37 protein-coding genes, 1 tRNA gene and 1 pseudogene are annotated in these 41289 nt (G+C 63.5%); 24 read left to right on the forward strand and 15 right to left on the reverse strand.

Annotation, left to right across the window (positions count from 1 at the left end):
* The 16 genes and pseudogenes from tuf to cutA all read left to right on the forward strand — a co-directional run.
* A pseudogene (gene tuf, locus VF194_RS07650) lies at nt 1-134 on the forward strand (elongation factor Tu); the annotation flags it as partial.
* A 21-nt stretch (nt 135-155) separates the two neighbouring features.
* A tRNA-Trp gene (locus VF194_RS07655) sits at nt 156-232 on the forward strand.
* 40 nt (nt 233-272) lie between these two features.
* Complete coding sequence (gene secE / locus VF194_RS07660) at nt 273-470, forward strand: preprotein translocase subunit SecE (RefSeq protein ID WP_330889653.1); 198 nt, start codon at nt 273-275, stop codon at nt 468-470.
* A gap of 2 nt (nt 471-472) precedes the next feature.
* Nucleotides 473-1003 (forward strand): transcription termination/antitermination protein NusG, encoded by a 531-nt coding sequence (nusG, locus tag VF194_RS07665; protein WP_330889655.1) that lies wholly within the window; start codon nt 473-475, stop codon nt 1001-1003.
* 142 nt (nt 1004-1145) lie between these two features.
* Complete coding sequence (rplK, locus tag VF194_RS07670) at nt 1146-1577, forward strand: 50S ribosomal protein L11 (protein WP_330889657.1); 432 nt, start codon at nt 1146-1148, stop codon at nt 1575-1577.
* A gap of 15 nt (nt 1578-1592) precedes the next feature.
* Complete coding sequence (rplA, locus tag VF194_RS07675) at nt 1593-2312, forward strand: 50S ribosomal protein L1 (RefSeq protein WP_330889659.1); 720 nt, start codon at nt 1593-1595, stop codon at nt 2310-2312.
* Between the two features lie 331 nt (nt 2313-2643).
* Nucleotides 2644-3153 (forward strand): 50S ribosomal protein L10, encoded by a 510-nt coding sequence (gene rplJ, locus VF194_RS07680; protein WP_330889661.1) that lies wholly within the window; start codon nt 2644-2646, stop codon nt 3151-3153.
* 60 nt (nt 3154-3213) lie between these two features.
* On the forward strand, nt 3214-3591 hold the full coding sequence (gene rplL / locus VF194_RS07685; RefSeq protein WP_330889663.1) for a 50S ribosomal protein L7/L12: 378 nt from the start codon (nt 3214-3216) through the stop codon (nt 3589-3591).
* A 226-nt stretch (nt 3592-3817) separates the two neighbouring features.
* Entirely contained in the window at nt 3818-7915 is a 4098-nt protein-coding gene (gene rpoB / locus VF194_RS07690) for a DNA-directed RNA polymerase subunit beta (RefSeq protein WP_330889665.1), read from the forward strand.
* Nucleotides 7916-7953: 38 nt separating this feature from the next.
* Nucleotides 7954-12306, forward strand: a complete 4353-nt coding sequence (gene rpoC / locus VF194_RS07695) for a DNA-directed RNA polymerase subunit beta' (protein WP_330889666.1) — start codon at nt 7954-7956, stop codon at nt 12304-12306.
* A 106-nt stretch (nt 12307-12412) separates the two neighbouring features.
* Nucleotides 12413-13180, forward strand: a complete 768-nt coding sequence (gene recO / locus VF194_RS07700) for a DNA repair protein RecO (protein WP_330889668.1) — start codon at nt 12413-12415, stop codon at nt 13178-13180.
* Complete coding sequence (gene parC / locus VF194_RS07705) at nt 13177-15417, forward strand: DNA topoisomerase IV subunit A (protein ID WP_330889670.1); 2241 nt, start codon at nt 13177-13179, stop codon at nt 15415-15417. Before recO ends, parC begins: the two co-directional genes overlap by 4 nt.
* Nucleotides 15418-15968: 551 nt before the next feature.
* A complete protein-coding gene (locus VF194_RS07710; RefSeq protein WP_330889722.1) occupies nt 15969-16766 on the forward strand; it encodes an undecaprenyl-diphosphate phosphatase in 798 nt (265 codons plus the stop codon).
* Between the two features lie 42 nt (nt 16767-16808).
* Nucleotides 16809-18425 (forward strand): AMP-binding protein, encoded by a 1617-nt coding sequence (locus VF194_RS07715; RefSeq protein WP_330889672.1) that lies wholly within the window; start codon nt 16809-16811, stop codon nt 18423-18425.
* A 90-nt stretch (nt 18426-18515) separates the two neighbouring features.
* The gene (locus VF194_RS07720) at nt 18516-19562 is read left to right on the forward strand and encodes a COX15/CtaA family protein (RefSeq protein ID WP_330889674.1); all 1047 of its coding nucleotides are present in this window, start codon (nt 18516-18518) and stop codon (nt 19560-19562) included.
* Entirely contained in the window at nt 19559-19903 is a 345-nt protein-coding gene (cutA, locus tag VF194_RS07725; protein ID WP_330889676.1) for a divalent-cation tolerance protein CutA, read from the forward strand. The genes VF194_RS07720 and cutA overlap by 4 nt, the downstream gene beginning before the upstream one ends.
* A gap of 66 nt (nt 19904-19969) precedes the next feature.
* Here the strand turns inward: cutA and VF194_RS07730 are convergent, their stop codons facing one another.
* Genes VF194_RS07730 through VF194_RS07740 form a run of 3 tightly spaced genes read right to left on the reverse strand, consistent with a single transcriptional unit; the run spans nt 19970 to nt 20906 of the window.
* Nucleotides 19970-20398 (reverse strand): dienelactone hydrolase family protein, encoded by a 429-nt coding sequence (locus VF194_RS07730; RefSeq protein WP_330889724.1) that lies wholly within the window; start codon nt 20396-20398, stop codon nt 19970-19972.
* A complete protein-coding gene (locus VF194_RS07735; protein WP_330889678.1) occupies nt 20317-20739 on the reverse strand; it encodes a dienelactone hydrolase family protein in 423 nt (140 codons plus the stop codon). Before VF194_RS07735 ends, VF194_RS07730 begins: the two co-directional genes overlap by 82 nt.
* Nucleotides 20740-20759: 20 nt before the next feature.
* Complete coding sequence (locus VF194_RS07740) at nt 20760-20906, reverse strand: hypothetical protein (protein ID WP_330889680.1); 147 nt, start codon at nt 20904-20906, stop codon at nt 20760-20762.
* A gap of 180 nt (nt 20907-21086) precedes the next feature.
* Here VF194_RS07740 and VF194_RS07745 point away from each other — a divergent pair, with 180 nt between their 5' ends.
* The gene (locus VF194_RS07745) at nt 21087-22292 is read left to right on the forward strand and encodes an MFS transporter (protein ID WP_330889682.1); all 1206 of its coding nucleotides are present in this window, start codon (nt 21087-21089) and stop codon (nt 22290-22292) included.
* A gap of 1 nt (nt 22293) precedes the next feature.
* Here VF194_RS07745 and VF194_RS07750 read toward each other — a convergent pair whose 3' ends face one another.
* The 3 genes from VF194_RS07750 to VF194_RS07760 are packed head-to-tail and all read right to left on the reverse strand — an operon-like array spanning nt 22294 to nt 24927.
* Nucleotides 22294-23610, reverse strand: a complete 1317-nt coding sequence (locus VF194_RS07750) for an O-acetylhomoserine aminocarboxypropyltransferase (protein ID WP_330889684.1) — start codon at nt 23608-23610, stop codon at nt 22294-22296.
* Between the two features lie 2 nt (nt 23611-23612).
* Complete coding sequence (locus tag VF194_RS07755) at nt 23613-24116, reverse strand: CoA-binding protein (RefSeq protein ID WP_330889686.1); 504 nt, start codon at nt 24114-24116, stop codon at nt 23613-23615.
* A 4-nt stretch (nt 24117-24120) separates the two neighbouring features.
* Nucleotides 24121-24927: an enoyl-CoA hydratase gene (locus tag VF194_RS07760; protein WP_330889688.1), complete on the reverse strand. Its 807-nt coding sequence runs from the start codon at nt 24925-24927 to the stop codon at nt 24121-24123.
* 253 nt (nt 24928-25180) lie between these two features.
* Between VF194_RS07760 and galU the strand changes: the two genes are divergently transcribed.
* A complete protein-coding gene (gene galU / locus VF194_RS07765; protein WP_330889690.1) occupies nt 25181-26059 on the forward strand; it encodes a UTP--glucose-1-phosphate uridylyltransferase GalU in 879 nt (292 codons plus the stop codon).
* Nucleotides 26060-26085: 26 nt separating this feature from the next.
* On the forward strand, nt 26086-27414 hold the full coding sequence (locus tag VF194_RS07770) for a UDP-glucose/GDP-mannose dehydrogenase family protein (RefSeq protein WP_330889692.1): 1329 nt from the start codon (nt 26086-26088) through the stop codon (nt 27412-27414).
* Here VF194_RS07770 and VF194_RS07775 read toward each other — a convergent pair.
* A complete protein-coding gene (locus tag VF194_RS07775; protein ID WP_330889694.1) occupies nt 27411-28649 on the reverse strand; it encodes an MFS transporter in 1239 nt (412 codons plus the stop codon). The genes VF194_RS07770 and VF194_RS07775 overlap by 4 nt on opposite strands.
* 185 nt (nt 28650-28834) lie before the next feature.
* Complete coding sequence (locus VF194_RS07780; protein ID WP_330889696.1) at nt 28835-29998, reverse strand: D-alanyl-D-alanine carboxypeptidase; 1164 nt, start codon at nt 29996-29998, stop codon at nt 28835-28837.
* A gap of 221 nt (nt 29999-30219) precedes the next feature.
* On the opposite strand from VF194_RS07780, the gene VF194_RS07785 reads away from it, so the two are divergent.
* The 4 genes from VF194_RS07785 (at nt 30220) to clpA (ending at nt 34675) form a co-directional block, all read left to right on the forward strand.
* Nucleotides 30220-30960 (forward strand): hypothetical protein, encoded by a 741-nt coding sequence (locus tag VF194_RS07785; RefSeq protein WP_330889698.1) that lies wholly within the window; start codon nt 30220-30222, stop codon nt 30958-30960.
* Between the two features lie 188 nt (nt 30961-31148).
* Nucleotides 31149-31691 (forward strand): phasin family protein, encoded by a 543-nt coding sequence (locus VF194_RS07790; protein ID WP_330889700.1) that lies wholly within the window; start codon nt 31149-31151, stop codon nt 31689-31691.
* Between the two features lie 180 nt (nt 31692-31871).
* Nucleotides 31872-32201 (forward strand): ATP-dependent Clp protease adapter ClpS, encoded by a 330-nt coding sequence (clpS, locus tag VF194_RS07795; RefSeq protein ID WP_330889702.1) that lies wholly within the window; start codon nt 31872-31874, stop codon nt 32199-32201.
* 104 nt (nt 32202-32305) lie between these two features.
* Nucleotides 32306-34675 (forward strand): ATP-dependent Clp protease ATP-binding subunit ClpA, encoded by a 2370-nt coding sequence (gene clpA, locus VF194_RS07800; RefSeq protein ID WP_330889704.1) that lies wholly within the window; start codon nt 32306-32308, stop codon nt 34673-34675.
* Between the two features lie 11 nt (nt 34676-34686).
* Here the strand turns inward: clpA and VF194_RS07805 are convergent, their stop codons facing one another.
* The 7 genes from VF194_RS07805 to VF194_RS07835 all read right to left on the reverse strand — a co-directional run bounded on the left by VF194_RS07805 (nt 34687) and on the right by VF194_RS07835 (nt 40178).
* Nucleotides 34687-35373, reverse strand: coding sequence for a hypothetical protein (locus VF194_RS07805; protein WP_330889706.1), 687 nt, complete (start codon nt 35371-35373; stop codon nt 34687-34689).
* Nucleotides 35374-35383: 10 nt separating this feature from the next.
* Nucleotides 35384-35809 carry an HIT family protein gene (locus tag VF194_RS07810; RefSeq protein WP_330889708.1) on the reverse strand — a complete coding sequence of 142 codons (426 nt, stop codon included), beginning with the start codon at nt 35807-35809 and terminating at the stop codon, nt 35384-35386.
* Between the two features lie 56 nt (nt 35810-35865).
* Complete coding sequence (locus VF194_RS07815; RefSeq protein WP_330889710.1) at nt 35866-37053, reverse strand: GNAT family N-acetyltransferase; 1188 nt, start codon at nt 37051-37053, stop codon at nt 35866-35868.
* Nucleotides 37053-37805, reverse strand: a complete 753-nt coding sequence (locus VF194_RS07820; protein WP_330889712.1) for a glycerophosphodiester phosphodiesterase — start codon at nt 37803-37805, stop codon at nt 37053-37055. Before VF194_RS07820 ends, VF194_RS07815 begins: the two co-directional genes overlap by 1 nt.
* 14 nt (nt 37806-37819) lie before the next feature.
* The gene (locus tag VF194_RS07825; protein WP_330889714.1) at nt 37820-38281 is read right to left on the reverse strand and encodes a RidA family protein; all 462 of its coding nucleotides are present in this window, start codon (nt 38279-38281) and stop codon (nt 37820-37822) included.
* A 75-nt stretch (nt 38282-38356) separates the two neighbouring features.
* Nucleotides 38357-39103 (reverse strand): GGDEF domain-containing protein, encoded by a 747-nt coding sequence (locus tag VF194_RS07830; RefSeq protein ID WP_330889716.1) that lies wholly within the window; start codon nt 39101-39103, stop codon nt 38357-38359.
* A 112-nt stretch (nt 39104-39215) separates the two neighbouring features.
* The gene (locus VF194_RS07835; protein ID WP_330889718.1) at nt 39216-40178 is read right to left on the reverse strand and encodes a D-glycerate dehydrogenase; all 963 of its coding nucleotides are present in this window, start codon (nt 40176-40178) and stop codon (nt 39216-39218) included.
* A 132-nt stretch (nt 40179-40310) separates the two neighbouring features.
* Between VF194_RS07835 and VF194_RS07840 the strand changes: the two genes are divergently transcribed.
* Nucleotides 40311-41153 carry a cell envelope integrity EipB family protein gene (locus VF194_RS07840; RefSeq protein WP_330889720.1) on the forward strand — a complete coding sequence of 281 codons (843 nt, stop codon included), beginning with the start codon at nt 40311-40313 and terminating at the stop codon, nt 41151-41153.
* Nucleotides 41154-41289: the final 136 nt, after the last annotated feature.

Genomic DNA, 41289 nt, shown 5'->3' on the forward strand with positions numbered 1-41289 from the left:
TGATGCCGGGCGACAACGTGGCGATGGATGTCGAGCTGATCGCGCCGATCGCCATGGATGAGGGCCTGCGCTTCGCCATCCGCGAAGGCGGCCGCACCGTCGGCGCCGGCGTCGTCGCCAAGATCATCGCGTAAGCGGCGATCTGGTGCGCGTGCAGGGGTGTAGCTCAATCGGCTAGAGCACCGGTCTCCAAAACCGGGGGTTGGGGGTTCGAGTCCCTCCACCCCTGCCAGCGTGACGCGGAAGTAGAGCTTAGGTGGATAGTCAAAACGATGGCGAAGGTCAGTCCTATTGAGTTTTTCCGGCAGGTCCGGCAAGAGACTGCGAAGGTCACCTGGCCGAACCGCAAGGAGACCCTCGTCACCACGGCGATGGTGTTCCTGATGGGGCTGATCGCCGCCTTGTTCTTTTTTACGGTCGATTCGATCCTGCGCTTTGCCGTGCAGTTGATCCTCGGCCTAGGGAGCTGACGATGGCGGCGCGCTGGTACATCGTCCACGTATATTCGAATTTCGAGAAGAAGGTCGCCCAGGCGCTGCGCGATGCGGCGGCGCAGAAGGGTATGGGCGACCTCTTCGAGGAAATTCTGGTGCCGACCGAGGAAGTGGTGGAAGTTCGCCGCGGCCAGAAGGTCAATGCCGAACGCAAGTTCTTCCCTGGCTATGTGCTGGTGAAGATGGAGCTGACCGACGAGACCTACCATCTCGTCAAGAACACGCCGAAGGTGACCGGCTTTCTGAGCTCGGGCGGCAAGCCGTCGCCGATCACGGAAGCCGAGGCGCAGCGGATCGCCAACCAGGTGAAGGAGGGCGTCGAGCATCCGAAGCCCTCGATCACCTTCGATGTGGGCGAGCAGGTGCGGGTCGCCGACGGTCCGTTCACGTCGTTCTCCGGCGTGGTGGAGGAAGTCGACGAGGAGCGCGCGCGCCTGAAGGTGGCGGTGTCGATCTTCGGCCGCGCCACCCCGGTGGAGTTGGAATACAGCCAGGTCGAGAAGCTCTGATCTGGTTGCGCGTAGCCGGGCCTGAGTATCGCCCGGTTCATCGCGTGGGAGGCAGCTAAGGTCTATCGCCGGACCGATCCTGCCGTACCGCGCATCCGCCAAGGGAGCGGCGTAGCCGCTCCAGCAGGAAAGGACAGAGAGTATGGCGAAGAAGATTGAAGGCTACATCAAGCTGCAGGTTCCGGCCGGCAAGGCCAACCCGTCGCCGCCGATCGGCCCGGCCTTGGGCCAGCGCGGAGTCAACATCATGGAATTCTGCAAGGCGTTCAACGCGCAGACGAAGGATCTCGAGCAGGACATGCCGATCCCGGTGGTGATCACCGTGTATTCGGACCGCTCGTTCACCTTCATCACCAAGACCCCGCCGGTGACCTACTTCCTGAAGAAGGCCGCCAAGATCCAGTCCGGCGCCAAGGTGACCGGCCGCGAGAAGGTCGGCTCGGTGACGATGGATCAGGTCCGCGAGATCGCCAAGCAGAAGATGAAGGATCTGAACGCGCATGACATCAATGCGGCCTGTCAGATGATCATCGGTTCCGCCCGCTCCATGGGCTTGGAAGTCCAGGGCCAGTAAGGGGAGGGCTGACACATGGCACATAAGGGCAAGCGTTACGCCGCCGCTGCGAAGACCGTGAACCCGGATAACCGCTATGGTCTGGAAGAGGCCGTCAAGCTGGTGAAGTCCAACGCCAAGGCGAAGTTCGACGAGACGATCGAGATCGCCATGAATCTCGGCGTCGATCCGCGCCATGCCGACCAGATGGTCCGCGGCGTGGTGACGATGCCGTCGGGCACCGGCAAGACCGTGCGCGTCGCCGTCTTCGCCAAAGGCCCGAAGGCGGAAGAGGCCAAGAAGGCCGGTGCCGATCTGGTCGGCGCCGACGATCTGGCCGAAATCATCAACGGCGGCAAGATCGAATTCGATCGCTGCATCGCCACGCCGGACATGATGGCGGTGGTCGGCAAGCTCGGTAAGGTGCTCGGCCCGCGCGGCCTGATGCCGAACCCGAAGCTCGGCTCGGTCACCATGGATGTCGCCGGCGCGGTCAAGGCGGCCAAGGGCGGCCAGGTCGAGTTCCGCGTCGAGAAGGCCGGTCTGATCCATGCCGGTATCGGCAAGGCGTCGTTCACCGAGGAGCAGATCCTCGCCAATGTGCGCGCCTTCATCGATGCCGTCCTGAAGGCCAAGCCGACCGGCGTGAAGGGTCATTACGTGAAGAAGATCGCGCTCAGCTCGACCATGGGGCCGGGCGTGCGCATCGATCTCAGCGACGCACTGGGTGGCGGCACCGAAAAGGCCGCCGCCTGACAATTGACGAGTTTCGCCGCCTCTTCGGAGGCGGCGGAGCGGCGTTTCGGGCCAGATAGTACATGGCCTGGAATGTCCGCAACCTGTCCGAGACTGCAGGCGCCCGAGGGCTTCGGTCCGAAGGTTTAATGGCAAGCCACCTGCATAGACGGGGAAGAGAAGCTTCACGGGAGCGGCGAGCGATCGACCGCTCCCAGGAAGGTTCGAGCCCTGGGACAGGCGAACCGGGTGATCGGTTCGCCGCCGAAGGCAGCGATGCCGGAAGCGACGCATCGGTCGCTCAAGTGCCAACGGGACAGGGGCAACCCTGTCTCTGTTAAGGAGACGAGCAGTGGATCGTGCTCAAAAGCAGGAGCTGGTGAACACGCTCAACCAGGTCTTTAAGGAGACCCAGGTTGTCGTGGTGACCCAGAATTCCGGTCTGACCGTCGCTCAGGTGACTGAGCTGCGCCGTCAGATGCGGGAGGCTGGCGCCAGCTTCAAGGTCGCGAAGAACCGGCTTGTCTGCCTTGCCCTGGAGGGCACCCCCTACGAATCCTTGAAGAACCTCTTCAAGGGGCCGACCGGCATCGCTTATGCGAATGACCCGGTCGCCGCAGCGAAGGTCGCCGTGGAGTTCGCCAAGAAGAACGACAAGCTCGTCGTCGTTGGCGGCGCCATGGGCGCAACCGTGCTGAATCCGGAGGGTGTGAAGTCGTTGGCGAGCCTGCCGTCGCTCGACGAGCTGCGCGGCAAGATCGTCGGTCTGCTCAAGGCGCCTGCGACCAAGGTCGCCGGTGTCGTGCAGGCGCCCGCTGGCCAACTGGCCCGCGTGCTCAACGCGTATGCCACCAAGGGTTAAGGCCGCAAGCCACACGTAAACGTCTAACCAGGTATCGAACCTTTATCAGGAGTCACTGAAATGGCTGATTTGCAGAAGATCGTCGACGAATTGTCGTCGCTGACCGTCCTCGAGGCCGCCGAGCTCGCCAAGCTTCTCGAAGAGAAGTGGGGCGTTTCGGCCGCCGCTCCGGTGGCCGTTGCCGCCGTTGCTGGTGGTGGCGCTGCCGCCCCGGCTGCCGAGGAGAAGACCGAGTTCAACGTCATCCTCGCCGATGCGGGCGCCAACAAGATCAACGTGATCAAGGAAGTGCGCGCCATCACCGGTCTGGGCCTGAAGGAGGCCAAGGACCTCGTCGAGGGTGCGCCGAAGCCGGTCAAGGAAGGCGTCAACAAGGACGAGGCCGCCAAGATCAAGGCCCAGCTCGAAGGCGCTGGCGCCAAGGTCGAGGTCAAGTAAGTACGCGTATGGCGGCGGGGCGGGTTCGGTGTGGACCTGCCCCGTCTGCCGCCCTAAATTGGGCGAAACCACACCTCCGGCCCGCCACGGATATTTATCGGCGGACAGACGATCCGGATTTGGGCGCGGCGATCGCCCGGCGGGATAATGGGCCCGCAAAACTCATCGCTATCCGGCTTGTCCGCGGCAGCATTTCCTGCCGCCAGCAGAAAGATTTGGGACAGACATGACCTTGTCGTTTACCGGCCGCAAGCGCGTTCGCAAGAGCTTCGGGCGTATCCCGAGCATTACCTCGATGCCCAACCTCATCGAGGTGCAGAAAAGTTCCTACGACAGCTTCCTGATGATGAATGACAACCCCGACACGCGGCCCGATGTCGGCCTGCAGGGCGTCTTCAAGTCGGTCTTCCCGATCAAGGATTTCTCCGAAACGTCTTCGCTCGAATTCGTCAAATACGAATTCGAGGCGCCGAAATACGACGTCGATGAATGCATGCAGCGCGGCATGACCTATGCCGCGCCGTTGAAGGTGACGCTGCGCCTGATCGTGTTCGAGGTAGACCCCGATACCCAGGCCAAGACCGTGCTCGATATCAAGGAGCAGGACGTCTACATGGGCGACATGCCGCTCATGACCGACAAGGGCACCTTCATCATCAACGGCACCGAGCGCGTCATCGTCAGCCAGATGCACCGCAGCCCGGGCGTTTTCTTCGATCACGACAAGGGCAAGACTCATTCCTCGGGCAAGTATCTCTATACCGCCCGCGTGATTCCCTATCGCGGCTCGTGGCTGGACTTCGAGTTCGACGCCAAGGACATCGTGCATGTCCGCATCGACCGCCGCCGCAAGCTGCCGGTCACCACGCTGTTTTTCGCGTTGGGCCTGACCCAGGAAGAGATCCTGGACGCCTTCTACAAGAAGGTGATCTACAAGCGCGACAAGAAGGGCTGGCGCACCGACTACAACGCCGAGCGCATGCGCGGCCTGCGCGTCAACAGCGACCTGATCAACGCCAAGACCGGCAAGGTGGTGGTCGAGGCCGGCACCAAGATCACGCCGCGCCTGGCCCGCAAGCTGGCCGAAGAGGGCCTCAAGGAGCTGCTGGTCACGCCGCAGGACATGGCCGGCAAGTACAACGCCCTGGATATCATCAACGAGGAAAGCGGCGAGATTTATCTCGAAGCGGGCGAGGAGCTCGACGTCAAGAAGATCGAGATGCTCGAGGCCGCCGGCATCGAGCAGATCTCGGTACTCGATGTCGATCACGTCACCATCGGCGCCTATATCCGCAATACGATGATGGGCGACAAGAACCAGGGCCGCGAGCAGGCCCTGTTCGAAATCTACCGCGTCATGCGCCCGGGCGAGCCGCCGACGATGGACACCGCGGAAGCGCTGTTCCATGGCCTGTTCTTCGATCCGGAGCGTTACGACCTCTCCGCGGTCGGCCGCGTCAAGATGAACGCCCGTCTCGGCCTGGAGGCGGACGATACCGTCCGCGTGCTGCGGACCGAGGATATCCTCGCCTGCGTCAAGACGCTGGTCGAACTGAAGGACGGCCGCGGCGAGATCGACGACATCGACCATCTCGGCAACCGCCGTGTCCGTTCGGTCGGCGAGTTGATGGAGAACCAGTACCGCATCGGCCTGCTGCGCATGGAGCGCGCGATCCGCGAGCGCATGAGCTCGGTGGATATCGACACCGTGATGCCGCATGACCTGATCAATGCCAAGCCGGCGGCGGCGGCCGTGCGCGAGTTCTTCGGCTCCAGCCAGCTCTCGCAGTTCATGGACCAGACCAACCCGCTGTCGGAGATCACCCATAAGCGCCGCCTGTCGGCGCTTGGCCCGGGCGGCCTGACCCGCGAGCGTGCCGGTTTCGAGGTGCGCGACGTGCACCCGACGCATTATGGCCGTATCTGCCCGATCGAGACGCCGGAAGGCCCGAATATCGGCCTGATCAACTCGCTGGCGACCTATGCCCGCGTCAACCAGTATGGCTTCATCGAGAGCCCGTATCGCCGCGTCCGTGACGGCAAGGTGACCGACGAGGTCGTTTACCTGACCGCCATGGAGGAGGGCAAGTACACCATCGCACAGGCCAATGCCGAGGTCGATGCCAAGGGCAAGATCGTCGGCGAACTGGTCTCCTGCCGCCGCAACGGCGACTTCGTCATGTCGCGGCCGGAAGCGATCGACTTCATGGACGTCTCGCCCAAGCAGCTCGTTTCGGTTGCCGCCGCGCTGATCCCGTTCCTGGAGAACGACGACGCCAACCGCGCGCTGATGGGCTCGAACATGCAGCGCCAGGCCGTGCCGCTGATCCGTGCCGAGGCGCCGCTGGTCGGCACCGGCATGGAAGAGGTGGTGGCCCGCGATTCCGGCGCCACGATCGTCGCCCGCCGCTCCGGCGTGATCGACCAGATCGACGGCACCCGTATCGTGGTCCGGGCGACCGACGAAACGGATATGTCGAAGTCGAACGTCGACATCTACAAGCTGCTGAAGTTCCAGCGCTCGAACCAGAATACCTGCATCAACCAGCGTCCGCTGGTGAAGGTGGGCGACGTCGTGCAGGCCGGCGACATCATTGCCGACGGTCCCTCGACGGAGCTGGGCGAGCTGGCGCTCGGCCGCAACGTGCTGGTCGCGTTCATGCCGTGGAACGGCTACAACTTCGAGGACTCGATCCTGATCAGCGAGCGCATCGCCAAGGACGACGTCTTCACCTCGATCCATATCGAGGAATTCGAAGTGATGGCCCGCGACACCAAGCTGGGCCCGGAAGAGATCACCCGCGACATCCCGAATGTCGGCGAGGAGGGCCTCAAGAATCTCGACGAGGCCGGCATCGTCTATATCGGCGCGGAAGTGCATCCGGGCGACATCATGGTCGGCAAGATCACGCCGAAGGGCGAAAGCCCGATGACGCCGGAAGAGAAGCTGCTGCGCGCCATCTTCGGCGAAAAGGCCTCCGATGTCCGCGACAGCTCGCTGCGGGTGCCGCCGGGCGTCTCCGGCACGGTGGTCGAGGTGCGCGTCTTCTCCCGCCATGGCGTGGAGAAGGACGAGCGTGCCTTGGCGATCGAGCGCGCCGAGATCGAGCGGCTGGCGAAGGACCGCGACGACGAGAAGGCGATCATCGAGCGCTCCATCTACAGTCGTCTGCGCGAGCTGCTGATCGGCAAGCAGGCCGATAAGGGCCCGAAGGGCTTCAAGGATGGCGGCAAGATCACCGAGGAGGTTCTGGCCGAGCTGACTCCTGGTCAGTGGTGGCAGATCAGCCTCAAGAACGAAAAGAACATGGCCGACATCGAGGCGCTGAAGAAGCAATACGATGCCGCCGCCGCGCGTATCCAGCGGCGCTTCGACGACAAGGTCGAGAAGCTGCAGCGCGGCGACGAATTGCCGCCCGGCGTGATGAAGATGGTCAAGGTCTTCGTCGCTGTGAAGCGCAAGCTGCAGCCCGGCGACAAGATGGCCGGCCGTCACGGCAACAAGGGCGTCATCTCCCGCATCGTGCCGGAAGAGGACATGCCCTACCTCGAGGACGGTCAGCCGGTCGATATCGTGCTGAATCCACTCGGCGTGCCGTCGCGCATGAATGTCGGTCAGATCCTGGAAACCCATCTGGGTTGGGCTTCGGCGGGCATCGGCCGGCAGATCGGCGATACGCTCGATAAGATGCAGCGCAACCACGCCAAGGCGGAGGATCTGCGCAAGCTGCTGAAGAACATCTATTCGAAGCAGGAGTTCACCGACAAGATCGCCGACCTGTCGGACGAGCAATTGGTCGAATTGTGTTCGAATCTGCGGCGCGGCGTCCCGATGGCGACCCCGGTCTTCGACGGAGCGCATGAGCCGGATATCGTCGAGGCGCTGGAAAAAGCCGGGTTCGACAAGTCCGGCCAGGTCACTTTGATCGATGGCCGCACCGGCGAGCCGTTCGACCGGAAGGTGACGGTGGGTTACATCTACATGCTGAAGTTGCACCACCTGGTCGACGACAAGATCCACGCCCGTTCGATCGGTCCGTACTCGCTCGTCACCCAGCAGCCGCTGGGCGGCAAGGCGCAGTTCGGCGGGCAGCGCTTCGGCGAGATGGAGGTCTGGGCGCTCCAGGCCTACGGCGCAGCCTACACCCTGCAGGAGATGCTGACGGTCAAGTCGGACGACGTCGCCGGCCGCTCCAAGGTCTACGAGGCCATTGTGCGCGGCGACGATAACTTCGAGGCCGGCATTCCTGAATCGTTCAACGTGCTGGTCAAGGAGATGCGGTCGCTCGGCCTCAATGTCGAGCTGTCGCAGCGCTCCTACTGACCGTCACGCAACGCATTCTCCAATAGGAGACGACACAGATGAACGAACTGAGCAACGTATTCGGGCAGCCGCAGGGCGCCCAGAGCTTCGATCAGATCCAGATCTCGATCGCCTCGCCGGAGCGTATCCGCTCCTGGTCCTACGGCGAGATCAAGAAGCCGGAAACGATCAACTACCGCACCTTCAAGCCGGAGCGGGACGGCCTGTTCTGCGCCCGCATCTTCGGCCCGATCAAGGATTACGAGTGCCTGTGCGGCAAGTACAAGCGCATGAAGTATCGCGGCGTGATCTGCGAGAAGTGCGGCGTCGAAGTCACGCTTTCCAAGGTCCGGCGCGAGCGCATGGGCCATATCGAGCTGGCCTCGCCGGTGGCGCATATCTGGTTCCTGAAGTCGCTGCCGAGCCGCATCGGCCTCATGCTCGACATGACCCTGAAGGATCTCGAGCGCATCCTGTATTTCGAGAACTACGTCGTCGTCGAACCGGGCCTCTCACCGCTGAAGCAGTTCGACCTGCTGACGGAGGAGCAGCTTTTCCGCGCTCAGGAAGAGTATGGCGAAGACGCTTTCGTCGCCAAGATCGGCGCGGAGGCCATCCGCGATCTGCTGATGGCCATCGACCTCGAGAAGGAGCGCGACAAAATCCGCGAGGAGCTGGCCGAGACCACGTCCGAGCTGAAGCCGAAGAAGCTGGTCAAGCGCCTGAAGCTGATCGAGTCCTTCATCGAATCCGGCAACCGCCCGGAATGGATGGTGCTCACGGTCGTGCCGGTGATCCCGCCCGAGCTGCGCCCGCTGGTGCCGCTGGATGGCGGCCGTTTCGCCACTTCGGACCTGAACGACCTGTATCGCCGCGTCATCAACCGCAACAACCGTCTGAAGCGGCTGATCGAGCTGCGCGCGCCGGACATCATCGTCCGCAACGAGAAGCGCATGCTGCAGGAAGCGGTCGATGCGCTGTTCGACAACGGCCGCCGCGGCCGCGTCATCACCGGCGCCAACAAGCGTCCGCTGAAGTCGCTGTCCGACATGCTGAAGGGCAAGCAGGGCCGCTTCCGGCAGAACCTGCTCGGCAAGCGCGTCGATTATTCGGGCCGTTCGGTCATCGTGGTCGGCCCCGAACTGAAGCTGCATCAGTGCGGCCTGCCGAAGAAGATGGCGCTCGAACTGTTCAAGCCGTTCATCTATTCCAAGCTTGAGCTGCGCGGCCTTGCCGCCACCGTCAAGATGGCGAAGAAGATGGTGGAGAAGGAGCGGCCGGAGGTCTGGGACATCCTCGAGGAGGTGATCCGCGAGCATCCGGTGCTGCTCAACCGTGCGCCGACGCTCCATCGCCTGGGCATTCAGGCTTTCGAGCCGACCCTGATCGAAGGCAAGGCGATCCAGCTGCATCCGCTGGTCTGCGCCGCGTTCAACGCTGACTTCGACGGCGATCAGATGGCAGTGCACGTGCCGCTGTCGCTGGAAGCCCAGCTCGAGGCCCGCGTGCTGATGATGTCGACCAACAACATCCTCAGCCCGGCGAACGGCAAGCCGATCATCGTGCCCTCGCAGGATATCGTGCTCGGTCTGTATTACCTGACCATGGAACGCCCGGCGCCGCTCGGCAACGTGCTGAAGGTCAGGGACGGCAAAACCGGCAAGATCAAGGATGAGGACGCGACTGCGCTGCTCAAGGCCTGGGCCGAGGACGACGTCATCCTCTTCGACGGCAAGACCAAGGTCGAACTGCCCAAGACTGCGGTAAAGGCCGAGTTCGTGCGGCTGATCGAGGCCGGCGCGATCGTGGAAAAGACCCCGGTCTTCTCCACCGTGGCGGAAATCCAGCAGGCGCTGGATGCCAAGGCGATCTCGCTGCATCACCGCATCAAGGCGCGCCTTGATACCGTGGACGCCGAGGGCACGCCGATCGTCGCTCGCGTCACCACGACGCCGGGCCGCATGCTGCTGAGCGAAATCCTGCCGAAGCACAAGAATGTGCCGTTCCGCGTGATCAACCAGCAGCTGACCAAGAAGGAGATCACCAACGTCATCGACGTGGTGTATCGCCATTGCGGCCAGAAGGAGACGGTCATCTTCTGCGACCGCATGATGGCGCTCGGTTTCAACCGCGCCTTCAAGGCGGGCATTTCCTTCGGCAAGGACGACATGGTCGTGCCGAGCACGAAGGAAGGCCACATCGAGGAGACCCGCAAGCTGGTCTCCGAATACGAGCAGCAGTATCAGGATGGCCTGATCACCCAGGGCGAGAAGTACAACAAGGTGGTCGATGCCTGGTCGCAGTGCACCGACCGCGTCGCCGACGAGATGATGAAGGTCATTCAGACCGACATCGACCAGGTCACCGGCGAGCGTAAGCCGATCAACTCGATCTGGATGATGGCCCATTCCGGCGCCCGCGGCTCCGCGGCGCAGATGAAGCAGCTCGCCGGCATGCGCGGCCTGATGGCCAAGCCGTCGGGCGAAATCATCGAGACGCCGATCATCTCGAACTTCAAGGAAGGCCTCACCGTGCTCGAGTACTTCAACTCGACCCACGGCGCCCGTAAGGGCCTGGCCGACACCGCCTTGAAGACCGCCAACTCGGGTTATCTGACCCGTCGCCTCGTCGACGTGGCGCAGGATTGCATCATCACCGAGGAGGATTGCGGCACCGAGCGCGGTCTGACCGTCCGCGAGGTCGTCGAGGGCGCCGAGGTGATCGCTACCCTGGGCGAGCGCATCCTGGGCCGCACGGCAGCTCTGGATGTCAAGCACCCGCTGTCCGGCGAGGTGCTGATGAAGGCCGGCGAACTGATCGAGGAGCGCGATGTCGACCGCATCGAGACAGCCGGCGTCGAGAGCGTCCTGATCCGCTCGGTGCTGACCTGCGACAGCCAGACCGGCGTCTGCGGCAAGTGCTATGGCCGCGACCTGGCCCGCGGCACCAAGGTGAACATCGGCGAGGCGGTGGGCGTCATCGCGGCGCAGTCGATCGGCGAGCCGGGCACCCAGCTCACCATGCGCACCTTCCATATCGGCGGCACCGCCCAGGTGGCGGAGCAGTCGAGCCTGGAGGCGGCCTATGATGCGACCATCAAGATCGCCAACCGCAACCTGGTCACCGACAGCCAGGGCCGCTTCGTGGTGATGGGCCGCAATTGCGAAGTCATTCTGGTCGACCAGAATGGCCGCGAGCGCGCCCGCCACAAGGTGCCCTACGGTGCCCGTTTGGTTGCCGATGAAGGCGGCACGGTCAAGAAGGGCCAGCGCATTGCCGAGTGGGATCCGTATACCCGCCCGATCATCACCGAGCGCGAGGGTATCGTGAACTACCGCGACCTCGTCGAGGGCGTGTCGATGCGCGAGGCCACCGACGAATCGACCGGCATCTCGTACAAGGTCGTCTCCGACTGGAAGCAGAACCCGAAGGGCAGCGAGCTGCGTCCGCGCATCACGCTGCGTGACGAGAAGGGCGAGGTGCTCACGCTGGTGAGCGGCGCCGAGGCCCGTTACTACCTGTCGGCGGATGCGATCCTGTCGGTCGAGGACGGCGCCCATGTCCATGCCGGTGACGTGCTCGCGCGTATTCCGGTGGAAGGCACCAAGACCCGCGACATTACCGGCGGTCTGCCGCGCGTCGCCGAGCTGTTCGAGGCCCGGCGTCCGAAGGATCATGCGGTCATCGCGGAGATCGACGGCCGTGTCGAATTCGGCAAGGATTACAAGGCCAAGCGCCGCCTGATCCTGCAGCCGGTCGATGGCGGCGGCGAGCCGGTCGAGTACCTGATCCCGAAGGGCAAGCATATTGCCGTTCAGGAAGGAGATTTCGTGCGCAAGGGCGACCATCTGCTCGATGGCAATCCGGCGCCGCACGATATCCTCAAGGTGATGGGCGTCGAGGCGCTGGCCAACTATCTCGTCAACGAGATTCAGGAGGTCTATCGCCTGCAGGGCGTGAAGATCAACGACAAGCACATCGAGGTGATTTGCCGCCAGATGCTGCAAAAGGTCGAGATCACCGACCCCGGCGAGACCACCTTCCTGGCTGGCGAGCAGGTCGACCGCGCCGAGTTCGACGAGGTCAACGCCAAGACCGCGGCGGAGGGCCGCAAGATCGCCAAGGCCATGCCGGTTCTGCTCGGCATCACCAAGGCGAGCCTGCAGACCCGCTCGTTCTTCTCGGCGGCCTCCTTCCAGGAGACCACCCGCGTGCTCACCGAAGCCGCCGTCGGCGGCAAGGTGGACAAGCTGGTCGGCCTTAAGGAGAACGTCATCGTCGGCCGCCTGATCCCGGTCGGCACCGGCGCGATCATGAGCCGCATGAAGCAGCTTGCCGCCCAGCGCGACCGCGAATTCGCGGATGCCCTGGAAAGCGAGCTGCAGGCCGCCGTCGGCGACGCCGCCGAGTAAGCCTCAGTCACAGTCGCGACACGCGAAGGGCGGGCCCGCGAAAGGCCCGCCCTTTTAATTTCGACTATGCTTGCCGCGCAGCCGGGAATCACCTTAAGTCCATCGCATGGAATGGCAGGATGAAGGCGTTATCCTGAGCGTGCGCCATCACGGCGAGAACGCGCGCATCGCAACGCTGCTCACACGGGCCTATGGCCGTCATGCCGGATTGCTGCGTGGCTCCGGAACCGGGAAGGGCGGCGCGCTGCAGCCGGGCCAGACCGTGCGGGCCACCTGGCGGGCACGGCTGTCGGAGCATCTTGGCCATTGGCAGCTCGAATCGCTGGCCCATCCCGCCGCGCTGATCCTGGACGATCCGGCGCGGCTGGCGGCGCTGTCGTCCGTCTGCGCACTCATCGATGCGGCATTGCCGGAGCGCGAGCCGCATCCGGCGCTGTTTGCCGCCACCAAGGTGCTGCTGACGCATATGGCGGAACTGGACGAGCCGGAGAATTGGGGCGCGCTCTACGTGCGCTGGGAAATGGGCCTGCTGGCGGAAATGGGCTATGGCCTCGATCTGGAAGCCTGCGCCGCCACCGGCGCGGTTACCGGCTTGACGCATGTCTCGCCGCGCACCGGCCGGGCGGTCTCCGCTGCCGCGGCCGAGCCCTATCGCGACCGCCTGCTGGCGCTGCCGGGCTTCCTGGTGCCGGGGCGGGGGCAGGCCGCGAACGATCTGATGGCCGAAATGCTGGCCGGCCTGGCGCTGACCGGCCACTTCCTTGAGAACCGGCTCTTCGCGCAGCTGCATGCGCCGGTTCCCGCGGCGCGGACACGACTGCTGGAGGTCGTGCGTAGAACCGGAACAACATCTGGTGTAGAAAGCGGATCATGAGCAAGCATCTGCCGCCCAAAGACATCCCTGAAGATATCCGCAATGTGCCGCTGCCCGATGCCCTCTCGGAGCGCTATCTGGCCTATGCGCTGAGCACGATCACCGCCCGTTCGCTGCCCGATGCGCGCGACGGGCTCAAGCCGGTGCAGCGCCGCGTGCTGTTCGCCATGCGCCAGCTCCGGCTCGATCCCGGCCAGGGTTACAAGAAATGCGCCCGCGTCGTCGGCGACGTGATCGGTAAATACCACCCGCATGGCGATCAGTCTGTCTACGACGCCCTGGTGCGCCTGGCGCAGGAATTCGCCCAGCGCTATCCGCTGGTCGACGGGCAGGGCAATTTCGGCAATGTCGATGGCGACAATGCCGCCGCGATGCGATACACCGAGGCGCGGCTGACCGAGGTGGCCAATCTGCTGCTGACCGGCCTCGACGACGACACGGTCGATTTCCGGCCCAATTACGACGGCGAGAATGACGAGCCGGTGGTACTGCCGGCCGGCTTGCCGAACCTGCTGGCCAACGGCGCCAGCGGCATCGCAGTCGGCATGGCGACCTCGATTCCGCCGCATAACCTGCCGGAATTGTGCGACGCGCTGCTGCATCTGATCAAACACCCGAACGCGTCGATCGAGAAGCTGGTCGAGCATGTGCAGGGGCCGGATTTTCCGACCGGCGGCATTCTCGTCGAGCCGCTTTCCAGCCGCATCGAGGCTTACAAGACCGGCCGCGGCAGCTTCCGTATCCGCGCCCGCTGGCACAAGGAAGACCTGCCGCGCGGCACCTGGCAGATCGTGGTCACCGAGATTCCCTATCAGGTGCAGAAATCGCGCCTGATCGAGAAGATCGCCGAACTGATCACCGAGCGCAAAGCGCCTCTGCTCGACGACGTGCGCGATGAATCTGCGGAGGATATCCGTATCGTCATCGTGCCCAAAAGCAAGAATGTCGATCCCGACGTGCTGATGGAAAGCCTGTTCCGCAGCACCGATCTGGAGACGCGTTTCCCGCTCAACCTCAATGTGCTGGACGGCGGCAAGCAGCCCAAGGTGATGAACCTGCGGGAAGCGCTGCAAGCCTATCTGGATCATCGCCATGAGGTGCTGGAGCGGCGCAGCAAATACCGTCTGGGCAAGATCGAGCACCGCCTCGAAGTTCTCGAAGGCTATCTGATAGCCTATCTCAATCTCGACGAGCTGATCGAGATCATCCGCCGCGAGGACGAGCCCAAGCCGGTGATGATGAAGCGCTTCAAGCTCACCGATGTGCAGGCCGAAGCGATCCTGAACATGCGTCTGCGCAGTCTGCGCAAGCTCGAGGAGATGGAAATCAAGGGCGAGCACAAGGCGCTATCGAAGGAGAAGGCCGAGCTGAAGAAACTGCTGGCCGACGAGGCGTTGCGCTGGCAGGCCATCGCCGGCGAAATCCAGGAGTTGAAGAAACAGTTCGGGCCGAAGACGGCACTGGGCAAACGCCGCAGCAGTATCGGCGATGCGCCGGTGATCGCCGAAGAGGCTTTCGAGGCGATGATCGAACGCGAGCCGATCACCGTGATCTGCTCGGCCAAGGGCTGGATCCGCGCCATCAAGGGCCATGTCGAGGAGGATGGCGGCGCCTCGTACAAAGAGGGCGACAAGGGCCGCTTCTGGCTGCACGCCGAAAGCACCGACAAGCTGATTCTGTTCGGCACCAATGGTCGCGCCTACACGATCTCTTGCGATAAGCTGCCGCGCGGCCGCGGCCATGGCGAGCCGGTCCGCCTGATGGTCGATCTCGGCAACGATCAGGACATCGTCACGCTGTTCAAGTATCAGGGCGAACGCAAGTTCCTGGTCGCCGCCAGCGATGGCCGTGGCTTCATCTGCCCCGAGGCGGAAATGCAGGCCGGCACCCGCGGCGGCAAGCAGATCCTCAATGTCAGCCCGCCGGCGGAAGCCGCTGTGTGCCGGGCCATCGAAGGCGGCGATACCGTCGCTGTCATCGGCGATAACCGCAAGCTGCTGCTTTTCCCGCTCGATCAGCTGCCCGAGATGATCAGAGGCCGCGGCATCACCTTGCAGAAATACAAGGACGGCGGCCTCTCGGACGCGAAGGTCTTCACCTACAAGGAGGGCCTGAGCTGGGTCGATTCCTCCGGCCGGGTGAAGACCGAGACCGATCTCAAGGAATATCGCGGCGAACGCGCCCAGGCGGGCCGTATCGCGCCGCGCGGCTTCAACAAGAACAATCGTTTCGGCTGAGAGGGGCCGGGACCGGCCCCAGGAAATGTTCGGCCTCCTTCTCCATGATGTGCCGGAGGGGATGCAGCATGGCTTCCTCCGCGGGCTTTTGTCTCTCGCCGCCGCGATTTAAGCAGGGGATGTTGTCTCCTCCTGCGACAATTTTTCCCGTCGGGCCTCTATCGGTCACAATACGTGGAACAAATACAATAAGATAATAATCGGAATCGGGATGCCGAGCAGCCACAGCAAAATGCCGCGCATGTGTTCCTCCGGGTTGTTTCCGACTGAATAAACCCGGTCGGGGGAGAAATCGGTCCACCCTGTATGAAAGACGGGTAGATTGCTCTTGCCTGAAGTCCTATAAATGTGCTATATATGTTCTATAGCCTCGGCAAGCCGGGGAGCGGTGAATCAAGAGGAGCATCCGGCCCCGCCATGCGCAGAATGATTTCGGGATCGCCAGACACTGAGCGCTGGCTCGAGCTGGCTCGGACTGGCTCACATTGGCTCGCCGCTGGGCCCAAACCGGCCCGGATCGGCCGTGCCGGCGCGAGGGATTGCCGTCCATGATGCTTGAATATCTCCAGGCGGCTTTCCTGGGAGTCGTTGAAGGACTTACCGAATTCCTGCCGGTGTCTTCCACGGGTCATCTTATCCTGCTGGTCGATCTGCTCGGTTTCCAGGGCCCGCCCGGCAAGGTCTTCGAGATTGCCATCCAGCTTGGCGCCATCCTCGCGGTCCTGGTCATCTATTGGCAGCGCTTCTTCAGCACGCTGATCGGACTGGGGCGCGTGCCGCGCGCCAACCGCTTCACCGTCAACCTTCTGCTCGCCTTCCTGCCGGCGATGGTGATCGGCTTCTTCGCCTACGGCTTCATCAAGACCGTGCTGTTCAGCCCCTGGGTCGTGTCGGTCGCGCTGGTCGTGGGCGGCGTGGCGATTCTGTGGATCGAGCGGGTGGTCGGGCAGGGCGTCATCGAGAGTGTCGACAGGTTCGACGCCCGTCTCAGCCTGAAGATCGGCTTTCTGCAATGCCTGGCGATGATACCTGGAGTGTCGCGCTCCGGCGCCACCATCATCGGCGCCCGCGTGCTGGGGGTGCAGCCGGCGGCAGCGGCGGAATTCTCGTTCTTCCTGGCCGTACCGACCATGTTCGCGGCCACCGTCTACGACCTGTACAAGCACTGGTCGGAACTGAGCTGGGAGGGCGTCGGGGTCATCGCCGTCGGCTTCGTGATCGCCTTTCTGGTCGCCGCCGTTGTCGTACGCACCATGGTCGGCTTCATCACCCGCTATGGCTTCGCCCCCTTTGCCTGGTACCGCATCATCATCGGGAGCGCGATGCTTGTGCTGCTTGGCCTGAGCTGAATAAAGTACGGCGAAATAAAAAGCTCGGGGAGGAGCGTTGGCATGAATCTGCCTGCGTCGGTCTATGCCGCTTTCAGCACCACGGCAGCACGGCATCCGGAAAAGCCGTTCCTGTGCGTGCCGCCGGGACCGGAGCGCAGCTACGCGCAGGATGGCTTGGAACTCAGCTACGGGACGGTGCTTGGCATCGTCGATGCGCTGAAGGAGAAATATGCGGCTGCCGGTTACGGCATGGGCCACCGTATTGGCCTCCTGCTGGAAATGCGGCCGGAATTCTTCTTCCATTACCTGGCGCTGAATGCGCTCGGCTGCGGCATCGTGCCGATCAATCCCGATTACCGGCATGATGAAATGCTCTATCAGATGGAGCATTCCGAGGCCGACCTCGCCGTTGCCCTGCCGCATCGGCTGAGCGATCTGCAGAAGGTGGCGGCCGAACGGCAGGGCAAGCCGCTTCCGGTACTCGACGCGCTGGCCATGCCAAAAACCGTTCCGTCGCCCCAGGCGCCGGCGCGCGGCGGCATTCCCGATCACGATACCGAATGCAGCCTCCTTTACACCTCGGGCACCACGGGCCGGCCGAAAGGCTGCATCCTCAGCAACTTCTATTATCTGAATGCGGGGGCCTGGTATCGCGATCTCGGCGGCGCGCTGACCATCAAGTACGGCGAGGATCGTTTCTATAATCCGCTGCCGCTGTTCCATATGAATCATCAGGCGGTGACCGCGACCTGCGCGATCCTGACCGCCAACTGCCTGGTCCTGACCGAGCGTTTCAGCCCGACGCGCTGGTGGCGCGAAGTGGTGGAGAGCCGGGCGACGATCATCCACTATCTCGGCGTGGTGCCGCCCCTGCTGCTGAACCAGCCGGTCACGGATATGGAAAAGCGGCATTGCGTCCGCTTCGGCCTTGGCGCGGGCGTCGAGCCGGAACTGCACCGGCCATTCGAGGAGCGCTTCGGCTTTCCGCTCGTCGAGGTCTGGGGCATGACCGAAACCGGCCGCATCTTTGCCGATTGCCATGAACCGCGGCAGGTCGATACCCGCGCCTTCGGCCGGCCCCTGCCGCATTTCGAGGCCATGGTGGCGGACGAGCAGGGCCGTGAATTGCCGCGCGGCGAGCCGGGAGAGCTCCTGGTGCGCAGTTCGGCGGCCGATCCGCGCTACGGCTTCTTCTCGGGCTACCTGAAGAACGAGAGGGCGTCGGCGGAGGCCTGGGCTGGCGGCTGGTTCCATACCGGCGATGTGGTCCGCATGGCCGAGGATGGCATGCTCTATTTCGTCGACCGCAAGAAAAACATCATCCGTCGCTCGGGCGAGAATATCGCGGCGGCGGAGATCGAGGCCTGCCTGCAGGCCCATGACGCCGTGGCGCAGGTGGCGGTGCTGGCGGCGCCGGACGAAATCCGGGAAGAGGAGGTCATGGCCTGCATCCTGCCGATGGAGGGGCGGGAGCCGGATCAGGCCCTGGCGGAGGAGCTGTTCGCCTGGTGCTTCGAGCGATTGGCCTATTTCAAGGCGCCGGGCTGGCTGCTCTTTGTCGATCGCCTGCCCACCACGGGGACCCAGAAAGTGCAGAAGACCCAGATTTTCGCGCCGGGCGAGGATCCGCGGAAGCGGCCGGGGATTTACGATTTCCGGAACCGTAAGAAGCGCTGAAAACCGCGTCAATCCGGCGCAGCCGCAAGGCTTTCCGGCGCCGCGGCAACAGTCTAAATGAAGGCATCCCAAAAGCTTTGGAGGCCGCCTGTGAGTACCGCCGCCACGACCATGTCCATCCGTCCTGCAGCGGCCGAGCCCGCACGTGCCATGGCCTATTGGCTGTTTGCAGTGGCAGCGCTGGTCGCGCTGATGGTGGTGATCGGCGGGCTGACGCGGCTGACCGAATCGGGGCTTTCCATTGTCGAATGGAAGCCGATCACCGGCGTGATCCCGCCGCTGAACCATGCCGAATGGGTCGCCGAATTCGAGAAGTACAAACTGTTTCCCGAATATCAGAAGATCAATATCGGCATGACGCTGGAAGGCTTCAAAAGCATCTTCTGGCTGGAATACATCCACCGTCTGCTCGGTCGCCTGATCGGCGTCGTCTTCGCCCTGCCGATGATCTGGTTCTGGCTGCGCGGCCGCATTCCTGTCGGGATGAAGCGGCATCTCGTGGCCATGTTCCTTCTGGGCGGCAGTCAGGGCGCGCTCGGCTGGTTCATGGTCAAAAGCGGGCTGGTCGACAATCCGGATGTCAGCCACTATCGGCTGACGGCCCATCTTGGCCTGGCACTGCTGATCTTCTGCTACATCCTCTGGGGGGCGCTGTCGCTCGTTCGCTCGGGCCGTATGATCAGCGGCCGGGGCGGCGGAATCGCCGCGGCGCTTGCCGTTGTGGTGTTCGCGCAGATTCTCTCCGGCGGGCTGGTTGCCGGCCTCAATGCCGGTCTGGTCTACAATACCTGGCCATTGATGGATGGCCAGTTCGTCCCGGACGGCCTGCTGATCGCGAATCCCTGGTGGATCAATTCCTTCGAGAACGTGATGACGGTGCAGTTCCAGCACCGCATGGGCGCTTACACGGTTGCCACCCTGGCAATCGTTACGGCGCTGCTGCTCAAGGGGAAGGCCGCCACGGGGTTGCGCCATGCGCTGCTGACGGTCGTCGCCGTACAGATCGGGCTGGGGATTGCGACGCTGCTGCATCACGTCCCGGTCGCACTGGGCACGCTGCATCAGGGCGGTGCGGTGCTGGTCCTGACCACGGCGGTGGCGCTGTGGCATGACCGGGCCATGAAGGCTGCCGCATGAGCGAGATCGTCCTGCTCTACTGCACGGCGGCTACCGCCGCGGAAGCGGAGCGGGTGGCCGAGGCCGTGGTCGGGCAGCGGCTGGCGGCCTGTGCCAATATCATCCCGGGCATGCGTTCGCTTTACTGGTGGCAGGGCAAGCTGGAGCGGGGCGAGGAGGCGGTGCTGATCCTCAAGACGCGCGCCGATCTAGTCGCGGCCGCGACCGCGGCGGTGAAGGCGGCGCATTCCTACTCCGTACCCTGCGTGCTGCCGCTGCCGGTCGGCACGGGCGGCAATGCCGAATATGTCGATTGGCTGCTGGCGGAAACGAAGGGCGGGGCGGGTCCGGCCGCCGGCTGACTTCGCGGCATCCTGCTCATCTGCGGCGGCCGGCGCCCATTCGTCAGCCGGCTTTCAGGACGGCTGTTATGAAAGCCATGAAGGCGGCGTGCGCCTCGACGGTTCCGGCATAGGTGACGCCGATCCCGATACACTGCCGCGCATATCCCGCAGGCCGGCTGCATCCGTCACCCTGCTGCCGTCCGCCAGGATCAACATACCGGTTTCATCAATGGCGAACGGGCAATTCGCCGCGCTCTGCACATGCGGCATCGAACGGCTCCCGTTGATCAAATCGAAAGCATGCGCCGACTTGGGATATACGTGCACTTCCGCTTGGATACCGGCAGCTTCCAGGGCAGCGGCATGTTCTTCACAGGCGGCCGCCGGCGTCAGGTCGTCCTGGGCGCCTGACAGCACCAGAACCGCAGCTTTCATCGGCTTGACCGGCTTCTGATATCGATTGCAGCTCGCATGGTAGAGCGCAAACGCAGCAAAGGACTGCCCGGGACCCAGCCACCGCTCGGCAAGGGTGGTTGAATTCGCCGTGACCTCGGCCGTGCCGCCCGCGAGAAACCGGCTGCGCCGATGCGGCTGCCGTCGATCTTCGGATTCGCAGCCAGCACCTTGTAGGCCATGAGCAAATCGACCGCGGTGCTGGGAAAGCCGACCTTGGACGGGTCGGCCGTGCTGTTCGAGACGCCCCGTCCGGTGAACCAGTCCATAGCAAGCGTTGCAAGCCCCCGGGCGTTCAGTTCCTTCGCAAGAGAGGTTTCATGCTCGGACACTCCGCCGCTGCCATGCATGATGACGACAGCCGGGTATTTCTCCGCCTGCACCGAGGGGAAGGACAGCATGCCGGTAAGGGTAACCTGCTTCAGGCCGTCTTTCGGCCCACCATAGAGGTCGGTATTGCCGGAAGATCGTAGCTTGGGATATCGATTTTGACCTGGGCATCCGCCGCATGGATGCCGAAAAAAGCGATAGCGCCAATAGACAGAATCGCCGCGAGTTTTGTTTTCATCGTTTCCCCTTTAGGCCCGCTCTGCCTGGCGGGCCCCGCGAAAATGTTTATGCAAAGGCCGCGTTATGGAAAAGCCGGAAATCCGCCAACCTTGATGCCGGCGCAGTGTCGGCATGCAATTCCTGCATTGTTCCGAGCGCGGATGGTTTGATAACCTCCCACCCTGGAGGAGAACCGCCCATGGCCCGCTATGCCAGCTTCCTGACACTCGGCTTTTCGAGCATTGCCCACACGTTTTCGCACCTCTTCACGCTGCTCTACGCCACCGTGGTGCTGGTGCTGGAGCGCGAATGGGGCATGGGCTACGACACGCTATTCGCCCTCTCCATCCCGATGAGCATCCTGTTCGGCGCCGCGGCGCTGCCGGCCGGCTGGCTGGGCGACCGCTGGAGCGCCTCCGGCATGATGACGCTGTTCTTCCTCGGCGTCGGCGCCTGCTCGGTGGCGACGGGTTTGGCAAATACGCCGCTGACGATCTGCCTGGCCCTGGCCGGCATCGGGCTGTTCGCGGCGATCTATCATCCGGTCGGAATTCCCTGGCTGGTGCGCAACGCCACCAATCGCGGCCGGGCGCTGGGGATCAATGGCTTGTTCGGTTCGGCCGGCACCGCCGGCGCGGCTCTGGTGGCGGGCGTGCTGGCGGATCTCTATGGCTGGCGGGCGGCCTTCATCGTGCCGGGCGTGGTCTGCCTGATCGTCGGCGTCGCCTTTTTATGGGCACGCCAGACCGGCCTGCTGCTTGATCGCGGCGAGGATCTCGTGCCGCAGCCCGCGCCGGGCAAAAGCGACATCTGGCGCGTCTTCTGGGTCATGTCGGCCACCATGCTCTGCACCGGCTTGATCTTTCAGGCCACTGCTTTCGCCCTGCCGAAAGTGTTCGACGAGCGTCTGGCGGATTTCTTCCACGACAGTGTCTTCGGCATCGGCGGCATGGTGACCATCGTCTATACCTGTTCGGCCCTGTCGCAGCTCATCGGCGGCGAGCTGGCAGACCGCTTCTCGCTGCGCAGCGTCTATATCGCCGTGCAATGGCTGCAGATTCCGGTGATCATTTTCGCCATGACGGTCATCCATCCCGCGCTGGTGGGCGTCGCCGCCCTGATGGTCAGCCTGAATGTCGCGGGACAGCCGGCAGAGAATTCGCTGCTGGCGAAATACACGCCGCCGCAATGGCGGGGCCGTGCCTTCGGCGGCAAATTCGTACTGACGCTCGGCGTCTCCTCGATCGGCGTGGCGGTGATCCCGCTGATCTACAAGCTGACCGGCACGCTGGATGTGCTGTTCATCCTGCTGGCGGCCTGTGCCGCCGGGGCGGGCATCTTTGCCATCCTGCTGCCGCGCGATGGCAAGCCCACAATGATGGCCGAGCCGCAGGCGGCGGAATAGGTCAGGCGTTCAACGCCTTGTCGAGGTCCTTGATCAGGTCTTTGACATCCTCGAGGCCGATGGATAGACGCACCACATTATCGCCGGCGCCGGCCGCCTCGCGCTGCTCGGGCGTGAGCTGGCGATGCGTGGTCGAAGCCGGGTGGATGATCAGGCTGCGCGTGTCGCCGATATTGGCGAGATGCGAGAAGATATTCACCGTCTCGACCAGCTTCAGACCGGCCTCGTAGCCGCCCTTCAGGCCGAAGGTGAAGACCGAGCCGGCGCCCTTGGGCAGGTATTTCTTCGCCAGCTTGTGATAGCGGTCCGTTTCCAGCCCGGCATAGCAGACCCATTCGACCTTCGGATGCCTGGACAGGAATTCGGCGATTGCGAGGGCGTTATCGCAATGCTTGCGCATGCGCAGGCTCAAGGTCTCCATGCCGGTCAGGATCATGAAGGCGTTGAAAGGCGAGATCGTCGGACCGAGGTCGCGCAGGCTGACGGCGCGGCAGGCGACGGCAAAGGCCATGTCGCCGAAAGTCTCCCAGAAGGTGAGGCCGTGATAGGCGGGGGAAGGCTGCGACAGGTGCGGAAACTTGCCGTTCTGGGCCCAATCGAACTGGCCGGAATCGACGATCACGCCGCCCATCGAATTGCCATGACCGCCAAGGAACTTGGTCGCCGAATGCAGGACGATGTCGGCGCCCCATTCGATCGGGCGGCAGAGGTAAGGCGTCGCCATCGTATTGTCGACGATCAGCGGAATGCCGGCCTGATGGGCCACATCCGCCAGCGCCTCGATATCCGAAATCACGCCGCCTGGATTGGCCAGGCTTTCGACGAAGATCGCCTTGGTTTTCGGCGTGATCGCCGCCGCGAAGCCGGCGATATCGTCCGGATCGACGAAGGTGGTGTGCCAGTCAAAGCGTTTGAAGCTGATGCCGAGCTGCGTGATCGAGCCGCCATAGAGCTTGCGCGACGCGACGATATGGTCGCCCGGATTCATCAGCATGTGGAAGGCGACGGCCTGGCTGGCATGGCCGGTTGCCACCGCCGTCGCGGCGCGGGCGTTCTCCAGTGCCGCCACCTTCTGCTCCAGCACGGCCGTGGTCGGATTGCCGATGCGGGTATAGATGTTGCCGAAGGTTTGCAGATTGAACAGCGAGGCGGCATGGTCGGCATCGTCGAAGACGTAAGCCGTCGTCTGATAGATCGGCGTGGTGCGCGCGCCCGTCGCCGGATCGGGCGCGGTGCCGGCATGAACCTGCAGCGTATCGAAGCCGTATGGCGAGGTATTTGCGGCGGTACGCTGGTTTGTGGCCTTATCCGAAGCCATACTCAGATCCTGTTCTGCTTCTTGCTGTTGATCACGCGGGTATTGACGCCCATCCAGCCGATTTCGCGGCTCAGGCGCCCGAATTCGATTTTCGGACAGCGGTTCATCACCACTTTCAGGCCGGCGGCTTCAGCCTTTTGCGCCGCCTCGTCATTGCGCACGCCGAGTTGCATCCACAAGACCTTGGCGCCGATCCTGATGGCGTCCTCGGCAATCGGCGGTATCGCTGCCGAGGCGCGGAAGCAGTCGACCATGTCCACCTTGACCGGGATGTCGCTCAGGGAGGCGTAGGCCTTTTCGCCCAGGATTTCCTGGCCGGCTTCCTTCGGATTGACCGGGATGACGCGATAGCCCTTCTGCTGCAGATATTTCATCGCGAAGTAGGATGGCCGGTTCCAGTTGGCGCTGGCGCCCACCATGGCGATGACATTCACCTTGCGCAGGATGCCCCGGATGTAATCGTCGTCGTAATTGTCGTGGTCGATCTTTTCCAAAGTCGCAGTCATGACCCTAGCAGCCCTGCCATTTCGGTTCGCGCTTTTCGATGAAGGCGTCGATGCCCTCGGCGGCATCGCGCGCCAGCAGGTTTTCCGTCATCACCCGGCTGGCGTAATCATAGGCTTGCGCCAGCGGCATCTCGAGCTGGCGGTAGAACGCTTCCTTGCCGATCTTCACCGTCAGCGGCGATTTCGAGGCGATCATTCCGGCCAGCGACAGAACCGCGCTGTCGAGTTCGTCTTCCGGCACCACGCGGTTGACCAGCCCGAGCTCGCGGGCGCGGGAGGCAGCGACCATCTCACCCGTCAGCAGCATCTCCATCGCGTGCTTGCGGGAGACACTGCGCGACAGCGCCACCATGGGGGTCGAGCAGAACAGGCCGATATTGACGCCTGGCGTGGCGAAACGGGCCGTCTCGGCGGCGACGGCAAGATCGCAGCTTGCGACCAGCTGGCAGCCGGCCGCCGTCGCAATGCCATGCACCTGGGCGATGACCGGCTGGGGCAGGGCGATGATTGATTGCATCAGCATCGAGCATTGCCGGAACAGCGCCTCGGCCGCCTGGCGGCCGGGATTGGCGCGAACCTCTTTCAGGTCGTGCCCGGCGCAGAAGCCCGGGCCGTTGGCGGCGATGATGACGACCTTGACGCTGCGGTCCGCCCTGATGGCATCCAGCTCGTTTTGCAGCGCTGTCATCAATCCAACCGACAGGCTGTTATAGGCCTTCGGGCGGTTGAGGGTCAGGCGCACAAGACCCGCTTCCGGCTGGTCGCGGAGCACGGGCGGCGTATCTGGTTGAATCTGGGGTGCGGCCGACATCGGCATCCTCCACTAGTTTCGTCGGCATGATAGGGCGGCGGAGCCGTTCAGGAAAGGCAAGCCCAGCGGGAAAGAGGGCCCTTGATGTGCCAGGAAGGCGTTGAAAACGGGCCAAAATTTTGCCCCATTACCCCGCCATGGAGGACCGGAACGGTCACAGGGCAGCCGTTGCGCCGCAATCTGCGGCAGCGTAAAACCGCGCGACGCGGGGGCCCGAATCTGTGAAACCGCCAAAAACGAGAGAGTCCAGATCATGAAACGTCCGATCCGCAAAGCCGTGTTTCCTGTCGGTGGACTTGGCACCCGTTTCCTGCCGGCCACCAAGGCGATGCCGAAGGAGATGCTGCCCGTTGTGGATAAGCCGCTGATCCAATATGCCGTCGAGGAAGCCCAGGCGGCAGGCATCGAGGAATTCATCTTTGTCACCGGCCGCGGCAAGCAGGCGATCGAGGATCATTTCGACCGCTCCTACGAGCTGGAAAGCGTGCTGCGGGAGCGCGAAAAACGCGACCTTCTGGAGTCGATCGTCGGCTGGGTGCCGAAAGCAGGCCAGGTTTCCTATACCCGTCAGATGGACCCGCACGGCCTGGGCCATGCGGTGCGCTGCGCCAAGGCGCTGGTCGGCGATGAGCCGTTTGCCGTATTGCTGGCCGACGACCTGATCCTGTCCAAGGAGGGCTGCCTGGCTGAGATGGTCGAGGCCTACAACGACGTCGGCGGCAACATCATCGCCGCCATGGACGTGCCGCAGGAGCACACCAAGCGTTACGGCATCGTCAAGCCGGGCAAGGACGGCGAGCGGCTGGTCGAGGTCAAAGGGCTGGTGGAGAAGCCGGCACCGGCCGAGGCGCCCAGCCGGACCGCGGTGATCGGCCGCTACATCCTGCAGCCGTCGGTTTTCGACCACCTGGACCAGGTGCCGCGCGGTGCCGGCGGCGAAATTCAGCTGACCGATGCTCTGGCCCGCATGATCGGCGAAGTGCCGTTCCACGGCCTGCGCTTCAGCGGCACGCGGTATGATTGCGGCGACAAGGTCGGCTTCCTGCATGCTAATATTGCTTTTGCCCTGGCGCGTTCGGATATGCGGGGCGAAGTCGAAGCGATCCTTCGTGACGTAAACAAGCAGCTTTGATCGTCTGCGGACCCTGGGGGTAGACCATGCGTGTGGCAATGATTGGCACCGGCTATGTTGGCCTGGTGTCCGGTACCTGTTTTTCGGAGTTCGGCCATACCGTTATCTGCGTCGACAAAAACCCGGACCGCATTTCCGCGCTCCAGCGGGGTGAAATCCCGATTTTCGAGCCCGGGCTGGAGGATCTGGTCGACCGCAACGTAAAAGCCGGCCGGCTGTCGTTCACTCAGGACATCAAGGCGGCCGTCGACGGCGCCGATGCCGTGTTCATCGCCGTCGGCACTCCGTCGCGGCGCGGCGATGGCGAAGCGGATTTGTCCTACGTTTATGCGGCCGCCAAAGAGATCGCCCAAGCCATGAACGGCTTCACCCTGGTGGTCACGAAATCGACCGTGCCGGTCGGCACCGGCCGCGAGGTCGAGCGCATCATCCGCGAGACGCGGCCGGATGCCGATTTCGAGGTCGCTTCGAATCCGGAATTCCTGCGCGAGGGCGCTGCCATCGAGGATTTCATGCGGCCGGATCGCGTCGTCTGCGGCGCCCAGAGCGAGCGCTCGCGCGAGATTCTGCGCAACCTGTACCGGCCGCTCTATCTGAACGAAACCCCGATCCTGTTCACCGAGCTGGAAACCGCCGAGCTGATCAAGTATGCCGCCAATGCCTTCCTGGCGATGAAGATCACCTTCATCAACGAGGTGGCCGACCTCTGCGAGCGGGTCAAGGTCAACGTTCAGGACGTCGCCCGCGGCATCGGCCTGGATGGCCGCATCGGCTCCAAATTCCTGCATGCCGGTCCGGGCTATGGCGGCTCGTGCTTTCCCAAGGATACCCTGGCGCTGGTCGCGACCGGCCGGAAGTATCAGGCGCCGCTGCGCATCATTGAGACGGTCATCGACATCAATGACCGGCGCAAGCGGCACATGGCCGACAAGATCATCGGCGCCTGCGGCGATTCCGTTGCCGGCAAGACCGTTGCGGTGCTGGGCTTGACCTTCAAGCCGGAAACCGACGACATGCGCGACAGCCCCAGCCTGGACATCGTCCCGACCCTGCAGGCGGCGGGCGCGACCGTGCGGGCTTACGATCCGGAGGGCATCCCGGAAGCGAAAAAGCTGCTGAAGGATGTGGTCTGGTGCAGCGACGCCTACGATGCGGCGAATGGGGCTGATGCCCTGGCTATCCTGACCGAGTGGAACCAGTTCCGCGCCCTGGATCTGCGGCGGCTGAAAACCTTGCTCAAGCAGCCGCTGATGGTCGATCTGCGCAATATCTACAAGCCGGCCGAGATGCAGCAGGCCGGCTTCACCTATCACTCGATCGGCCGGCCGGTGGTCGCCCCCAAGGCTTCCGGCTAACTGTCCCGGCGCGGCAGGACGTACCAGACCAGCGAGAGAATCAGCAGGGCGGTCGGAATGCCGAAGGCCCAGCTATAGGCCTCGGGCGGGTAGCGGCCGTCGACGGCTTTCGGCCAGAGGTCGATCAGCCAGCCCATTCCGGCCTGGATGATAAATGTGAGGCCGAACACCACCGCATTCAGCAGCGCATTCACGCGGCCTGACTTTTCGACCGGGAACATGCCGCTGGTGATCGGATAGGCCAGCACCGTGGTCATCGAGATCACGCCGAAGGCAATCCAGAGCAGGGGGCTGGCGGGGACGAAGCCGGCGGTCAGCAGGCAGAGGCAGACGATATAGAGCAGCGTCGTCGTCGCCATCGTCTGGGCGAGCGTGATGCCGAAACGCTGCAGGCGGTCGGCAATGATCCCGGTCAGGGTAAAGCCGACGGTCAGCGCGACGGCCAGCATGAACTGGATCCGGGCCGCCTCGGCCTGATTGAGGCCGCCGACATCGCGCAGGAACGGGCCGCACCACAGGGTCTGGATCGCCATGCCGCTGCCCATGCCCATGATCGAGACCGGCGCGATCCGCCAGAAATGGCGGTCCAGCAGAAAGATCCCGCAATCCTTGAGCTGGGCGATCAGGCTGTTGTCGCTGCCGCCGCCCTCGTCGGGGACCACGAAGTAGATCAGCAGGGCGGCCAGAACCGCGAAGCCGCCCAGGAACCAGAACAGCATCTGCCAGCTCGTATATTGCAGGCTCCATTCCACCGGCACCGTGGCGACGAGGGCGCCAATGCCGCCGGCGGTCAGGAAGACGCCATTGGCGACGGCCCAGCGCTCGCGCGGCAGCCAGATGGCGATAGCCTTCATCGCGCTCATCAGGCCGCCGGCGAAGCCCAGGCCGATCAGCGAGCGCGCGAAAGCCAGCAGGGTGAGATTGCCGGCTGTGGCGAAGAGCGCCGCGCCCAGCGCCCCGATGATCAGAAGGCCGGCCTGCACCTTCGGCGGGCCGTAGCGGTCGAGCAGGATGCCGACCGGAAGCTGCGCCGCCGCGAAGGTGATGAAAAAGGCCGCCGTCAGCGTGCCGAGATCGCCCGCGCCGATGCCGAGGTCATGCTGCAGATTGGGTGCAATGACCGCATTCACGCTGCGGAAAAGATAGGAGAGGAAATAGCCGCAGGCGAAAGGAAGCAAGACGCGGACGGCGACGAAAGCCATTGAAGGCTTGGTCTCGATTTGGCTGAGCAGCATCGACTGGTTCGGGTTGGGCGGGCGGGGATACGTTATCGTTGCCTTGCATCATATAGCGCCTGGACGCTGCCGGAAAAGCAACGCAGCAGGCCAATGTTTATGCCTGCATGGCAGCAATCGAGGGGGTGAACGAAAAAGCCGCGGCAGAGGTGCCGCGGCTGCGATTTTATCCCGAGCGAGTGCGATCAGCCGGCGTCCGGCGATATCACCGAACAGTTCATCTTCTCCCGCTTCAGCTTCTGACAGGCGCTGCGGGCGTCAGCTTCGCTCAGGCCGGTGAACCGGGCACGGTACAGCTTTTTGCTGCCGGACTGGACAGGGTCGACCAGCGGCTCCGCAGAAGGCAGCTTGCCGCGGACCTTGCGCAGCAGGTGTTCGGCCGACGAAGCCTTGCGGAAGGCGCCAAGTTGCACGGCCCAGTCTCCGGCCGCATCGTCGGCGTTCTTCAAGGCCTTGGCGTTGATCGGGGCGGCGGGAGTCGCCTCGGCATTCGAGATCAGGCCGAAGCCGCTGCTCTCGCTCTTGTCCGCCACCATCGTCGCCGGCGCGTCGTCGTTCTCGATCTTGGCGAAGCCGGTGTCCAGCAGCTGGATCATGCGGTTGTCGCGCGCTTTGACGCTGCTGCCGCCGAATACCACGGCGACGATGCGATGCCCGTCGCGCTTGGCCGAGGCGACCAGATTGAAGCCCGAGGCGGCGATGTAGCCTGTCTTGATGCCGTCTGCGCCTTCGTAGCGGGTCAGGATGTGGTTGTGATTGGGGATCACCGCATCCTTCCACTCGAACTCGGCGGTGGAGAAGTACGAATAATAATCCTTGTGGTTCTTCACCAGGGCGATGCCGAGCTTGGCCATGTCGCGCGCGGTGCTCTTCTGATGTCGGTTCGGCAGGCCGGAGGCATTCTTGAATACCGTATTGGTCATGCCGAGCTGGTGGGCACGCTTGGTCATCATCTCGGCGAATTTAGCCTCGGTGCCGCCGATCGCCTCCGCCAGCACCACAGCCGCGTTGTTGGCCGACTTGGTGATGGCAGCCAGGATGGCGTCATGCACGGTGATGGTTTGCCCGGCGCGCAGGTCGATGCCATAGGGCTGGGCCGCGGCATGGGCAGAGATCGGCAGTTTCTGGTTCAGTTTCAGCCGGCCGGCCTTCAGGGCGTCGAAGGCCAGGTAAAGGGTCATCATCTTGGTCAGCGACGCCGGATAGCGCGGGGCGTCCGGCTTGTAGGCGTGCAGAACCTTGCCGTCGTCGGCGTCGACCACGATGGCCGAATAAGCGGCAGCATGGGCAGACTGGGACAGGGTGGAGAGGAACAGGAGGCCGGCAAGACCAATCAAGGCTAGTGTCAATAAACCCCGCCCGCTCGCGATGCCAAAGTGCCGCATTGCCCCCTCAACTCGGTTACGCTGAAACTGTATCCTGACAGCGCCCGGGCTCCCCCCTGGTCGCGAATCGGGAGAAAGAGTATTAACCATGGACCACCTTGTCCAGCGGAATGTTTCCTAACAGGTTGAATCTGCATGGATTCACGCCAAATAGTGACAGCGGTTCAGCGCGAAAGAGCCACAATATGGCCATAAGTTTTAACAAACGGTTCATCTGGCGGATCATGGTCTTGGGTGTCGCCGCCCTGGGGGCAGGGTGTGCCGCCATCGGTCCCACGGACAATCCTTTCCTTCGCAGTCTGACCTGGGACCGCTACGTCGGCGGCGACGACATTGCCAGGGCCTGCGCACCTGGCCAGCCAGCCGTCTACCGGCTGGTCTACAATGCCGTCGAGCGCGAACAGCAGCGGACCTACGACATCCATGAACTGCCCGAGGGCGGGGCCATGCTGGAGGCACGCGTCGTCGGGCCGGCCAATCTGAACGATTCCCGCAATCCGATTTCCCTGCAGGATCCTCTGGCGCCGTGGCGCGGCCAATCGGCGATGTACCGCCTCAGCGACGCAGATTTCGCCAAGATCAAGTCAGCCTTGACGGAGGCGGGGTTTGAGCAGGCCGCGCCGAAAGGGCTTTTCCTGCGCGGCGACAGCTTCTTCTGGACCGCCAGCGCCTGCCGCAACGGCGAATTTCACTTCCATGCCTGGGGCTCTCCGTCGCCCGAATTCGACCGTATGGCCGTGCCGCTGCTGGAGGCGGTCCTGCCATATGACAAGACGGGTGTGCCGGCACGGCGGCCCTACGAGGTCGCGCTGCCGCCCTATAGCATCTATCTGATGAATGATCCGGCGACCGGCCGCCGCTATATCCCGCGCCGGTTCCAGGTCGGCGATAACGGGCTGCAGTACAGCCAGGGGACGATCAACTAGCTGGAATTATTGAGAAAAGTAGTGTTTCGTTAGGCGGCGCAGCAATTTTTTGTGCATCGCACAAAATTTCTGTTGACTCGCCCCGGGCGAAGGCTTAGAAACTACCATATTGCAGCGCAGCATTATAGCCGTCCCCGCTCTGCGGGTCTGGCCCCGTTACAAAACCGGACAAGCAAGGACGACCCCCTATGGCTACCAAGATCAAGACCCCCAAGACCGAGGCCGAAGTGACCAACGGCAGTGCCTTCGACGTGACCGGCAACGCCTATGAAAGCGTCGTTTCGGTTTCGAAGGAGCAGATGGAGAAGGCGATGAAGGCGGGCACCGAGGCCGTTGAAAAGGCCATCGCGATGAGCAAGCAGCGTTTCGACGCCGTTGCCAAGAGCGTTGACGATGTTGCCAAGCTGGGCAAGGACCAGGTTGACGCGATCGTCAGCGCCGGCAATGTCACCGCGAAGGGCTTCGAAGCGATCAACGCGGAGCTTCTGGCCTTCAGCAAGAGCCAGTTCGAAGACCAGATTTCCACCGCCAAGGCGATGATGGGCGTGAAGACCCTGCAGGAATTGATTGAACTGCAGAACGATTTCGCCAAGAACGCCTTCGAGGCCTACACCGCGCATACCACGAAGATCAGCGAAGTCGCGGCCAAGACGGCCCAGGAGGCTTTCGCGCCGATCAACGCCCAGCTTCAGGCCGCCGTCGAGAGAATGGTGAAGCCGCTGGCCGCCTGATTGTGACCGTGGCCTGGCGCCGCCCCCGCGGCGCCAGGATTGCCCGCATTGCATACAACAGCCCGGCTGCGTAGCCGGGCTCTTTTTTTGTTCGTCCGGTGCTGGTATTTTTTAACGGTGAAGCCATATCATCCTCCGTGTGTCCTCGGTTGAGGACGCCGCTGCAGCTGGGTTCAGGGCATGAGCGAACGGGATGGACGTGACGGGCGCGGGCGCACCGAGGTCGGCGTGGTCACCAAGACCCGGCCGAAGACGCAGAAACCGCCCATGTATAAGGTTCTGCTGTTGAATGACGATTACACTCCGATGGAGTTCGTCGTTCATGTGCTGGAACGTTTCTTCAATAAACCGCGCGAGGAAGCTACGCGCATCATGTTGCATGTGCACCAGAAAGGGGTCGGCATCTGCGGCGTGTTCACCTACGAGGTGGCGGAGACGAAGGTCACGCAGGTGATCGATTTCTCGCGCCAGCATCAGCACCCGCTGCAATGCACAATGGAACGTGATTGATCATACGGAGTAGCTTCTGTGTAGGAGCGTTCAGTGAGTAGCGGTCGAGTGAGTTCTGTAATCGAGACCCGGTCTGAGACCGGATGGATGGAGGCGTAAGGCGCATGGCATCCTTTTCGCGCACGTTGGAGCAGACGCTGCATCGGGCTCTTTCGCTCGCCGGCGCCAAGAAGCATGAATTCGCGACGCTGGAGCATCTGCTCTTTGCATTGACCGAAGATCAGGATGCCATTGCGGTTCTGCGCGCCTGCAACGTCGATGTCGAGAAGCTGCGGCAGCGGCTGGGGACCTTCATCGACGAGGAACTGCGCGGCCTGGTGGTCGGCATTCCCCAGGACGCCAAGCCGACTTTGAGCTTTCAGCGCGCCGTGCAGCGCGCCTTGTTCCACGTCCAGTCATCGGGCCGCGAGGAGGTGACCGGCGCCAACGTGCTGGTTGCGATCTTCTCCGAACGCGAAAGCCACGCCGTCCATTTCCTGCAGGAGCAGGACATGACCCGGCTGGACGCGGTCAGCTATATCAGCCATGGCGTCGCCAAGGCGCCGGGCCGCAGCGATCGCCGTCCGGTGCGCGGCGCCGACAGCGATGTCGAGCAGAGGGCCGAGCGCGCGGATCGCGGCGAGCGCGAGCGCAGCAGTGCCAAGGACAAGGAGGCGCTCAACGCCTATTGCGTCAACCTCAATGAAAAGGCGAAAGCGGGCAAGATCGACGCGCTGATCGGACGCGAGGCGGAGATCGAGCGGACGATACAGATCCTGTGCCGCCGCACCAAGAACAACCCGCTCTATGTCGGCGATCCCGGCGTCGGCAAGACGGCGATTGCGGAAGGTCTGGCCCGCCGTATCGTGCGCGGCGAGGTTCCCGAAGTGCTCAAGGAGTCGGTGATCTATGCCCTGGACATGGGCAGCCTGCTCGCCGGCACCCGCTACCGCGGCGATTTCGAAGAGCGTCTCAAGCAGGTCATGCAGGAGCTGGAGAGTCAGCCGGGCTCGATCCTGTTCATCGACGAGATGCATACCGTGATCGGCGCCGGCGCCACCTCGGGCGGCGCCATGGATGCTTCGAACCTTCTCAAGCCGGCGCTGGCCTCCGGCGCGCTGCGCTGCATCGGCTCGACGACCTATAAGGAATTCCGCTCCTATATCGAGAAGGACCGCGCGCTGCTGCGCCGCTTCCAGAAGATCGACGTCAACGAACCCTCGATGTCGGATGCGGTGAAGATCCTGCGCGGTATCAAGACCTACTATGAGCAGCATCACGGCGTGCGCTATACCGACGATGCGATCAAGGCCGCGGTGGAGCTGTCGTCGAAATACATCAACGACCGCAAGCTGCCGGACAAGGCAATCGACGTGATCGACGAAGTCGGGGCGGCGGAATTGCTGAAGCCGGAAAGCCGGCGCCGCAAGACCATCGGCGTGAAGGAGATCGAGGCGATCGTCGCCAAGATCGCCCGCATTCCTCCCAAGTCGGTATCGCGCGAGGACAAGGAAAGCCTGCGGAATCTCGATGCCGAGCTCAAGCGCGTGGTCTACGGCCAGGATCAGGCCATCGAGGCCCTGTCCAGCGCGATCAAGCTGGCCCGCGCGGGCCTGCGCGAGCCGGAGAAGCCGATCGGCTGTTACCTGTTCTCCGGTCCGACCGGCGTCGGCAAGACCGAGGTGGCGCGCCAGTTGGCGGCCATCATGGGCGTCGAACTGATCCGCTTCGACATGTCGGAATACATGGAGCGGCACAGCGTCTCGCGCCTGATCGGTGCGCCGCCGGGTTATGTCGGCTTCGATCAGGGCGGTCTTCTGACCGATGCGGTCGATCAGCATCCGCATTGCGTGCTGCTGCTGGACGAGATCGAGAAGGCGCACGGCGATCTTTTCAACATCCTGCTGCAGGTGATGGACCACGGCAAGCTGACCGACAACAACGGCAAGAGCGTCGATTTCCGCAACGTGGTGCTGATCATGACCACCAATGCCGGCGCGTCGGAGATGTCGCGGCAGGCCATCGGCTTCGGGCGCGGCATGAAGGAGGGCGAGGACGAGGAAGCGATCAAGCGCCTGTTCACGCCGGAATTCCGCAACCGCCTGGATGCGGTGATCCCCTTCGCCGCGCTCTCGCCCGAGATCATCAGCCGGGTCGTCGACAAGTTCGTGGCACAGCTCGAAGGGCAACTGGCGGATCGCAACGTCACCATTTCGCTCACCGACGAGGCGCGCTCCTGGCTGGCCGAACGCGGTTACGACAAGCTCTATGGCGCGCGTCCGCTTGGCCGTGTGATCCAGGAAAACATCAAGAAGCCGCTGGCCGACGAATTGCTGTTCGGCAAGCTGGTCAAGGGTGGCCATATCCTGGTGAAGGTCGTCGGCGGCAAGCTCGATTTCGAGATCACCGCCGAAAAGGGCGGAGGATCGAAGGGCAGCGGCTCCACGGATGGTTCGCCGGATGGCGGCGGCAAGGTGCCGGAATACGCCAACTGACGGGCTGATCGTCAGTCGGGCTGCATCGCCCGTTTGACCGCAGCTTCCCACTGACGCCGCTTCACGGCGTCGGCGGGAATGCCGGGGCGGCCGTCGGCGTAGAACCTCACCAGGTCCTGCATCGCTGCGACATAGCCTTCGCCGGCCGCCCGCTCGAGCCAATCCTGCTCCTGATGGAAATCCTGCGCCACGCCGATGCCTTCGGCGTAGCGGCCGGCCAATGCATAGGCTTCGGCGGCGTCGCCCAGCTCGGCGGCATTCCTGCTCGCCAGGAGGGCTCCGCTGTCGTCTTTCAGGAAACGGTAGCAGTCCGCCAGCAGCGACCAGGCCTTCACGTCGTCAGGCCGCACGGCGACGATCTGCTTCAACTCGTCGGCCGCCTCGACGAATTCATTGATCAGCGCCGCATAGCCGGCGAAGCGATAGCGATAGTCCGGTGCGCCATGCGATTTCTCGATGGCGATCCGCATGATCTGCAGGCCCTCAAGGTAGGAGCCAGCCGTGAAATAGCCCTGGCCGAGCAGGGCGTAGAGTTCCGGATCGTCGGGATCGGCCTGCACGGCCTGTTCGCATGCCGCGGTCAATCCGCGCGCGGCGTCGTTGCGGCAGCGCGCGGGCCAATCCTGCGCCATCGCCGGCAAGGCTGCCGGCAATGCCAGCGCCAGCAGGGAAATGCCGATGGCCGCCTTGCCGATCATGCGGCGCGGCCTACAGGCGCGCCCGGATATCGGCGGCCAGTTTGGCGATCGATTCGTGATCGCCCGGGGTGAGGTTCCAGTTCAGCTTGGCATTGTCGCCGATCCGACGCGGCAGGACATGGACATGGTAATGCAGCACCGATTGCGCGGCACCCTGACCGTTGGCCTGAACGATGTTGATCCCGTCGGGCTTGACCGCGTCGGCGACGGCGGCGGCGATCTTCTTGGCGGTGCGCGCCACGGCGGAGACGCTGTCCTCCGTCGCTTCATGCAGATTGGCATAATGGCCCTTGCTCAGTACCAGGGCATGGCCGTGATTGAAGGGGTTGATGTCCATGATGGCGAAGGTGAGATCGTCTTCATAAAGCTTGAAGCTCGGCGCTTCGCCTTTGACGATCTTGCAGAAGATGCACCCGGCGTCATGCGGCAAAGTCATTGTGTCTTCCTCCCTGGGCAGCCGCCCGGCATTCTATCCCGCCATTTGGCGCGGCGCTATTCCGTTTCCGGTGGCGGGCCGACCTGGCGGAACGGCGAATGCTCGTCCAGTGCCTGGATCAGGCCGGTCATATAGGCCCGCTCGTCCTTCAGGTAGCGGGCGACGGCATCCTGGAAACGCGGATCGGCCAGCCAGTGCACCGAATAGATCGGCGTCGGCAGGTAGCCGCGCGCCAGCTTGTGTTCGCCCTGGGCGCCGGCCTCGACCCGCTTGAGGCCGTGCCGGATGGCATACTCGATGGCCTGGTAGTAGCAGCATTCGAAATGCAGGCAGGGGTGATACTCGATGCAGCCCCAGTTGCGGCCGTAGAGCACGTCGCCGCCGCGCATGTTCCAGGCACCGGCGATCCAGCGGCCCTTGCGCCGCGCCATGACCAGGACCACGCGATCGGCCATGGTTGCATGCAGGCGGCGGAAGAAGTCGCGGTTCAGATACGGCCGGCCCCATTTGCGGCTGCCGGTATCCATGTAGAAATGGAAGAAGGCGTCCCAATGCTCCTCTGTCAGCTCGTCGCCGGAGAGAGCCACGATGTCGATGCCGTCCGCCACGGCCTCGCGGCGTTCCTTGCGGATCGCCTTGCGCTTGCGCGACGCGAGCTGCGCGAGGAAATCCTCGAAGTCGCGGTAGCCGGCATTGGTCCAGTGGAATTGCTCGCCCAGCCGCAGCAGCATGCCGGCGCCTTGCGCCCAGTCGCTTTCCCGCTTCGGCAGGAAATTGACGTGCAGGGATGACAGGCCGTGGCGGCGGACCAGCTCGCGGGCGCCATGCAGCAGCGCACCGGCGACGGTGGCGAAATCCTGCTCTGGCGCGACGAGGAAGCGCGGTCCGGTCACCGGCGTGAAGGGCACGGCCGCCAGCAGTTTGGGGTAATACTGCCCGCCGGCGCGGGCGTAGGCCTCGGCCCAGACATGGTCGAAGATGTATTCGCCCTGGCTATGGCCTTTGACATAAAGCGGCATCGCGCCGATGACGGTGCCTTGCGTATCCTCGGCCACCAGATGCATCGGCTGCCAGCCCGTGCACGGCGTCACGCAGCGGGACTGCTCCAGCGCATCGAGGAAGGCATGGGCGAGGAAGGGATTGTCCTGGCCGGCGCAGCGGTCCCACTCGGCTGCAGCGACATCGGCGATCCGCTCGAGCGGCCGGATGGTAATCGTCGGTGCAGTCCCTGCTGCCCTGGCCATCAAGCTGCCGATAAGTCCTCGAAGATGATGTTGTCGGCATGGGCCGCGGCCCGCGCCCGTTCGGTGGCCGAGCGCACCGTCCAGCTCAGGATCGGTATGCCGCGCCGCCGCGCCGCCGCCGTCAGCTCCGACGGCAGGTCGCGCACGTCATAGGCAAGGTAATCGGGATCTCCGTAACCGCTCATCAAGGCGTGTTTCAAACGAATCTTGTCGAACCAGTTAAGGCCCTTGGTCATATTGGCAAGATCCGTGGCGATCTGGCCACGCACGATCTGCGGCGCATGTTTCTGGAACCACTTCACGGTGCGCGGATTGAACGACTGCACAACAAACGGTCCCGGATAATGCTGCAGCATGCGGGCGACAGTCACTTCCAGCAGGCCCGGGGCTTCGCCCTTGTTCTTCTTGATCTCCACCACCAGCGGAACCTGGCCTTTCACAAAGTCCAGCACGTCGCGGAAGCTGGGTACCGTTTCCCCGGTTCCCAACAGGGTGAAGGTCTTCAGCTCGGAGAGCGGCAGGCGGCCGACGATGCCGTCCCGGCTGCACAATCGCCGTAAATCCTCGTCGTGGAAGACCACGACCTGATTGTCGCCGGTAATGCGCACATCGAGTTCGATGGCATAACCGGCCTCGATGGCCTTCTGGAAGGCGAGGCGGGAATTCTCCGGCACGCCCTTGGCAATGTCATGCAGGCCCCGATGCGCCACCGGCGTCTTGGTCAGCCACTTGGGAAGCTCACGTCGACTCATGGGGTATGGTCTCGTCAGGCAATCTCGAAAATGGCTTCGACCTCGACGGCGACGCCGCGCGGCAGGACATTGGCACCGACGGCGAAGCGGGCATGTTTGCCGGCATCCTGGAAAACCTCGACCATCAGATCGGAAGCGCCGTTGATCACCTTGGGCTGGTCGGTGAAATCCGCCGTGCAATTCACAAAGCCGCCGAGCTTCACGCAGCGCTTGACCCGATCGAGGTTGCCGCCGCAGGCGGCGCGGACCTGGCTGATGATGTTCAGGCCGCAGATGCGGGCGGCCGAGACGCCATCTTCCAGAGACAGGGTTTCGCCGATGCGGCCGATATAGCGCACCTCGCCGTTCCACAGGGGAATCTGGCCGGCGACAAAGACCAGATTGCCGCTGATCACATAGGGGACGTAATTGGCGACCGGCACGGTCGGCTGCGGCAGTTCCAGCTTGAGGGCGGCAACGCGGGCTTCATGGCTCATGGCGGTTTTCCCAGTCTAGACGGCTGAAGGGGCTTCAACCGGTTCTAGCTTGGATGCAGCAGGCTGGCAACGTGCTCAGATCTCCGGTTTTCCGCCTTGGGAGGCAGGCCGCCTGGCCTGTTTGTTCGCGTACATCGCCCGGTCGCTGGCGCGGATCAGGTTGTCCAATGTACTGGTGCCGTCATAGCTGGTAAGCCCATAGCTGAGGGCCAGTGGAATCAGCTGATCGCCGAAGCGCAGCGGCTGCCGCTCGATCCGGTTGATCAGCTCCGTCATGCGGGGCGTGGCCTTTTCCGGACTGGCTCCCGACAGCGCCAGGACGAATTCGTCGCCATGCAACCGGGCGATGAAGTCGGCCGCCCGGGCCGCCGGGCGCAGGCGCTGCGCCACCTGGCACAGCACGGAATCGCCGGCCGCATGGCCATAGCGGTCGTTGATCGCCTTGAAACAATCGAGATCGAGAAAGGCGAGGCTGCCGCCGCGGCCATCGCGCTGGCTGCGCGCCAGTTCGGCCCGCATGTATTGTTCGAAGCCGCGACGGTTCGGCAGGCCCGTCAGGTCATCGGTGGTGGACAGCGCCTCCAGCTCGGCGACGCGTTCGGCCAGTTCGGCAAGCTGCTGTTCGCTTTCTGCCGCCGCGGTCAGGATATGCTCGACCAGTTCGCGTTTGCGGGGGTCCGGATCGCGCCGCAGGCATAGGCGCAGGCGCAGGACCAGACTGGCAAATCCAGGGGCGTCCTGCTTCCCTTCCGGCGCATCGCCGGGCGCGGGCGGGCTCCAGCGCGAAGGCTGGCTATCGTTGGCTGGCATCGCAAAAGACATGACGAAACCGCTGCTGGCAAAATGTTCAGCTTGTGTAAAGCAAGCGGTATGCCAGCGATATTTGGCGGAAAACCGAGATCGCGCTGATATCGACCGGGCAGTTTTTGCCGGTTTACCACAGACGGTTCGGAGCAGGCCGGCCCTGCAGCGCCGCGTCGATATTGTCGAGTGCGGCGTATCCCATCCGATCGCGCGTCTCGATCGTGGCGCTGCCGATATGAGGCAGCAGATAGACGTTCGGCAGGGCAAGAAAGTCTTTATGCAGGTTCGGCTCGCCGGCAAAGACATCGAGACCGGCGGCCCGGAGCTTGCCCGATTTCAGGGCCCCGATCAGGGCTACATCGTCGATCATGTCGCCGCGCGCGGTATTGACCACGACCGCCCCGTCCGGCAGCAGGGCAATGCGCTCGGCATTCAGCGCGTTGCGCGTATCCGGCGTCGACGGCGCGTTGATCGACAGGATGTCGCTGACCCGCAGCAGGTCTTCCAGCGTTGCGTGATATGTCGCCTGCGCCTCGAGGTCATGCGGCAGGCGGCTGCGATTGTGATAGTGAATCTCCATCCCGAAACCGCGGGCGCGGCGGGCGACCGCCTGACCGATTCGGCCCATGCCGTAGATGCCGAGCCGCTTTCCGTGCAGGTCGATGCCCAGCAGCATGGTCGCGTGCCAGCCTTTCCACTGACCCTGCCGGACCAGTTGCTGGGCTTCATAGCTGCGCCGGGCTGCGCCCAGGATCAGCAGCATCGCGAGATCGGCGGTTGCCTCCGTCATCGTGCCGGGCGCATTGGCCGCAACGATGCCGCGCGCTTCGCAGGCCGCGATATCGATATGCTCGTAGCCCACGGAAAAGGTGGCGATGACCTTCAGGCGGTCCGGCAGCTTTTCAACCAGGGCCGGCGTGATCTTTTCCGATGTGCAGATCAGCATGCCGTCGGCATCTGCGGCCAGGGCGGCCAACTCGTCGGAGGTGTAAATCCGGTCATCCTGGTTGAGCTTGGCATCGTAGTCGCGCCTGAGCCTTGCCTCGACGGCGGGGGGCAGGCGGCGGGTGACCAGAATAGTCGGTTTCGGCATGGCGGCCTCTGGGTGACGGGGCTGACCCCAAGCTCTTTTTCAGGCAGCTGCAGTTTTCACGCGACCGCCAGTTTTCTTCTTCTCCCCCGAAGGTTACCTTATCGCAAGCCTCAATCGGACCCGAGACCGCAATTGTCCATCCAGCGATTGTTTTTCCTTCTCGTCCTGCTGACCGGCATGAGCGTCGTTCCGATTGCAGCCGGAAATGCCGGCAGCGCGGCGAGCGGGCCGCAGGCGATCGGCCATAATCTGGCATCCCACAAGGCGTTTTATACGCTGTCCTTTTCTCGCCTCGATCCGCGCAACTACCGCAACGGCATCGCCGGCGGCCTCAGCCTGGAATTCGCCAACGACTGCGAGGCCGGATATACGCTGAACCAGCGTTTCGTGATCGAGACCAACACCGAGGACGGCCCCAGCCTGAGCGACATGACGCTCAATTCCTGGGAGGCGCAGGACGGCGCGCAGTTCCGCTTCAAGCTCAAGGATGTGCTGAACGGCGATGTCGATCAGGAGCTCGACGGGGAAGCCACCGCCAGCGAGGGAGATGCCGGTCTGGTCCGTTTCTCCCTGCCTGAGGGCGTCGAGCTGGCGCTGCCGCCGGGGATACTGTTCCCGACCCAGCACACGATCCGCCTGCTGGCGCTGGCGCATGAGGGCAAGAACTGGCTGCAGGCCCCGGTCTATGACGGCTCCTCGGCGGACGGCTATACCGATGTCGGCGGCTTCATCGGCAGCGAGCTGCCCGTCGAGGCTGGCGAGACGCCGGTGCTGGCCCCGTTGAAAGGCCTGCGATCCTGGCGGGTCCGCCTTGCCTATTTCACCTCCGACAAGGCGCAGGATTCGCCCGACTACGAAATCGGCTATCGGCTCTACGACAATGGCGTGGTCGACGATATCGTCTTCGATTATGGCGACTACGCCATCCGCGCGACCTTGCAGAAGCTGGAAATCAAGCCGAAGAACGCGTGCTAGAGCGTAGTTCGATGTCTCTGAATCGTGTCTTGGGACCTGTTTGAGACGGTGGTGAGTCCTTTGTGAGTCGGCGCCGGTTTTGGGTTTCGGGTTTTCGACGAATCAGATTCACCATCCCTGCTGGTAGGAGGTCAGC

Source organism: Ferrovibrio sp. (genome assembly GCF_036381655.1).
GTDB lineage: Bacteria > Pseudomonadota > Alphaproteobacteria > Ferrovibrionales > Ferrovibrionaceae > Ferrovibrio.

Coding starts and splice junctions, on each gene's coding strand:
- VF194_RS07820 (WP_330889712.1), bottom strand. CDS start 37,805: ATGAGTCGACGTGAGCTTCCCAAGTGGCTGACCAAGACGCCGGTGGCG.
- VF194_RS07750 (WP_330889684.1), bottom strand. CDS start 23,610: ATGGCTTCGGATAAGGCCACAAACCAGCGTACCGCCGCAAATACCTCG.
- clpS (WP_330889702.1), top strand. CDS start 31,872: ATGAGCGAACGGGATGGACGTGACGGGCGCGGGCGCACCGAGGTCGGC.
- VF194_RS07830 (WP_330889716.1), bottom strand. CDS start 39,103: ATGTCTTTTGCGATGCCAGCCAACGATAGCCAGCCTTCGCGCTGGAGC.
- VF194_RS07790 (WP_330889700.1), top strand. CDS start 31,149: ATGGCTACCAAGATCAAGACCCCCAAGACCGAGGCCGAAGTGACCAAC.
- nusG (WP_330889655.1), top strand. CDS start 473: ATGGCGGCGCGCTGGTACATCGTCCACGTATATTCGAATTTCGAGAAG.
- rplL (WP_330889663.1), top strand. CDS start 3,214: ATGGCTGATTTGCAGAAGATCGTCGACGAATTGTCGTCGCTGACCGTC.
- VF194_RS07775 (WP_330889694.1), bottom strand. CDS start 28,649: ATGCTGCTCAGCCAAATCGAGACCAAGCCTTCAATGGCTTTCGTCGCC.
- VF194_RS07715 (WP_330889672.1), top strand. CDS start 16,809: ATGAATCTGCCTGCGTCGGTCTATGCCGCTTTCAGCACCACGGCAGCA.
- VF194_RS07815 (WP_330889710.1), bottom strand. CDS start 37,053: ATGGCCAGGGCAGCAGGGACTGCACCGACGATTACCATCCGGCCGCTC.
- VF194_RS07805 (WP_330889706.1), bottom strand. CDS start 35,373: ATGATCGGCAAGGCGGCCATCGGCATTTCCCTGCTGGCGCTGGCATTG.
- VF194_RS07740 (WP_330889680.1), bottom strand. CDS start 20,906: ATGAAAACAAAACTCGCGGCGATTCTGTCTATTGGCGCTATCGCTTTT.
- rplK (WP_330889657.1), top strand. CDS start 1,146: ATGGCGAAGAAGATTGAAGGCTACATCAAGCTGCAGGTTCCGGCCGGC.
- VF194_RS07755 (WP_330889686.1), bottom strand. CDS start 24,116: ATGACTGCGACTTTGGAAAAGATCGACCACGACAATTACGACGACGAT.
- VF194_RS07745 (WP_330889682.1), top strand. CDS start 21,087: ATGGCCCGCTATGCCAGCTTCCTGACACTCGGCTTTTCGAGCATTGCC.
- rpoC (WP_330889666.1), top strand. CDS start 7,954: ATGAACGAACTGAGCAACGTATTCGGGCAGCCGCAGGGCGCCCAGAGC.
- galU (WP_330889690.1), top strand. CDS start 25,181: ATGAAACGTCCGATCCGCAAAGCCGTGTTTCCTGTCGGTGGACTTGGC.
- VF194_RS07770 (WP_330889692.1), top strand. CDS start 26,086: ATGCGTGTGGCAATGATTGGCACCGGCTATGTTGGCCTGGTGTCCGGT.
- VF194_RS07735 (WP_330889678.1), bottom strand. CDS start 20,739: ATGCTGTCCTTCCCCTCGGTGCAGGCGGAGAAATACCCGGCTGTCGTC.
- clpA (WP_330889704.1), top strand. CDS start 32,306: ATGGCATCCTTTTCGCGCACGTTGGAGCAGACGCTGCATCGGGCTCTT.
- VF194_RS07785 (WP_330889698.1), top strand. CDS start 30,220: ATGGCCATAAGTTTTAACAAACGGTTCATCTGGCGGATCATGGTCTTG.
- secE (WP_330889653.1), top strand. CDS start 273: ATGGCGAAGGTCAGTCCTATTGAGTTTTTCCGGCAGGTCCGGCAAGAG.
- VF194_RS07825 (WP_330889714.1), bottom strand. CDS start 38,281: ATGAGCCATGAAGCCCGCGTTGCCGCCCTCAAGCTGGAACTGCCGCAG.
- VF194_RS07810 (WP_330889708.1), bottom strand. CDS start 35,809: ATGACTTTGCCGCATGACGCCGGGTGCATCTTCTGCAAGATCGTCAAA.
- rplA (WP_330889659.1), top strand. CDS start 1,593: ATGGCACATAAGGGCAAGCGTTACGCCGCCGCTGCGAAGACCGTGAAC.
- VF194_RS07710 (WP_330889722.1), top strand. CDS start 15,969: ATGCTTGAATATCTCCAGGCGGCTTTCCTGGGAGTCGTTGAAGGACTT.
- rpoB (WP_330889665.1), top strand. CDS start 3,818: ATGACCTTGTCGTTTACCGGCCGCAAGCGCGTTCGCAAGAGCTTCGGG.
- recO (WP_330889668.1), top strand. CDS start 12,413: ATGGAATGGCAGGATGAAGGCGTTATCCTGAGCGTGCGCCATCACGGC.
- VF194_RS07760 (WP_330889688.1), bottom strand. CDS start 24,927: ATGTCGGCCGCACCCCAGATTCAACCAGATACGCCGCCCGTGCTCCGC.
- parC (WP_330889670.1), top strand. CDS start 13,177: ATGAGCAAGCATCTGCCGCCCAAAGACATCCCTGAAGATATCCGCAAT.
- cutA (WP_330889676.1), top strand. CDS start 19,559: ATGAGCGAGATCGTCCTGCTCTACTGCACGGCGGCTACCGCCGCGGAA.
- VF194_RS07835 (WP_330889718.1), bottom strand. CDS start 40,178: ATGCCGAAACCGACTATTCTGGTCACCCGCCGCCTGCCCCCCGCCGTC.